Genomic DNA, 57,671 nt, shown 5'->3' on the forward strand with positions numbered 1-57,671 from the left:
GGGTGATCCGCGCCGGGCCCTTCGCCATTCCCTGTGAGCCGGTGCTCAGCGGGTGGTGCCGCGCAGCTTGCGCCACGGGGTGAGGGTGAAGATGGCACCGCCGAGCAGCACGGTGGTACCGGCGATCAGGGCGAGCGCCTTCAGCCCGCCGTGGTCACTGGCACCGGTGTCGGCGAGCCCGCCGCTGGTGGCCGAACCGCCGCTGCTGCCCGAACCGCCGCCACCGGAGGTGGAGCCGCCGGAGCCGCTGCCGCCGCCGGTCGAGTCACCGCCGGTGGTGCCGCCGGGCTGGCCGGTGGTGTCCAGCTCCAGCGAGGCGCCGGGGTCCTTGGACGGGGTGCAGGTGGTGGTCGTACCGAGCGCCTTGACCGTCAGCACACCAGGGGTGAGCGTCGACTTGCCGCTCGCGCCCGGCTTGTAGGTGCCGGTGAGGTCCGGGATCTCGATCGGAGCGCCGGACTTGATGGGTTCCTTGTTGGTGGGCCCCGCCACGGCGACGGTGCCCTTGTCCGCACCGCCGACCTTGACGGCCATCGACGGCTTGACCGAATCGGCGGGGATGTCGGCCGGGCTGTCCATCACGGACTTGCCGAACTTCACGGTCAGCTCGAAGTTCCCGCCGCTCTTCTTGGCGTTGATCTGCACCGGGGAGGTCGCGTTCTTGTCGCCGATGGGGGTCTTGCAGGCGTAGGCGACCTGAACCTCCTTACCGGTGTACGAATCGCCACCGCCGCCCCCGCCACCGGTGGTGCCGCTCGTCGTACCACTGGTCGTTCCGCTCGTGGTGCCACTGGTGGTGCCGCTGGTCGTCCCGCTCGTCGTACCACTGGTGGTGCCGCTCGTGGTACCGCTGGTCGTCCCGCTCGTGGTGCCACTCGTCGTACCGCTCGTCGTACCGCTCGTGGTGCCGCCCGGACCGCTGCCGCCGTCCGTCACCTTGATGGTCGCGGCGGCCTTGACGTCCTCCTTCGCCGAGCACTTGGTGTCCGTGGGCAGCGGCTTGCTGACGTTGATGTTGTAGCCGCCGGGCGTCAGCGTCACCTCTCCCGCCTTGGTGAGCTTCAGCTTCCCCTTCATGTCGGAGAGCTTCATCTCACCGCCCTTGGGGATCGCCGGGTTCTCCCGCGGCCCCTCCATGGCCAGTTCGCCGGTCTGGGCGCCGCCCACCGTGAGGGTGCCGGTCGGCAGCACGGTGTCGGCCTCCAGGTCGAGGATGGGCGGGTTCTTGGAGGCGGCCTGCACCGTCTTCCACACCACCTCGACCTCGTCCCCGACCTTCGCCGTCTCCGGTGCCGTCACGGCCACGGTCGTGGTGCCCTCCACCGGGGGCAGCCCCGAGATGGGGGGCGGTAAGCACTCGGTCTGGTACGAGACCTCCGCGCCCTCCGCGCTGCCCGCGCCGAGCAGCACGCCCGCACCGCCGAGCAGCAGCGCGACGGCGGCCGCACTCACTCTTGGTCGCATCTCACGTGGTTCCTTTCGGGGTCGGTCGGATCTCCTCGGTCGGTGCGGAAATCTGGTGGCGCGGCCGGGCCTCCGGCGCGGCGTCCGGGGTGAACCAGGGCAGCGCCGGCGGTGCGCCGTCCGCCGCGGCCGGTCCGGGCGGCGGCGAGGGCGGGAACGGGGGCGGTGGTGGCGCGGTCCGGGCCGTACGGGGCCGTACCTTGTCCACGACGGCCATGCCGATCCGGAAGACCGTCGCCGAGACCACCACGCACAGCAGGATCCAGAAGAGCGTGACGCCCCAGGGCCGCCCCACCGCCCACGGCTGTTCGACGAGCAGCTTGTGGCCGTAGCGCAGTGAGACCATATAGTCGCCATGCGCCCCGGCGGACAGTTCGACGTCCAGCTTGACCTGCGTCTTCTTCCCCGGCTGGAGGGTCCCCCGCCAGCGCTGCTCCTCCCAGGAGGGGGCGAAGACGCCGTGCGAGCTGCCCACCTCGAAGACCGGGTCGCGGGCCGGGGTCGAGCCGAGGTTCCCGACGGTCACCACGAGCTTTCGCCTGGGCGGTGCGCCGAACCAGGTCAGCAGCCCGCTGGAGCCGTCGAGCCGGGCCGAGAGCACGCTCAGCCGCTCGCCCCCGGTCCGCTCCTTCGGCAGCGGCGCGACCGGGTGCCCGGCGACCTTGAACGCCACGTCCGCGGCGGCGGCCTCGCCGGTGACGGTCGCTATATGGATGACACAGGGACAGGGTTTGGGCGGCTCGGACACCGGCAGCTTCTTGGTGAAGGTGCCGTCCTTGCCGACGGTGGCCGCCCTGCCGTCGCCGTTGGCGCAGGAGTTGGTGCCGCCGATCATGTTCTGCCCGCAGATGAGCAGGGTGAGCAGGGCACCCGGCCGCCAGCGGGCGCCGGTCACGGTGACCGTGCCGCCCGTGCCCGCCTCGGCCTTGGAAACCTTCGCGGTCGGGCCCTCGGCCGCCGCGGCGCCGCCCGTAAGGGGCGCGCCGAGGGTGAGGAGGACCAGGGCGAGCACGGTGACCACGGCGGAGGGCCGGGCCGGGGTGCGCGGGTGTCGGCGTGCGTTCACGTGGTCGCTCCTGCCCCTGTGCGCTGCGGTTGCGGCTGCGGATCCGGCTGCGACTGCGGATCCGGCTGCGGCTGCGGTTCCGGCTGCGACTGCGGTTCCGGCTGCGACTGCGGTTCCGGTTCCGGCTGCGATCGCGGTGTGCGGCGTCGGCGGCGTCGTCCGCGCAGCAGCAGCCAGACGCCTCCCCCGGCGCCCGCCAAGGCGGTCGCCACCGGTACGAGCAGCCACCAGGGGACGGCCGTGTATCCGGCGGTCGCCGTGGCGTGCGCGCCCCCGCCCGCGGTGACGGTGAGCGTGACGTCCACCGAGTCGAGGGCGGGCGGGTCCGGCCAGCTCTCGGTGAGCCGGACCCGTTTGCCCGGCGGCAGCTCGACCGGCAGGGTGCGGGGGGCTCGGCGCAGCACCTGGCCGAAGAGCCCGTCGGCGCGTACGGCCAGCCGTGGGGTGAGCACGGTGTTGCCGCGGTTGACGAGGGCGTAGCGGATGGCCGCCCCGCCGCCGTGCTCCCGCACCGTCACGTCCTCGACGGAGAGGGCGGACAGCGTCGCGCCGCTGATCCGCAGCCGCAGCCGGACCGCGACCTCCCGGCCGCCGGAGGAGACCATGACCGCGCCGGGGTGCTCACCGGGCACCGCGTCGGAAGGGACGGTGACGGTGAAGGGGATGTCGGCGCGGGTGCGGGCCGGCACCGTGACCCGACGTTCGGCCGGCGCGATCCGGGCGCCGTCGCCGCCGCGCAGCCGGACGGTGCGGGGGTGCTCGCTCCGGTTGGTGACCGAGAGCTTGTCCTCGAGGACGGCGCCGGGCCCGCCTTCGAGGTAGATGTACGGCCGGTCACCCGCGGCCGGTGCGCCGCCGCCCCCGGCGGCGGGGGCCGCCGACCAGTCGGGCCCGGCGGCGGCCGCCGTGGAGGCCCACGGCAGGGGGCTCACCAGGGAGGCGGCCAGCAGGACCGGCGCCCAGACGCGGACGGCTCGGCGGACGGCGGGACGTACGGCTGCCCGCCCGGCCGGGCGTACGGCTCCCCGGACAGCCGGGCGTACGGCTCCCCGGACAGCCCGGCGTACGGCTGCCCGCCCGGCCGGGCGGATGACGGCATGGACCGCTGCACGGATACGCGACGGCATCGGCGGCTCCTCGGCTGCCGCGCGCGTCAGGGCGTGGGACGCTGACGGCGGGTCAGCCAGAGCGCCCCGGCCACTCCGGCGAGCAGCACCGTGCCGCCGAGGGTGCCGAGCGCGACGGCGGAGTCCGTCGGTCCGGTCTGCGGCAGCTGGTCGTTGCCGGAGCCGCCCTGCGCACCGCCGGATCCGTCCGATCCGCCCGTGCTCGTACCACCCGTACCACCCGTACTGCCCGTACCGCCGGTGGAGCCGGAGTCCCCGCCGCCGCCCGCGGCCTTGACGTCCAGCGTCAGCGAGGGCTTGGGGTTGTTGCCGGGGGTGCAGGTCGTGGTCGTGCCCAGCGCCTTGATGGTGAGCGTGGAGGCGGTGAAGGTGACCTTTCCGCTCTTCTTGGGGGTGTAGGTGCCCGACAGGTCACTGATCTTGATCGGGGTGTTGGCGGGGATGGCCTTGTCGTTGGCCGCGCCCGACACCGAGAGCGTGCCGCTCTCCGCTCCGCCCAGTTTGATGAGCGCGCTGGGGTGCATGGCGCCCTTGCCGAGCTCGACGGGGCTGGAGGAGACGCCCTTCTGGAAGGACATCGTGAGCTTGTAGGAGCCGCCGCTCGCGACGCTCTTGATGTCGATGGGCGATACGGCGCTCTTGTCGCCGATCGGCGTCTTGCACTTGTAGTCGACGTCCACGGTGTCGGCGTGCGCGGCCGGGGCGGTGAGCAGTACCACGGAGCCGGCCAGGGCCGCCGCGAGCGTGAGGGCGCCGCCACGGCCGGCCGCACGGCGTTGGTTGTGGGACACCACGAGATCCCCTCTCGTCAAGCGCCGCAGCCGGATGTAACTGACGGCACATCAGATTGGGCGCTGACGGTACGCCGGGGACCTTGTCATGGGAAGACAAAAAGCACGCCGGATCGGCGTGGGGCGGGGAAGGGTGTGAGTGGGAGCGGGATCGTGGCGCCGGAGCCGTGCTCTTCAGCCCGGCGCGGCGAGTTCGGCCCAGACCGTCTTGCCGGTCCCCTCCACGTTCCGCACGACCCCCCAGTCCAGGCACAGCCGCTGGACGATGAACATGCCATGGCCGCCGGGGCGTCCGGCGCGGTGCGGGGTGCGCGGCGCGGGCGTACCGGTGCCGAGGTCCACGACCTCGAGACGGAGCACTTTGGCGTTGCAGCTGACGCGCAGCTCCTCGGGGCCGTCGGCGTGCAGACAGGCGTTGGTGACCAGTTCGGAGACGACGAGCAGCACATCCTCGGCGGCGGCCCGGTGGTCGGCGGTCACCGCCGGAAGCCACCCCCAGTCGTGCAGCGCCTGGCGGGTGAAGTCGCGGGCGCGCGGCACGGCACCGCTGGCATCGATCAGATGGAGCCTGCGGATCTGACGGATGGGGCCGGCGGTCGGGGGGGCCGGTGGGGAAGCCGAAGCGGCGGGGCCGTCCGGGTCCGGGCCGCGGTCGCCCGGCGGGTACGGCCGGGTGGTGCTCATCAGCGCTTCACCTCACCGATTCACCGATTCAGGGTCAAGGGTTACCTGATCTCTTCAACAGTTTCAGCCTGTCTCCTGCCCGGCCATAGCGTGAGAACACCCACTACTTCCGCCCCATCGATGTGACGCGGGCAACGTCTCGATGACCCATCGATGACACGCCGGAAACAGGAGTGAGCCATGTCACTCGACAAGGGCGGCGTCAAGCGACTCATGCACGGTAAAGACGGCGTCCGCGCCCGTGATCTCGAACACCCGGGCAACGATCGGCAACATTCCGGCCAGGTGGACGCCACCGCCCGCGGCCTCGGCCTTGAGCCGCGCGCCGAGAAGGACATTGAGCCCGGTGGAGTCGCAGAACTCCAGCTTCGAGCAGTCCACCACCAGCCGGACACGTCCGCCCTCCACGCATTTCTCGAGCGGCTCGCGCAGCACCTCTGCGGTGTGGTGGTCCAACTCACCCACCGGCGTGACGACCGCACTCGCCCCGTGGTGCCGAACCTCGACCTGAAGTCGGCCCTTGCTGGCGCTGCCGACCATCCCGCGGTCCATCTGCGCACCTCTTCTGGCGTCTCGTTGCTTTCGATTGCGCGCATCGAACCCTACGCCTTCTACCCGCTGCTCTGGTAGCCGAACATTTCGCATAGTTCGGCAAATATGGACAACGTGGACTTGCCACTTGGTGGCCGATGCAGGTAGGCGTAGAGGGTCACATCCGCTTACGGCCCGGCTTTGGAGGCGCCGCTCACCGGAGCAGCACGTTATGGCACCGGCAGCCATATGCCGAAGAACGATGGAGGAGACTATGTCACCCCGCCTCGACGACACGCGTACCGAACCCTCGGGGAGTACTCGGACCACCGTTTCGTCGGCCCCCCTGCCCGAGCAGTTCACCCCCGACGTTGACGCCCCGGCGACCGTTGGCCATCTCTTCGATGAACTGCCGGAATTGTCTGATCTGCCGGAAATACCGCCTTATGACACGGTAGCACCGGTGGACGCGAGGGCTCTGTCGAAGACCCTCTTCGAACGCCTCGAGGTGCTGGAGGAAGGCACCCACGAGTACGCCTATGTGCGTAACACCCTGGTCGAGCTCAACTTGGCGCTGGTCAAGTTCGCCGCCTCCCGGTTCCGCTCCCGCAGCGAGCCGATGGAGGACATCGTCCAGGTCGGCACCATCGGCCTGATCAAGGCGATCGACCGCTTCGAGACCGGCCGGGGCGTGGAGTTCCCGACCTTCGCGATGCCGACGATCGTCGGTGAGATCAAGCGCTTCTTCCGCGACACCAGTTGGTCGGTGCGCGTGCCGCGGCGCCTCCAGGAGCTCCGTCTCGACCTGGCCAAGGCCGGCGACGAGCTGGCCCAGCGGCTCGACCGCGCCCCCACCGTCAGGGAGTTGGCCGAGCGGCTGGACATCAGCCCGGCCGAGGTCATCGAGGGCATGGCCGCGAGCAACGCGTACACCGCGAGCTCGCTGGACGCCCAGCCGGAGGAGGACGACTCCGAGGGCGCGCTGGCGGACCGGATCGGATACGAGGACCACGGGCTCGAAGGCATCGAGTACGTCGAGTCCTTGAAGCCGCTGATCGCCGATCTGCCTGCCCGCGACCGGAAGATCCTCTCCCTGCGCTTCGTGGCCAATATGACGCAGTCGGAGATCGGTGAGGAGCTGGGTATCTCCCAGATGCATGTCTCGCGGCTGCTGTCGCGCACCCTCCGTCGGCTCCGCAAGGGACTGATGATCGAGGAGTGACGCCTCCGCAGACGGATAAGGGCCCGCCCCCGGATCACCGGGACGGGCCCTTATCCGTGTGCCCCGCGCTTATGTGTCTCTGCCGTTATGCGTCTCTGTCGTTATGTGTCCCTGCCATTATGTGTCTCTGCCGTGCCGTCAGGTCAGGGTGCCCCCGTGCCACACCGCCGAGACCAGGGGCACGCCGGGGCGGTAGGCGAGGTGCACATGGGACGGGGCGTCCAGCAGCGCCAGATCGGCGCGGGCGCCCGGGCTCACCCGGCCCACGTCGGTACGGCGCAGGGCCCGCGCCCCACCGGCCGTCGCGGCCCACACCGCCTCGTCCGGCGTCATCCCCATCTCCCGTACGGCCAGGGCGACGCAGAACGGCATGGAGCTGGTGAAGGACGAGCCCGGGTTGCAGTCCGGGGACAGGGCGACCGTGACGCCCGCGTCGAGCAGCCGGCGCGCGTCCGGATAGGTCGAGCGGGTGGAGAACTCCGCCCCGGGGAGCAGGGTGGCCACCGTCTCCCCCTGGGCCAGCGCGTCGACGTCCTGCTCGGTCAGATGGGTGCAGTGGTCGGCGGAGGCGGCGCCCAGCTCGACCGCCAGTCGCACCCCGGGGCCGTAGGAGAGCTGGTTGGCGTGGACCCGCGGGATCAGCCCGCGCTCCTTGCCCGCGGTCAGGACGGCGCGGGCCTGGTCGCCGTCGAAGGCGCCCTGCTCGCAGAAGACATCGATCCAGCGGGCGTGCGGGGCGCAGGCGTCCAGCATCGGCCCGGTGACCAGATCCACGTACCCGGCCGGGTCGTCGGCGAACTCGGGGGCGACGATATGCGCCCCGAGGAAGGTCACCTCGTCGGTGTGGGCAGCGGCGATGGTCAGGGCACGGGCCTCGTCCTGCGAGGTCAGCCCGTAACCGGACTTGATCTCGACGGTCGTGGTGCCCTGGCGGCGCGCCTCGGCCACATAGCGGCCGACGTTGGCGTGCAGCACGTTGTTCGAGGCGGCGCGGGTGGCGGCCACGGTGGTGCGGATCCCGCCCGCGCTGTACGGGCGGCCGGACATCCGGGCGTTGAACTCCTCGGTCCGGTCGCCCGCGAAGACCAGATGGGAGTGGGAGTCCACAAAGCCCGGAATGGCGGCCCGGCCACCGGCGTCGACCCGGTTGTCGGTGGCGGGTGCTTTGCTGGACTCACCGACCCAGGCGATGCGGTCGCCGTCGATGACGACGGCCGCGTCCCGGATCAGACCGAGGGGGCCTTCACCGAGGGAGGGGTCATTGGTGACCAGAGTGGCGATGTCGGTAATGGCCGTCGTGGGCGTCGCGGTCGTCATCGTGGGGGTGCTCTCCTTCGTCGGCCGTGCCGGTAGCGGCCGGATCACGGTCCGTGCAGGGCTTCGATGGCCTCGGCCAGCGCTTGCGGCACACGCGGGACGAGCTGATGGGCGCCGTCCCGTACGACATGGCGGCCGCCGACCACGGTGTGCCGGACATCCGCGCTGGTCGCCGCGAATACGGCGGTCTCCGCGCCCAGCCGGGGCGGCGGCCCCGCGGTGCGCACCGAGTCCAGCGCGATCGTGGTGAGGTCGGCGAGCGCCCCCACCTCGATCCGGCCCGCCTCCGCGCCCCAGCCGAGCGCCGCATGACCGTCCGCGGTGGCGGCCCGCAGCAGCTGGGCCGCGGTCCAGTGGCCCCGGGCGCGGGTGCGCAGCCGCTCGTCGAGCTCCATGGCGCGGGCCTCCTCCAGGATGTCGATCACGGCATGGCTGTCGCTGCCCAGCGAGAGCGGTGAGCCCGCGCTCTGCAGCTCTACGGCCGGGCCGATCCCGTCGGCGAGGTCACGCTCGGTGGTCGGGCACATACAGACCCCGGTGGCGGCGTGGCCCAGCAGCCGGATGTCGCCCGGGGTGAGATGGGTGGCGTGCACGGCGGTGGTCCGCGGGCCCAGCACCCCGTGGTCGGCGAGCAGCCGGGTGGGGGTGAAGCCGTGTGCCTCCACACAGGCGTCGTTCTCCGCCGTCTGCTCGGAGAGGTGGACGTGCAGCGGCGCCGTCTGCTCGTCGGCCCAGCCGGACACGGTCGCCAGCTGGTCGACGGGGACGGCCCGCACCGAGTGGATCGCCGCGCCGATGCGGGTGTTCCCGTCGGCCTTCAGCCCGGAGACCCGCTCGGCCCAGGCTTCGGCCGTGCCGTCGGAGAAGCGCAGCTGGTGCTCGTTGGGCTCGGCCCCGAAACCGGAGGAGAGATAGCAGGTGTCGAGCAGGGTGATCCGGATACCGGCCTCGGCCGCGGCCGCGATCAGTGCCTCCCCCATCGCGTTGGGGTTGCCGTAGCGGGCGCCGCCGGGTGCGTGGTGGAGGTAGTGGAACTCCCCGACGCAGGTGATCCCGGCCATGGCCATCTCGGCGTAGACGGCACGGGCCAGCTCGAAGTAGCTGTCCGGGGTCAGCCGGTCGGCGACCCCGTACATCACCTCGCGCCAGGTCCAGAAGGAGTCCGGCGCGCCCTTGCGCTGCTGCTGGTCGGCCTGGCCGTTCGCCTCGTCTCCGGTCTCGCCTCCCGGCTCGCCGTTCGCCCGGTCACCCGCCCTGCCGTCCGCCTGGACGACACCGCGCAGGGCCCGGTGGAAGGCGTGGCTGTGGGCGTTGGCCAGGCCGGGGAGCGTCAGACCGCGGAGTGTGACGGACCCGGCCGGTGGCCGCGGACTCCCGGGCACCACCGCCGTGATCCGCCCATTGGCCGCGGCCACGATCACCACGTCCGACCGCACGCCTCCGTCCACCCAGGCGTGCTCCGCCCAGTACGTCTGCGCCGTCAGTGACACGCCAGGCCCTCCAGTACCTCCGCGAGCGCGGCCACACCGGCGAGGCAATCGTCCTCGCCCGCCGTCTCCGCGGGTGAATGCGAGACGCCGGTGGGGTTCCTTACAAACAGCATGGCCGTCGGAACCGACGCGGACAAAATGCCGGCGTCGTGCCCGGCCCCGGTGGGGAGGGTCGGGACGCCGCCGAGCAGGCCCGAGAGCTGGTCACGGAGGTCGTGGGCGAACTCGACGACCGGGGTGAAGGACTCCCGGGTGACCCGGACGTCCACCCCGTCCCGCTGTCCGCGCTCGACCGCGGCGCGCTCGATCTCGCCGACCACGGTGGCCAGGGTCTCCTCGTCGGCGGCGCGCGAGTCCAGCCAGCCGCGGACCAGGCTCGCGATCGCGTTGACCCCGTTGGGCTCGACGCTGACCTTGCCGAAGGTCGCCAGCGCCCCGGCGAGCTTCGCCTTCTTACGGGCCGCGAGGACGGTGTTGGCGTAGGTGAGCATCGGATCGCGGCGGTCCTCGATCCGGGTCGTCCCGGCGTGGTTGGCCTCGCCGTGGAAGTCGAACCGCCAGCGGCCGTGCGGCCAGATCGCGGAGGCGACGCCCACGGGGTCATTTGTGTCGGCGAGGGCGCGCCCCTGCTCGATGTGGAGCTCTACGAACGCGCCGATGCGGGCCAGTCGCTCCGGGTCCGGTCCGATCGCCTCCGGGTCGTATCCGGCGCGTTCCATCGCCTGGGGGAGGCTCAGCCCGTCCGCGTCGCGGAGGGCGTGCGCCTGCGCGACGCTGAGCTGCCCGCTCGTCAGCCGGGAGCCGACGCAGGCCAGCCCGAAGCGGGCGCCCTCCTCGTCGCCGAAGTTGACGATGGCGAGCGGTTTGGTGGGGCGGGCGCCCCGTGCTCGTAGCTCGTCGAGGGCGGCGAAGGAGGAGACGACGCCCAGCGGGCCGTCGAAGGCGCCGCCGTCGGGGACGGAGTCGAGGTGGGAGCCGGTGACGATGGCGTCTCCGGCTTCCGGGTCGCCGAGCCAGGCCCATTGGTTGCCGTTGCGGTCCACGTCGTAGGTGAGGCCGCGGTTTTGGGCTTGTTCCTTGAACCACGTTCTGCAGTCGGCGTCCGCGTCTGTCCATGCGTAGCGGCGGTAGCCGTTTGTCGTTGTGTTGCGGCCGATGGGGGCCAGGTCGCGCCACATGTCGTGGAACGACGCGCTGGTGGTGGGGGGTGCGCCCACTGTGCTCCGAGCCTCCGTTTCGTGCGCGGGTGCGGGCCGGTGGGTGGGTTGTGCCCACCCGTTCCGCCCCGCGGAACGATTGCCCACAACGGTCACTTATCCGTCTCCCTCATGGGGATCCGGACGTTTCGTTCTTCGGCTACCTCGTCCGCTCGGTCGTAGCCTGCGTCCACGTGGCGGATGACGCCCATGCCGGGGTCGTTCGTCAGGACGCGGCGGATCTTCTCGCCCGCCAGCGCCGTGCCGTCGGCGACCGTGACCTGGCCCGCGTGGATCGAGCGGCCCATGCCGACGCCACCGCCGTGGTGGATGGAGACCCAGGAGGCGCCCGAGGCGACGTTGACCATGGCGTTGAGCAGCGGCCAGTCGGCGATCGCGTCCGAGCCGTCCAGCATGGCCTCGGTCTCGCGGTACGGGGAGGCCACCGAGCCGCAGTCCAGGTGGTCGCGGCCGATCGCCAGCGGTGCGGCGAGCGTGCCGTCGGCGACCATCTCGTTGAAGCGCTCGCCCGCCTTGTCGCGCTCGCCGTAGCCGAGCCAGCAGATACGGGCGGGCAGCCCCTGGAAGTGGACCCGCTCCTTCGCCATCTTGATCCAGCGGGCCAGCGACTCATTCTCCGGGAAGAGCTCCAGGATCGCCTTGTCCGTGGCCGCGATGTCCTTCGGGTCGCCGGACAGGGCCGCCCAGCGGAACGGGCCCTTGCCCTCGCAGAAGAGCGGCCGGATGTAGGCGGGGACGAAGCCGGGGAAGGCGAAGGCGCGCTCGAAGCCCGCCAGCTTGGCCTCGCCGCGGATGGAGTTGCCGTAGTCGAAGACCTCGGCGCCCGCGTCCATGAAGCCGACCATGGCCTCGACGTGCCGGGCCATGGACTCGCGCGCCCGCTGGGTGAAGTCGGCGGGCTTCTCGGCGGCGTACGAGGCCATCTCGTCGAAGTCCACGCCGACCGGCAGATACGACAGCGGGTCGTGGGCGCTGGTCTGGTCGGTGACGATGTCGATCGGGGCGTTCATCGCGAGGAGCTGCGGGACCAGCTCGGCCGCGTTCCCCAGCACGCCGATCGACAGGGGGCGCCGGGCGTCCCGGGCCTCGGTCGCGAGCTGGAGCGCGTGGTCCAGGCTGTCGGCGCGGACGTCCAGGTAGCGGTGTTCGATACGGCGCTCGATGGCGCGCGGGTCGCAGTCGACGCAGATCGCGACGCCGTCGTTCATCGTGACCGCCAGCGGCTGGGCGCCGCCCATGCCGCCGAGGCCCGCGGTGAGGGTGATCGTCCCGGCCAGGGTGCCGCCGAACTTCTTCGCGGCGACCGCGGCGAAGGTCTCGTACGTGCCCTGGAGGATGCCCTGGGTGCCGATGTAGATCCAGGAGCCCGCGGTCATCTGGCCGTACATGGTCAGGCCCAGCGCCTCCAGGCGGCGGAACTCCTCCCAGTTGGCCCAGTCGCCGACCAGGTTGGAGTTGGCGATCAGCACCCGCGGCGCCCACTCGTGGGTCTGCATGACGCCCACGGGGCGGCCCGACTGGACCAGCATCGTCTCGTCCTGCTTCAGCGTGCGCAGGGTGCGGACCATGGCATCGAACGAGCGCCAGTCGCGGGCCGCCTTACCGGTGCCGCCGTATACGACGAGCTTGTCCGGGTGCTCGGCGACCTCCGGATCGAGATTGTTCTGCAGCATCCGCAGGGCGGCTTCCTGCTGCCACCCAAGGGCGCTGAGCTCTGCACCACGCGGCGCTCGTACGGGTCGCGGTCCTGTCATGGGCCAAGCCTCCCTGTGCCATCAACTGGTTCGACTGCGTCGACCGCATCGGCTGGATCGAGTTATTCACATCTTGATGCCGATGAATATGACTAGTCAATACCGTGGGGCTCCGCATACGTCCAGGCATACGCCCCGGCATGGGCCCCGGCATACGCCCAGGTGGTTCAGCGGCGCGGGCGCACCGTGCCGGTCGCGGCCAACCCGCCCCGGACCGCGGGGTAGCGGGATAGCGTCAACAGGTCGCGTCCCCACGCCCGCCGAGGAGCCCTTCGTGTCCCTCCCCGCCACCCACCGTGAGGTCCGTCTGGCGGCCCTGCCCGATGGGGAGCTCACCCCCGGCCACTTCGAGGTCGTCACCGCTCCCGTCCCCACCCCCGGCCCCGGTCAGGTGCTGGTGCGCAACCGGCTGATGAGCGTCGCCGCCGTGATGCGCCCGCTCACGCTCGCCGACCCGGACGCCTTCGGCCTCCCCCAGCTGCTGCACAAGGCCGGCGAGGTGATGCGGGGCGCGGCCCTCGGCGAGGTGGTCCGGGCGCCGGGCACGGATCTCGCCCCCGGGACCCTCGTCCGCCACCGCGCGGGCTGGCGCGAGTACGCGGTCCTGAACGCCCCCGAGGTGTCGCCCGTCGACCCCGATGTGCTGCCGGACCCCGCCGCCCATCTCTCACAGGGGTTCACCGCCTGGCTGGGGGTGGTGCGCGGGGCCGGGGTGCGGCGCGGCGACACGGTGTTCGTCACCGGCGCGGCGGGCGGCGTGGGCTCCCTGGCCGGGCAGTTCGCCCGGCTGCACGGCGCCGAGCGGGTCATCGGCTCCACCGGCTCCCGGCACAAGGCCGACCGGCTGACGCGGGAGCTGGGCTATGACGCGGTCGTCCTTCGCGGTGCCGGATCGATCGAGGAGCGGCTGCGCACGGCCGCCCCCGACGGCATCGACGTCCTCTTCGACACCGTCGGCGGCGAGCAGCTGCGGGCCGCCCTGGCGCTGGCCCGCCGCAACGCCCGGTTCGCCCTGGTCGGGGCGCTGGCCGCGCAGCTGTCCGACGACGCGCTGGCCCCGACCGCGATCAGCACCCTGGCCCTGATCACCCGGAGCGTCACGCTGCGCGGCATCAGCGCGGTGGACCACCAGGACGCCATGCCCGCGTACCTGAGCGAGTTCGGCCGGGCGCTGCGCGAGGGCGCGCTCACCTACCCGTACACCCGGCTGACGGGGATCGAGCAGGCGCCCGGCGCGCTGTGCGAGCTGGTGGCGGGCCGCCACCTCGGGGCGGTGCTGGTGGAGCTGTAGGGCGGGTCGGCCGGGCTCCCGTTGCCGGGCTGCTGGGGCCGCGCTCCCCGCGACCGCACGCCCCCGCCCCCGGAGCGCCCCCGCAGAGCTGGTCCGCGGCCGCTCCGGATGGTTGGCTGAAAGCATGACGTCGAAAGCGGTTGCGATGGCCACCCGGCGCGAACAGGCCGTACGGGCGGCCGTGGAGCAGCGGCTGCTGGGCCCGGACCAGCCCGTCGTGGGGCTGCTGGACGTGGCCGGGATCCGCGCCGCGGCCGCCGGGCTGCGCGCGGCCTTCGAGGAGGTCGTCGCGCCCGGCACCCCCATCCTGCACGCCTTCGCGGTCAAGGCCGCCGCGCTCGTCCCCGTCCTGCGGCTGCTCGCCGACGAGGGCCTGGGCTGCGAGGTCGCCAGCCCCGGCGAGCTGGCGCTGGCCCGCGCGGCGGGGGTGACGCCCGACCGGATCGTCCTGGACTCCCCCGCCAAGACCGCCGCTGAGCTGCGCGAGGCCCTCGACCTGGGCATCGCCGTCAACGCCGACAACCCCCAGGAGCTGGAACGGCTCGACGCGCTGGTGGGGCACCGCGCGGCCCCGCCCCCGCCCCTGGGCCTGCGGGTCAACCCCCAGGTGGGCGGCGGCAGTATCGACGCGATGAGCACGGCCACCGCGACCTCCAAGTTCGGCGTCGCCCTCCAGGACCCGGGGGCGCGCGCCTGGGTCCTGCGCGCCTTCGCCGAGCGCCCCTGGCTGACCCGGCTGCACGCGCACGTCGGCTCCCAGGGCTGTCCGCTGGAGCTGATGGCGGCGGGGATACGGGCGGCCTACGAACTGGCCGAGGAGATCAACGAGGCGGTCGGCCGGCAGCAGATCGACGCCCTCGACATCGGCGGCGGCCTCCCGGTGAACTTCGCCTCCGACGAGGTCACCCCCGGCTACCGGGAGTACGCCCAGCTGCTGCGCGCCACCGTGCCGGGGCTCCTCGACGGGCGGTACAAGCTGGTGACCGAGTTCGGGCGGTCCCTGCTCGCCAAGTCCGGCCTGGTGCTGGCCCGGGTCGAATACGCCAAGTCCGCGGGCGGCCGCCCGATCGCGGTCACCCACGCGGGCGCCCAGCTCGCCACCCGTACGGTCTTCGCCCCGGAGGCCTGGCCGCTGCGCGTCCTGGCCTACGACGCGGAGGGCCGCCCCAAGGCGGAGACCGGCGACGGCCCGGTCCCCCAGGACATCGCCGGTCCCTGCTGCTTCGCGGGCGACCTGGTCGCGCGCGACCGGCCGCTGCCGGAGCTGGCGTCGGGCGACCTGGTCGCCCTGCTGGACACCGGCGCGTACTACTTCTCCAACCACTTCGCGTACAACAGCCTGCCCCGCCCGGGGATCTACGGCTTCGACGCGACGAGCGCCGATGTGCGCTTCGCGACGGTACGGGAGCCCCAGACGGTGGACGAGATCGTGGCCGAGAGCGGCGCGCAGCACGCGCTGGGTCTGAGCCGTCTGCGGTAGGGCGCGGGGCGCCCGGGCTGTCGGGCTCGGGCTGTGGGGCTCGGGCTGTGGGGCTCCGAAGTCCGCCGTACGGAAGTCCGCCGTACACGTGACGCTTTCGTCTGGGCCGGCGTTGATTGAGCATCGGGGCAGGTGGGGGCGGGCGCGGGCCGCGTCGCCGACCACCGGCCGGTGGGGGCGAAGCCCGGTGGCGGCCTCTGTGACCTGGAGCCGAGGCCGTTGCCGGACTGCGGGTCCGGACGGGCCGGTGGGCGCGTCATGCGTCGTGCCGGGTGGGGTACCCCCTTCAAGAAAACACTTGATCTGGCGCAACTAATTTGTCAAACGTTTTCGAGAGGGGTACCCCAACCCCCCGCAGTCCGGATCGGCGCGAAGCCCGCGCCGGAGGGGCGCCGCGACTCGGCCCGCCCCCACCGGCCGACCGCCGGCGACGGGCCCCGGCCAGGGCACCCCCGGCCCCATGCTCAAATGCGCCGAAGGCGCGAGACGGCGCCGCACCCACCCACACCGCGCGACCCCGCCGGGGTCAGCCCACACCGCACAACCCCGCTGGGGCACCCCACACCGCGCAACCCCGCCGGAGTCAGCCCGAAAAGCCGGGGGCACCCCTCAGCGCGCAGCAGCCGCAGCCGCAGCCACCCGAGAGCGCCGGGCGCCACCCGGCCCCGCGTCACCGGCCACGATCCCCGTCGTCTGGTAGCCGTCCACCGCCTTGCCCGCGGGCCGCCCCCGAGCGACCCGCTCCGTGCGCACCCACAGCAGCGCGTCGTGCGCGCGCTCCCAGCGGCCCAGCCACAGCGCCTTGGCCCACAGCCCGGCGCCGAGCCCCGCCAGCAGCATTCCGCCCGCCGCCGGAACGGCGAAGGACGAGCCCATCGCGGCGAGGAAGGCCGGCAGCAGCCACCACCGCAGGGCGCGCCGCCGGGTCCGTACGGTCACCGCGCGGTCCTGGAGGAAGACCGCCTTGCCCGCGCGCGAGGCATCGCGCGCCAGTTCCAGATATCGCTTGCGGCGCGCCATGAACACCGCGATCCCCGCGAGCAGGAAGAGCGCCGCCCCGGCGAGCACTCCGATCCGGCGCCCGGTCAGCCCCGGCACCAACGCCCCGATCCCCGCGGCCAGCACACCGGGCCACCACAGCCACCCCGCGGGAGCCCTCACGATCACCGCCACCCGAGCCAGCGCATACGCCCCGCGCCCCACGACCGACCTCCTCACCCCAGGTGAATCCCGGAAGAAATCCCTGTCGAATCGAGGAATCTAGCCAGGATGCCTGAGAATTCGGTGAGAGGAACGGGGGTTGGCACACAGAGGGGGTCGGCAGACAGAGAGGGTCGGCACACAGAGGTTGGCACACAGCGCGGCCCCGGAAGCCCGGCTCACTCCACGAACAGCCCCCGCTCCGAGGCCTTCGCGTCGAACTCCTCCAGCCGCGCCTGCGCGTCCGGCAGCGCGTCGCACATCGCCTCCAGCAGCACCCGCCCCAGCAGCATCGGCGCACACGCGGTGTCGAAGGCCAGGCCCGTACCGACCGCCGCCGGCAGCAGCAGATCGCTGTGGCGGGCGACCGGGGCGAAGGCGCTGTCGGCGACGGTGACCACGGTCAGGCCCGCCTCCCGGGCGTACTCCAGACCCTCCACGACCTCGCGCGGATGCCGCGGCAGCGCGAAGCACAGCAGCGCCGTGGCGCCCGCGCGCTTCGCCGCGTCCACGCGGTCGTCGAGCATCGTGCCGCCCTCGTCGAGCAGCCGGACGTCCGGATGGACCTTGCGCGCGAAGTAGCTGAAGCCGCGGGCCTGCGCGGAGGCGGCGCGCAGCCCGAGGACCGGCAGCGGACGGGAGTCGGCGAGCAGCCGGCCGGCGCGGACGACGGGGGCGGGGTCGGCCAGCAGCGCGGCGAGATGGCGCAGATTGTCGATCTCGGACTGCACGGCCTGCTGGTACTCGTTGTACGACCCCGCGTCCGCCTCCGGCTCGGCGGGGGCGACATCGCGCAGGTGCTTGCGCAGCGCCGGATAGCCGTCGAAGCCGAGGGCGACCGCGAAGCGGGTCACGGACGGCTGGCTGACGCCCGCGAGCTCGGCCAGCTCGACGCTGGAGAGGAACGGCGCGTCCGCGGCGCGCCGCACCATGCAGTGGGCGATCCGCCGCTGGGTCGGGGTCAGCCGGTGGCCTTCGAAGAGCGCCTGCAGCCGGGCGGCGGTCGAGGTACTGGAAGCGGCCGGGACGCCCGGCACCCCCGCCGACACCGCCGGCACCGCCGTGACGTCCTCGTCCACCCGCGTCACCCGCGCACCGCCCACCCCGTCGCCCACCCCATGGTCCGTACTCATCACGTCCTCCTGACCCTCGTACCCTCGTCCCTCAGGCCCCCGCCAGCCGGTCGAGCAGACGCGCGGCCACCGCCACATCCTCCGTCAACGGCCGGTCCTCCATCCGCGGATCGAGCACTTCCGACGCCAGGGCGAAGGCCGCACCGGCCGGGAGCTCCGGGTCCGGCTCAAGACCGCGCTGGCGCAACGCCCGTACGGCTGCCACGAGTTCACAGCCCAGCACCAGCCGGTAGTGGTCGGCCACCCGGAGCGTCTGGCGGGCGCCGAGCGAGGCGAAACTGGCCTGTTCCTCCACGCCGCGCGAGAGCACGGCGTGGCCCAGCGAGGCGGGGTGGGAGACCGCGCGCATCTCGCCGAGGGCCGCCCCCGCCGCGTATTCGAGGATCATCACGCCCGAGCTCGCGGGCGCGGCGTCGCCGAGGAAGGGGCGCAGCCGGGTGAAGTCGGGTTCGCTGAGCGCGGCGAGCCGGGCGGTGGAGAGCCGGGCGGTCTGCAGCGCGGCGAGCCGGAAGTGGTCCAGGGCGAGTGCGGTGTGCGCGGCGTAGAAGTTGCCGTGGTGGTAGGCGGCCTCGTCGGTGGAGCTGATCAGCGGGTTCTCGGCGGCGGCGTTGAACTCGACGGCCAGCACCCGCTCCAGCGCGTCCGCCGCGTCCAGCGCCGGTCCGTGGATCTGCGGCAGACAGCGGAAGCCGTACGGGTCCTGTATGCGGCCCAGCGGCGGGGTGGGCCGGGGCGGGGCGCCGAGCAGGGCGCGCATCCGGGCGGCGGCCGCGACGGAGCCGGGGTGCGGCCGGGACGCGTGGACGGGTTCGGCGTACGCCTCGTACGAGCCGCCGACCGCGATCAGCGAGAGCGCGGCTACGGCGAGTGAGGCGGACAGCAGCCGCCGCAGCTCGGCGAGGGCGAGCGCGGACTGGCCCAGGGTGAGGGCGTTGCTGCTGATGAGCGCCAGGGCGTCGTTGCTGTCGAGCGTGATGGGGTCGGGGGCGCGACGGCCCGGGGCGGCCTCGGTGAGGTCCCAGGGGTGCTCGCCGACGAGCGCGAGACCGGTCTGGGCGAGCGCGGCGAGGTCCCCGGTGCCGACCGCGCCGTATTCGTTGATCACTGGGTGGGCGCCGCTGTCGAGGCCCTCGACGAGCGCGGTGACGACGGCGGGGCGCAGCCCGGCGCCACCCGCCAGCAGCTGATTGGCGCGGACGGCCATCATGGCGCGCACCTCGCGGCCGGGCAGCTGTGCGCCGATCGCGCCGGCGTGGCTGCGCAGCAGCCGCAGCCCATGGTCGGAGTCGGCCGGGCCGACGTCCTCGGTGCGGTTCGCGCCGACACCGGTGCTGCGCCCGTAGACGCGGCCGGTGGCCGCGAGCCGGTCCGCGGTCTCCCAGGCGCGCTCGGCCAGGGCGAGCGCGGTGGGATCGGGCGCGGCGGGCCGGCTGAGACGGTCGGCCAGGCGCGCGACATCCACGACGCGTAGGCTCCGGCCGTCCAGCGTGATCCGCGGGCCGGCACCGTCGGTGCCGTCGGCCGCCGCGTGATCAGCATCCAGCATGTGAGACAACATCCAGGGCAACCCCTCTCGAACACGCCCTTTCTGGGCCATCCGCCCAGCTTTCCGTCCACATCGCGAGCAGAAGTAACCGGTGATTAACGCAGACCTCTTGACTTCTATTCACTCGACTATGACTGTGCATGACTATATGCAGACAGGGCAAGGGGAAGCGGATGATCAGCTTCAAGGACGTCAGTAAGCACTACCCGAACGGCACCACCGCGGTGGATCGCCTCAGTCTCGAACTCCCGGAAGGGGGCATCACCGTTCTTGTCGGCACCTCGGGCTGCGGCAAGACCACCACCCTCCGCATGGTCAACCGCATGGTCGAGCCGAGCAGCGGCACGGTGAGCGTGGGCGGGCGTGATGTCCTGCGAGCGGACGCCGCCGAGCTGCGGCGCGGGATCGGCTATGTGATCCAGCAGGCCGGGCTCTTCCCGCACCGCACGATCCTCGACAACATCGCCACCGTCCCGCTGCTGCTGGGCTGGGGCCGCCGCAAGGCGCGGGCCCGCGCGGCCGAGCTGCTGGAGCTCGTCGGACTGCCCGCCGACTCCGGCAAGCGCTACCCGCACCAGCTCTCGGGCGGTCAGCAGCAGCGCGTCGGGGTCGCCCGCGCGCTGGCCGCCGATCCGCCGGTGCTGCTCATGGACGAGCCGTTCGGAGCGGTCGACCCGGTCGTACGGACCCAGCTCCAGAACGAGCTGCTGCGGCTCCAGAGCGAGCTGCGCAAGACGGTCGTCTTCGTCACCCACGACATCGACGAGGCCGTACGCCTCGGCGACCGCATCGCGATCTTCCGCACCGGCGGCCATCTCGTGCAGTGCGCACCCCCCGCCGAGCTGCTGGCGAGCCCCGCCGACGACTTCGTGGCGGGCTTCCTGGGCGCCGAGCGCGGGCTGAAGCTGCTCTCGCTGTCCACCCTCGCCGACGTGGAGCGGCAGCCCGCGCCCGCCGACGGGCAGCGCTGGCGGCTGGTCACCTCCGAGCGCGGTGAGCCGCTGGGCTGGCGCGACACCGAGGGGCCGGAGGGCGACCGGGCCCCGCTGCTGCCGGTGCGCCCGCTGCGGGACGGCGACTCGCTGCTCACCGCCCTGGACGAGTCGCTGGCCTCCCCCGCCGGTCTGGTGGCCCGCGTGGACGCCGACGGGGTGCTCACCGGGGTCACCGGGCGCGACGCGATCCATGAGTACGCGGGGCAGCGCCACGCGGAGGCGGGCCGCGCGGCCGCCCGCAAGAACGCAGCCGCCGAGGACTCCGAGGCAGCAGCGGACTCCGAGGCGGAAGCGGACCCGAAGAGCTCCGACACGAGCGTGACCGCATGACCATCGACTGGGGCTGGTTCCCCGACCATCAGTCCGACCTGGTCACGCTCACCCTGGACCACCTCTCCACCGCCGTCCCCGCCGTCCTCTTCGGACTGCTGATCGCACTCCCGCTGGCCGTGGTCGCCCACCGGGTGCGCCCGCTGCGCGGACTCCTGCTCGGGCTCTCGAACATCCTGTTCACGATCCCCTCCATCGCGATCTTCGTCCTGCTGCTGCCGGTCACCGGCCTCACCCGCACCACCGCCATCACAGGGCTGACCATCTACACCCTGGTCGTGCTGTTGCGGAACACCGTCGAGGGCCTCGACAGCGTCCCCACCAAGGTCCGCGAGGCGTCCACCGCGATGGGCTCCCGCCCGCTGCGCACCCTGCTCACCGTCGAGCTGCCGCTCGCCTTCCCGGTGATCATGGCGGGCGTACGGGTCGCCACGGTGATGGCGATATCGCTGGTCAGCGTGGCCAGCTACATCGGGTACGGCGGCCTCGGCCAGCTGTTCACCGACGGCTTCCAGCGCAACTACCCCACCCCCGTCGTGGCCGGAGTCATCCTGTCCCTGGTACTGGCGCTGGTCGCGGACGCCGTGCTGGTCACCATCCAGTGGCTGTGCACCCCGTGGCTGAGGAGGCGTGCCTGACATGCTCGAACTACTCCAGAACCTCCTCCGCTGGCTGACCAGCGGCTCCCAGTGGTCCGGGCCCGACGGCATCGCCACCCGCCTGCTGGAGCACGTCCAGTACTCGCTGCTGGCCACCCTGGTCGCCGCCGCCATCGCCCTCCCGGTCGGGCTGCTCATCGGGCACACCGGACGCGGCGCGTTCCTCGCCATCAACCTCTCCGGCTTCGGACGGGCCCTGCCGACCGTCGGCCTGGTCACCCTGGTCTTCCTGGCCAGCGGGCTGAGCATGTGGCCGGTGTACATCTCGCTGGTCGCCCTCGCGGTCCCGGTGATCGTCACCAATACGTACGCGGGCATGGCCGCCGTCGACCCCGAGGTCAGGGACGCGGCGCGGGGCCAGGGCATGCGCTGGTACCAGGTGCTGTTCCAGGTCGAGCTGCCGCTCGCGCTGCCGCTGATCATGACCGGGCTGCGGCTGGCCTGCGTCCAGGTCGTGGCCACCGCCACCATCGCCGCGTACGTCAGCTTCGGCGGGCTCGGCCGCTACGTCTTCGACGGGCTCGCCCAGCGCGACCTGGTGCAGGTGCTGGGCGGAGCGGTGCTGGTCGCCGTGCTGGCCATCGCCCTGGACCTGGCGCTGGCCGGAGTGCAGCGCCTGCTGTTCCGCAACCGTCCCCCGCGCGCCCACGCGCACTGAGCGCCCCCACCCGACTTCACCCCAAGGCCACTCAGCACCCCCACCGACTCAGCGACTTCACTCCGAACTCCGATCCGAGGAGACGACCCCATGAACCGCAGGAAACTGCTCGGCGGCCTGCTCGCCGGCGCCTCCGTGCCCACGCTCGCCGCCTGTAGCGGCGGCGTCACCTCGCTCAAGGGCGACGGCGGCAGCGGGGGCTCGGGCGGCGGCAGCAGCCTGGGCGGGCTGGTCATCGGCACCGCCAACTTCACCGAGAACCAGCTGCTGGGCTACCTCTACGCCGAGGCGCTGAAAGGCGCGGGCATCAAGACGAGCGTGCGGCCCAACCTCGGCTCCCGAGAGATCGTCATACCCGCCCTCCAGCAGGGCGATATCGATCTGCTCCCCGAGTACCAGGGCAATCTGCTGCTCCACTTCGACGACAAGGCCCCCCAGACCGAGGCTGGCGACCTCCAGAACGCCCTCACCGTCGCCCTCCCCAGCGGCCTGGAGGCCCTGTCGTACGCGGCAGCCGAGGACAAGGACGTCTTCTGCGTCACCCGCGAAGCCGCCCGGAAGCACGGGCTGCGCAGCTTCGCCGACCTCGCCAAGCAGAACGGCAAGCTGGTCTTCGGCGGCCCGGCCGAGGACAAGAACCGCGTGGTCGGCCTGGTCGGCCTCAAGGACCGCTACGGCGTGACCTTCAAGGAGTTCAAGGCCCTCGACGCCTCCGGGCCCCTGGTGAAGGGCGCGTTGAAGAAGGGCGATGTGGACGTCGCCAACCTCTTCTCCACCGACCCCGACATCGAGGCCAACGACTGGGTGATCCTCGCGGACCCCAAGGCGCTCATCCCCGCCCAGCACATCGTGCCCGTGGTCCGCACCGCCAAGGCCGACGCCAAGGTCCGCAAGGCCCTGGCCCGCCTCGGTGGCGCCCTCACCACCCAGGAACTGGCCCGGCTCAACAAGCTGGTGAGCAACGACAAGAAGGACCCGGACCGGGTCGCCGCCGACTGGGCGGCCAAGAACGGCCTCACGAAGAAGTAGCGGCAGGAGCACCGTATGCCCGACACCCCGGACTCGCCCGACTCCTCGCACTCGCCCGACTCCTCGCACTCGCCCGACTCCTCGCACTCGCCCGACTCCTCGCACTCGCTGGACTCGCTGGACTCGCTGGTCGAAAAGCGCTCGATCGACGTCGTCCCGGACACGGAACGCCATGGCACCGCCTTCAGCCAGTTCACTCTGTGGCTCGGCGCCAACCTCCAGATCACCGCCGTCGTGACCGGCGCCCTGGCCGTGGTCTTCGGCGCCGCCGCCCTCTGGGCGATCATCGCCCTGCTGATCGGCAACCTGCTCGGGGGAGCCGTCATGGCGCTCCACTCCGCCCAGGGACCGCGGCTCGGCCTACCCCAGATGATCTCCTCCCGGGCCCAGTTCGGGGTCCGGGGCGCGATCGTCCCGCTGCTGCTGGTCATCGTCATGTACGTGGGCTTCTTCGCCAGCGGCAGCGTGCTCGCGGGGCAGGCGGTCGGCGAGCTCACCCATCTCGGCGACACCACCGGGATCGTCCTCTTCGCCCTCGTCACCGCCGTGGCGGCCGCCGTCGGCTACCGCCTGATCCACACCCTCGGCCGGATCGCGGGCGTCATCTGCGCCCTGGCCTTCGTCTATCTGGGCATCCGGCTGCTGGATCGCACCGACCTGGCCACCCTCCTCCACGACCGGACCTTCGACTTCCCGCTCTTCCTCCTCGCGGTGTCGCTGTCCGCCTCCTGGCAGCTCGCCTTCGGCCCGTACGTCGCCGACTACTCCCGCTATCTGCCGCGCGCCACCTCCGCGAAGGCCACCTTCTCCTGGACCCTCGCCGGCACCGTCCTGGGCTCCCAGTGGTCCATGACCTTCGGCGCCCTCGCGGCCGCCGCGGCCGGCCACGCGTTCGTCGGCCACGAGGTCTCGTACATCGTCGGCCTCGGCGGCGGCGCGGCCCTGATCACCTCGCTGCTCTACTTCGTCATCGCCCTCGGCAAGCTGACGATCAACGTCCTCAACACCTACGGCGGCTTCATGTCGATGGTGACCAGCGTCAGCGGCTTCCGCGGCCGCGCCACCCTCTCCCCGCGCGGCCGGGCCGCCTACATCGCCGGGATCATGGTCGCGGGCACGGCGGTCGCGCTGCTCGGCAAGGACAGCTTCCTGTCCTCCTTCAAGGACTTCCTGCTGTTCCTGCTGACCTTCTTCACCCCGTGGAGCGCGATCAACCTCGTCGACTACTACACCATCGCCAAGGAGCGCTACGACATCCCCGCCCTCAGCGACCCGAACGGCCGCTATGGCGCCTGGCGCTGGAAGGCGCTGACCACCTACGCCCTCGGCGTCCTCGCCCAACTCCCCTTCCTGTCCACCGCCTTCTACACCGGCCCCTTCGTCGCCCCCCTGGGCGGCGCGGACATCTCCTGGCTCATCGGCCTGGCCGTCCCCGCCGCCGTCTACTGGCTCCTGGCCCACCGCGACACCGCCCACGTCCCGGACCACATGATCCTCACCCGGGAGCCCGCACCGGGCCGCCCGCACGTCACCGAATCCGGGTGAGCGGGCCTCCCAAAGGTGTTCCCTATCGCGCGAGGGCGGCGGAGACGCGTTCGCGCAGTGCGACTGCCCGGGGGTCGTCGTACGAGGCGAGCGCCCTCAGGGCCTCGGCCCAGTGCCGCCGCGCCTCCTCGGCCTCTCGCAGCACACCGGCGAGACCGTCGAGGGAGAGCGCCGTGTGCCACAGGTCGCCCAACTCCCGGTGGGTCGCCGCGGCGCGGCGGTGGAATTCGGCCGCCTCGCCGGGCCGCCCGAGCCGCCGGTACGTCTCCCCCGCACCGTCCCACGCCCGCGCCTCCCGCGCCCGGTCGCCGAGGCGTCGCTGGAGGGAGGCGGCGCGCTGGAACGAGACCAGGGCGGCGTCGAACGCACCGTTGGCCTGCTGCGCCCGGCCCAGCTCCAGCAGCCAGTACCCCTCCCACATGTGGTTGCGGTGGGTGAGGGCGATGTCCAGCGCGCCCTGTGCGGACCGCAGCGCCTCCTCCGGCTGCCCACTCTCCCGCTGAACGGCGCTCAGGATGCGCAGCGCGTTGCCCTCACCGCCCTGGTTGCGCAGCTCACGGTGCATCTCCAGGGCCCGCAGCACAAAGCCGGACGCCTCTTCCGGCCGGGCCAGCTCGTACGTCACCTCGGCGAGATTCGCCAGCACGACGGCCTCCCACTGAGCGGCGCCCAACTCCCGGAAGAGCGCCGCCGCCTGCTCGAACCGGTCCTTCGCCGCCTCCAGCCCGCGTCCCCGCAAGTGGATCAGCCCGATGTCATTCAGCGAGAGCGCCTCCCCGAGCCGGTCGCCGGTCTCCCGGCGTGCGGCGAGGGCACCCTGGTGGTACTCGGCCCCCTCGGCGAGGCGATGCGACTGCGTACAGGCCATTCCCAGGCTCTCCAGAAGCTCGGCCTCCGCGGTGCGGTCGCCCAGCCTGCGGGCGGCACGCAGTCCGACGCGGCCCATGGCGAGCCACTCCTCGAACGGGTTCAGGAGCATGTGCACGCTCCGCAGCACCGCGGGAAGCTGCCAGGCGATCACATCGAGCCCGGCCTCCTCGGCCGCGCGGGTCGCGGCCAGCAGATTGCCGCGCTCCGTCTCGTACCACCGCATGGCCTCGTCGTAGTCCGCGAAGGACGCGGGGGTGAGGCCGTCGCCCGGCGGATCGAGCGGGATGTGGGCCTCCTGAGGGTTGATCCAGGTCTGGGCCGCGTCCGCGGAGTGCAAATACCAGACCAGCACCCGCCGCAGCGCCGCCCCGCGTTCCTCCGGGGATTCCTCGTGGCGCGCCTGGTCGGCCGCGTAGGCGCGCAGCAGGTCGTGGAACTCGTAGCGGTCGGGCCCGGTCTGCTCCAGCAGATGGGCGCCGACCAGCACATCCAGCAGATGCCGGATACGGCCGGTGCCCCCGCCCGCGTCGAGAGCGGCGGCGGCCGCGGTGCCGAACTCGGCGCCCGGATGCAGCCCGAGCAGCCGGAAGAGACGCGCCGCCTCCGCGGGCAGCGCGCGATAGGACCAAGCGAACACGGTACGCACCGCCTCGGCCTCCTCGTCGTCTCCCACGCTCAGGGCGTCCCACAGGGCTGACTCATCGCGAAGGTCTCTTATCAGGTCGTCCAGCCCCATCTGCGGACGGCTGGCGGCCCGCTCCGCGGCGATGCGCAGGGCCAGCGGAAGGCGGGCGCACAGCCGCGCCAGCTCGATCAGCCGGCCCGGGTCGTCCTGCGGGCGGTAGGGGGCGGTGACGACGCTCAGCAGCGCGACGGCCTCCGCCTCGTCCAGCGTGCCCAGGGTCAGCGTGTGCGCCCCGTCGCGGACGGCCAGCCCGGACAGCCGGCTCCGGCTGGTCACGATGACCAGGCAGCCCGCGGCGCCCGGAAGCAGCGGTCTCACCTGGCTCGCGGTGGCCGCGTTGTCGAGGATGACCAGCACCCCGCGCCCGGCCAGCAGCGACCGGTAGAGCGCCGCGCCCGCCTCCAGGTCCGCCGGAATCGCCGCCGACGGTACGCCCAGAGCCGAGAGGAACCGATGCAGCGCCTCCTGCGGGGTGACCGGCGCACCCGGGTCATAACCGCGCAGGTTCACATACAACTGGCCACCGGGGAAACGGTCCTGTACGCGGTGCGCCCAGCGCAGCGCCAGGGAGGTCTTGCCGACGCCCGCGGTCCCGGCGAGAACGCAGACCGGGACGGAAACGGATTCATCGCCGCCGTCGGTCAGGATGGCGTCGAGCCGTCCCAGCTCCTGGCCCCGGTTGACGAATCCCCGGACGTCTCCGGGCAGTTGCCGGGGCTTGAGACTCTCGGGGCGGCCGCCGCTGTGGAAGTGGATGCCTCCGCTGACGTCCCGGGCCTGCACCACGTCACCCGCGGACCCGGACAGTTCGGAATGCGTGCCGTGATCCTCGTTGATCTGCTACTCCGGTTGTGGTGGCGGTAAATGCGCTACTTCGCGGGCGAAATACGACCCCAGATCCTCACCGGCGTCGTAGAGATCTCTGGTGAGCGCGCGGCAGCAGGTGGTGATCCCGGCATCCGTGAATCGCACCGCGCCGTCGAGAACGCCCTGTTCCGTGTAGCGGATCCGGTAGGTGGTGGAGTCGCCCAGCGTCAGAAGCTCCGGCAACGGTTCGGTTCTCTCCAGGTCTGCGAGGTGTTCCGGGCCGACCACCCGGATCCTCTCCCCGTATTCGGCGCGCAGCCGCAGCAGATGCAGCTCCCATTGCAGATACGGGGTGATGGGCTCCTCGACCACCCGGACCCGGTAGAGGGTGATCCGGTGGTTTTCGACCTCCTGCGAGAATTCCCGCAGATAGTCGCGCTCCTCCTCGATGAGACGCAGGGATTCGTCCCAGTCGCCCAGGGCGAACGCCTCCCAGCTGGCGAATCCCGGCTCCCTGAAGTGCTGCCCGCGCTCCAGCTTCCAGGAGTCCTGGCCGTCGATCGTCCACTGCCGCTCGCGGAAGTCGCGGCGGTAGTCGTCGAGGGGCAGCGCTTCGCCCTGGCCGGTGTCGAGGCGGGGGCCGTCAAGTCCGAGCATCGGGGATGTCCGGTTTCGCGGCGCTCAGGGTGGAGCTCGGGATGACGACGAGGCGCTCGTCAGGGGCGATGCTGGCGTCGTCGGGGAGTTTCGCCCGGTAGGTGTCGGTGAGGTCGCGGCCGATGACCGCGATGTCACCGTTGTCGAGCTGCCAGATGTCGGGGCACCCGTCACGTCCACCGGTGGTTCCGAGCTCGCGCGCCGACTTTCCTAATCGACGCGCGAACGACGCGGACGGGTCGGCTTCCCATGCACGGGCCATCGCTCTCTCCACTCATCCGTCGTGGTTACCGAGTGTAGGAATGGCCTTCACGGATGGCAACGGTCGCCGGAGCCGAGGACTGGATCAAGCCGGGGTCAGGCCGGGGGCAGCAGCTTCTTCTGGGGCTTGCCCATGGCGTTGCGGGGCAGGGCGTCCAGGAAGCGCACCTTGCGGGGGCGCTTGTGGACGGAGAGCTGGGAGGCGACGAAGTCGATCAGCTCCCGCTCGCCGATGCCGTCGGCCACGACGTACGCGACGATCTCCTGGCCCAGGTCCTCGTGCGGGGCGCCGACGACGGCGGCCTCGCGGACGGCCGGGTGGTCCAGCAGGGCGTTCTCGACCTCGCCCGCGCCGATGCGGTAGCCGCCGGACTTGATCATGTCGGTGGAGGCGCGGCCCACGATGCGGTGGAAGCCGTCGGGTTCGATGGCGGCGATGTCGCCCGTGCGGAACCAGCCGTCCTCGGTGTACGAACCGGCCGTGGCCTCGGGCCGGTTGAGGTAGCCGTCGAAGAGGGTCGGGCCGGTCAGCTGGAGTTCGCCGATCTCGGCGCCCTCCTCGGCGGCGATCCGGGTGCGGATGCCCGAGAGCGGGGTGCCGACGTAGCCGGGGCGGCGTTCCCCGTCGGCGCGGGTGCTGAGGGTGATGAGGGTCTCGGTCATGCCGTAGCGCTCGATGGGACGCTGGCCGGTGAGCCGCTCCAGTTCGCGGAAGACGGGGGCGGGGAGCGGGGCGCTGCCGGAGACCAGCAGCCGGGCGGCGGCCAGGGCGCGGGCGGAGTCCGGGTCCTGGACGACGCGGTTCCAGACGGTGGGGACGCCGAAGTAGAGGCTGCCACCCGCCGCCGCGTACGCCGCCGGGGTCGGCTTGCCGGTGTGGACGAGGCGGCTGCCCACCCGCAGCGGGCCCAGCACGCCGAGCACCAGCCCGTGCACATGGAACAGCGGCAGCCCGTGGACCAGGGTGTCCTCCGGGGTCCAGGCCCAGGCCGCGGCGAGCCCGTCCAGGTCGGCGGCGACCGCCCGCCGGGAGATCAGCGCGCCCTTGGGCGCCCCCGTGGTGCCCGAGGTGTAGAGGATGAACGCCGTGGACTCCGGGTCCGGCTCCGCCTTCGTCCACGCAGCGCGCTCGGTCAGGTCCACCGGGACGGTCTCGACCGGGGCGTCCACGGTCTCCCCGGTGAGCAGCAGGGTGGCGCCCGAGTCCCGCAGTATGTGGTCGCGTTCGGCCGGTCCCGAGTCCGGCGGTACGGGCACCACCGGCACCCCGGCCAGCAGCGCGCCGACCACCGCGACCACCGTCTCCGGGGTCGCGGTCGCCCGGACCGCGACGACCGGCGCACCGGCGATACGAGCCGCCACCGCGCCCGCGGCACCGAGCAGTTCCTCGCGCGAGAGGGCGCGGCCGCCGACGCTCAGCGCGTCGGGGCGGTCGTCGCCGGGCGCGGCGAGGGACGTGAGGAGAGGTGCGGTCACGGAACTGACTCCTTCCACAGCGGGCCGGGGGTGCTTCTCGGGCCCGCTCGTCTTCCGGGGTGCTGGGTTCGGGGGCTGGCTTCGGGTGTTGGTTTCGGGGGTGCTGGGTTCGGGGGTGCTGGGTTCGGGAGGGCTGGTTTCAGGTGGCTGGTTTCGGGGGCTAGCCCTACCGACAAAGCGTCCCCGCGACCGTACCGTCCTTAAGCATGGACGCCCGTGACCCGGATCTGAAAAAGGAACTCGACGCGGCCCTGCAGACCCGTAAGGAGCTGGGCGCGGAGTACGAGTCGGAGCTGGTCGACTCCTTCATGGAGAAGGTCGAGCAGCGCTTCAACGATACGGCGGACCGCCATGTCCGCCGCCAGCTCGCCGAACAGCAGATGGCGTCGGCCCGCGGCAGCCGCCCGTACGCCACCGGCGCGCCCGCGGACCAGGCCCACGGCCTGGGCCTCGGCGAGCGCTTCGCCTTCGTCGGGGTCTCCCTGGTGCTGGCCATCCCGCTGTCGGCCATCGGCGTCGTGAACGAGGGCCTGCCCGGCCTGCTGATCACCTGGGCCGGAATCTTCGGCGTCAACGCGGTCCACGCCATGGGCGCCTTCTCCTGGCTCCGCCGAGGCCGTAGGCAGGAGGAGAGCGGGGACTAGGGAAATCTGCGCGGGGACCGCCGCACCCCGGTGGCAAGCCACCGAGGGCGGGACGACGGCGGTCCCCGCGGGGACGCGGGCCGGGTCAGGGCCGGAATTCCGCGTCCAGGCGAACATGGAGGTCCGGGAGCCGCTCCGGAGGTCCTGTCGCCTCATCTCGGGTGTCGGTGTCGTCCTTCCGACACCCACTAATCTGCCGGAGCCGTGTTAACCCTGTGCTGCGGGCGCGTGACACGTTCGTACCACTTGCCCGAAGGGCGGTTGGGACCCTTACGGGCCCTCACTTCGGGCCGTTGGCCAGGTATGCCAGCAGGTCCTGCCTGCTCACCACGCCCTTGGGCTTGCCCTCCACCAGCACGATCGCCGCGTCCGCCGTGCCCAGCACCGCCATCAGGTCCTCGACCGGCTCGCCGGAGCCGACATGCGGCAGCGGCGGGCTCATGTGCTTCTCCAACGGGTCGGTCAGCTCCGCGCGCTTCGCGAACAGGGCGTCCAGCAGCTCGCGTTCCACCACCGAGCCGATGACCTCGGCGGCCATCACATCGGGGTGACCGGCGCCCGGCTTGACGATCGGCATCTGCGAGACGCCGTACTCCCGCAGCACGTCGATGGCCTCGCCCACCGTCTCGTCCGGGTGCATATGGACCAGCGAGGGCAGCCCGCCCTCCTTGCCCTGGAGCACATCGCCGACCCGCACCGAGGGGCCGTCCTCCTCGAGGAAGCCGTAGTCGGCCATCCACTCATCGTTGAAGATCTTGGAGAGATAGCCGCGGCCGCTGTCGGGCAGCAGGACGACCACCACATCGTCCGGGCCGAGCCGCTCGGCGATCTTCAGCGCGCCCACGACGGCCATCCCGCAGGAGCCGCCGACCAGCAGCCCCTCCTCCTTGGCCAGCCGCCGCGTCATCTGGAAGGCGTCCTTGTCGGAGACGGCGACGATCTCGTCCGCGACGGTCTGGTCGTAGGCGGTCGGCCAGAAGTCCTCGCCGACGCCCTCGATCAGATACGGGCGGCCGGAGCCGCCGGAGTAGACCGAGCCCTCGGGGTCGGCGCCGATCACCTGGACCCGGCCCTCGCTGGCCTCCTTCAGATAGCGGCCGGTGCCGGAGATCGTGCCGCCGGTGCCGACGCCCGCCACAAAGTGGGTGATCTTGCCTTCGGTCTGCTCCCACAGCTCGGGGCCGGTGGTCTCGTAGTGGGAGAGCGGGTTGTTCGGGTTGCTGTACTGGTCGGGCTTCCAGGCGCCCGGCGTCTCGCGGACCAGCCGGTCGGAGACGTTGTAGTACGAGTCGGGGTGCTCGGGGTCCACCGCGGTGGGGCAGACCACGACCTCGGCGCCGTAGGCCCGCAGTACGTTGATCTTGTCCGTGGACACCTTGTCCGGGCAGACGAAGACGCACTTGTAGCCCTTGCGCTGGGCGACCATGGCAAGGCCCACACCGGTGTTGCCGGAGGTCGGCTCCACGATGGTGCCGCCCGGCTTCAGCTCACCGGAGCGCTCAGCGGCCTCTATCATCCGGACCGCGATCCGGTCCTTCACCGAGCCGCCGGGGTTGAAGTATTCGACCTTGGCCAGGACGGTCGCCCGGATGCCTTCGGTCACGGTGTTGAGCTTCACGAGCGGGGTGTTGCCGACCAGCTCAATCATCGATTCGTAGTACTGCACACCTGCTCCTGGTCCGGTTCCGCGGGATCTCCGCGTCGGGGCGGCCGCCGTCGCGGGGCCGTGCTGTCAGCTTATTGCGCGCTGCCGCCCTCCGACCGGCGCGTTGGGACGAAGCCTGCACGGGGCAACAACTTGTTAGCAAGGCGTACAAAGGAGAAAGAAGCGCGCGCGGACGTGCGGACGTGCGGACGGAGGTGGGCTGAACCCATGTCGATGTCGAGGGCGAGGGTGGCGCGGCGGATCGCCGCCGCGGCGGCGTACGGGGGCGGCGGGATCGGGCTGCTGGGCGGGGTGACCGCCGTCCTGGTCCTCACCGAGGTGTCCCATGCGAAGCGGGTCGTGGGCGGGTCCGACGATCCGCCTCCGCGCGCGGACGGCCGATATGGCTTCGCCTTCGCCCGCAGGACCGGCCAGCCACCACTGCGGCTGGCCTTTCTCGGCGACTCCACGGCCGCCGGACAGGGCGTCCACCGCCCTAGTCAGACACCGGGCGCGCTGCTCGCCTCGGGGCTGGCGGCGGTCGCGGAGCGCCCGGTGGACCTGCGGAACGTGGCGCTGCCGGGGGCGCAGTCCAGCGATCTGGAGCGCCAGGTCACGCTGGTGCTGGAGGATCCGGACCTGTTCCCCGACGTATGCGTGATCATGATCGGCGCCAATGACGTCACCCGGCGGATGCCGCCCGCCAAGTCGGTGCGGCTGCTGTCGGACGCGGTGCGCAGGCTGCGCGAGACGGGCTGCGAGGTGATCGTGGGCACCTGTCCCGACCTCGGCACGATCGAGCCCGTCTATCAGCCGCTGCGCTGGATCGCGCGGCGGCTGAGCCGGCAGCTGGCCGCCGCGCAGACGATCGGGGTGGTGGAGCAGGGCGGGCGTACGGTCTCGCTGGGCGATCTGCTGGGCCCGGAGTTCGCGGCGAACCCGCGGGAGCTGTTCGGCCCGGACAACTACCACCCCTCGGCGGAGGGGTACGCCACGGCCGCGATGGCCATTCTGCCGACCCTGTGCGACTCGCTGGGCCTGTGGCCCGAGGAGGCGCCGGAGATGCTCGACGAGGGCATCCTGCTGGTCGCCACGGCGGCGGCAGAGGCGGCCGCGGAGGGCGGCACGGAGGTCACGGCGGCCCGCGGCCCCTGGGCCCGTCTGCTGCGCCGCCAGGGCCCCGCCACGAAGGAGCCCGCGGCCGTGTCCGGCTCCCCCGACACCCCGTCCCCGACATCGCCGCCCCCTCCGGGCCGCTGACCCGCGCGGGCCCGCGCCCGGCCGAAACCGGACAGCGGGGGACGGGGCCCTCCAGGGAATCGCTTGATGTATTAGTTGCGCCAGATCAAGCGTTTTGGAGAGGGGGTACCGAACCCCTGCCGCCCGCGGCCCGGCGGGACCCCGGCCGCCGAGCACGGAAGCCGCCACCGGCGGCCACCACCACCGGCCCGGCGCCCGGCGGCGCATCCCGCGCCCCGGCGCCCCTGCCCCGCTGCTCAATTGCGCCGAAGGCGCGAGACGGCGCCGCACCCGGGGCGAGCCGCGCGGCCCGGACCCCATGCGCGGAAGGGCGCAACCCAGGCGAACCCCCGGCCGCTGAGCGTACGCTTGGAAAAAGAGTCCCGCGTCACAGCCCGCACCCCGTGACCCTGCCGATACGTACGGGTAACTTCCCTCAGAGTCCCGCCCGCACCCCACCCGCACCCCGCTCGCACCCCACCCGCACCCCGCCCTCATGGAGCCGTGATGCCCGAAGCAGTGATCGTCTCTGCCGCCCGTTCCCCCATCGGCCGCGCCTTCAAGGGTTCGCTCAAGGATCTGAGGCCGGACGACCTCACGGCCGAGATCATCCAGGCCGCGCTCGCCAAGGTCCCCGAGCTCGACCCCCGCGAGATCGACGACCTGATGCTCGGCTGCGGACTCCCGGGCGGCGAGCAGGGGCACAACCTGGGGCGGATCGTGGCCGTGCAGATGGGGATGGACCACCTCCCCGGCTGTACGATCACCCGCTACTGCTCCTCCTCCCTCCAGACCTCGCGGATGGCGCTGCACGCCATCAAGGCGGGCGAGGGCGACGTCTTCATCTCGGCGGGTGTCGAGATGGTCTCGCGGTCGAAGAAGGGCACCTCGGACGGGCTGCCGGACACCCACAACCCGGTGTTCGCGGAGGCCGAGGCCCGTACGGTCGCGCGCGCCGAGCAGGAGGGCTCCGACTGGCACGACCCGCGCGAGGACGAGCTGCTGCCCGACCCGTACATCGCGATGGGCCAGACGGCCGAGAACCTGGCCCGGCTCAAGGGGGTCACCCGCGAGGAGATGGACGAGTTCGGCGTGCGGTCCCAGAACCTCGCCGAGGAGGCCATCAAGAAGGGCTTCTGGGAGCGCGAGATCACCCCGGTGACCACCCCCGACGGCACGGTCGTCAGCCAGGACGACGGCCCCCGCGCGGGCACCACCCTGGAGGCGGTGCAGGGCCTGAAGCCGGTCTTCCGCCCCGACGGCCGGATCACCGCGGGCAACTGCTGCCCGCTCAACGACGGCGCCGCGGCGCTGGTGATCATGTCCGACACCAAGGCCCGGGAACTGGGCGTGACCCCGCTGGCGCGGATCGTGTCGACCGGCGTCACCGGCCTCTCCCCCGAGATCATGGGCTACGGCCCGGTCGAGGCGTCCAAGCAGGCGCTGGCCCGCGCCGGGATGTCGATCGGCGACATCGACCTGGTGGAGATCAACGAGGCGTTCGCCGCGCAGGTCATCCCGTCCTACCGCGATCTGGGCATCGACCTGGACCGGCTCAATGTCAACGGCGGCGCGATCGCCGTGGGCCACCCCTTCGGCATGACCGGCGCCCGGATCACCGGCACGCTGATCAATTCGCTGCAGTTCCACGACAAGCAGTTCGGCCTGGAGACCATGTGCGTCGGCGGTGGCCAGGGCATGGCCATGGTCATCGAGCGCCTGAGCTAGTAGGCGCCTGGCGGCTCTTTCCCCTCCCCGCCCCTTCCCGACACTGGGGCTTCGCCCCAGACCCCGAGGTCTGGGGCGAAGCCCCCCCACGCGGCGGAGCCGCAGATCGTCAGGTGTCGGGAAGGGGCGGGGAGGGGAGCAGCCCGCCGCAGGCGGCACACACGGCGGAGCCGATCCGCGGAGCCGGGCCGGACGGCCGCCTCGTAGCGCGTCTGCGAGACTGGTTCGATCCGGGCCGTGACCGAATCTCCCCCAGGATGTGACAAAAGTCCTGGGGGAGAGCCGTCTGCCCAGCTCAGCACCGGTGTCCAAAGGCCCGCCCGGTACCGAATTCTGCCCATTTGGTGATGGTATGCACTGACGTCGAGAGGCGATAAGCCTCAAGCTGAGGTAGGAATTCGGGGGATCTACAGCCAACCGGGAGTACGTCAGTGAGCCCCACGAGTCTTGTCCTCCTCCTGGCCGCGGTGACCGCCACGGCCGTAGGGACGGCCGCCCTGCACACCGCGCGTGGTGTGCGCCGGCAGATCAGTGAGCTGCGCGCCGAGCTCGCGGCCACCGTGGCCGCCGGCGCCCGGACGGGCGGCGGCGGAGACGGCGGAGGCGGAGGCGGAGGCGAGGAGGGCGGCGCGGCGGTGCCCGCGCCCCGCGCCACCCCGGCCGCCGAGATACGCGCGGCCGTCGCCGACGCGCTGGCCGAGGAGCGGGAGCGCGAGCTGGCCGAGGCGCGGGCGTTCTGGGCCGCCCAGGAGGCCAGGGACTCCGCCGGAGCGGCCGACGCCCACTCGCTGCTGAGCGGGCCGGGCGGGTTCGAGGACGCCTCCCAGGACGCGCAGCTCTTCGTGCCCCGCCAGGCGGACCTGGCCGGGCTCGAACCGCTGCTCGGGCTGGACGCGCTGGGCCCCGAGGCCATGGACTCCGGCGGGGACCAGGAGCCCGAGGTCGAGTCCGAGGTGGAGCTGGAGCTGGGCGCCGGGGCGGAGCCCGCGGCCGAGCCCCGGGAGTCCGCCGAGCTGGCGGCGGCCCGCCGTCGCCATCCGTCCCACCCCGACTTCGCCCCGTCGTCACCGGTCGCCGACCACGACCGTACGGTGAGCCGGCTCACCGAGCTGGCCGATGCCCGCACCCCGCTGTCCGATGTGCGGCCCGGCCCCCTCGGCACCCTCGATGTCTACGTCTTCGCCGACGGCACCACGATCTGCATGACCCCGGGCCACCGGGAGACCGCTGAGCGGCTGGCGGACGCGCTGCGCGAGGGCACCGCCCCGGTGCTGCTCGGCGGCTCGGGCGTCTCCGGTGCCTATGCGCTCACTTTCGGTTGCGGCGAGGAGAACGTGTACGTCCTCGCCGACCGCGTCATCGCCTCGCTGTAGCCGTAGCTGTAGCTGTAGCTGTAGCCGCAGGGGACACATCGCCCCGCCGTAAGCAGGCTCTCAGGCCTTGAGCGGGCCTTCAGGCCGTAAGCCGGGCCCTCAGGCCCTGCGCGGGCCGCGGACCCTCACACGCCGCAGCGCCCCGCCGCCTCCGCCACGAGCACCACCGCCTCGGCGGCCCCCCGCGCCGTATCGCCGCCCCCGGCGCCGCCCGGCGCACGCTCCAGCGCGTGCACCAAGTCATGTCCGGCCACCGCCACCTGGTCGGCGACCACGAACAGCCCCGCGTCCGGCATGATCCGCGGCGGGGTTCCCGGCTCCTCGAGCCGCTGTGCGCGCACCGACAATTCCCTAGCCAGGGCCAGTCCTTCGGCCGCGGCGCCCGCGCGCAGCCGGGACTGCGGAAGGGCGCGCAACCGGTCGGCGAGCCGGTCGACGGCGGCCAGGAGAGGCAGGAGGGGGGAGACATCATCCACGCTCCGAGCGTATGCGCCACTGAGGGACTGTTGCCAACGGGCGAACACTCAGGCACGGTGAGCTGAAGGAAACCCGGGCCAGCGACCCGGGTCCGGCATGGAAGCGTCCGGAGGCGCCGATGTCCCAAATCTTCTCCGACGAGACTCACCGGAACCTACTCTCCCGCATCCCCCAGTGCACGGGCCGTGAAGTCGCCGACTGGCTGCGCACGGTCGACGAGGGCCCCGCTTTCTTCCGATTCGAGGAGAAGGTCAGCTGGCTGCGCGGCGAGCACCAGCTCGCCTACGGCCATGCGAAGGCCATCATCCATGAACACGACTTGAGGCGTGCGGCACGCAAGCTGCTGTAGCCGCTGCCCGGAGGCAGAAGCGTGTATGACAGACCCACCGAACGGGGCGGCTTAAGCCGCATAGGAAGAAGGGCCCGCGGAGGTCTCCCCCTCCGCGGGCCCTTCTACGCGCTGTCTACGTGATGTCTACGTGCTGAGCGACGCTCAGGAGCGCTAGTCCCTGAAGATCGAGATCAGCCGGAGCAGCTCCAGGTAGATCCACACCAGCGAGAGCGTCAGCCCGAAGGCGGCCAGCCAGGACTCCTCGCGCGGAGCGCCGTACCGGACACCGTCCTCGACCTGCTTGAAGTCCATCGCCAGGAACGCCGCGCCGAGCACGACGCCGACGAGGCCGAAGACGATGCCGAGGCCACCGCTGCGGAAGCCGAGGCCGTCCCCGCCGCCGATGGCGGCGAACAGCAGATTGACCGCCATCAGCAGGATGAAGCCGATGGCGGCGGCGAGCACAAAGCGCTGGAATCGCGCGTTCACCCGGATGAGGCGGGTCTTGTACGCGACGAGCACACCGACGAACACGGCCATCGTGCCGAGCACGGCCTGCATCGGGATGCCGGACCAGCGATCGTTGTACACCTGGCTGATAACGCCCAGGAAGAGGCCCTCGAAGAGGGCGTAACCCATGATCAGCGCGGGCGAGGCCGTGCGCTTGAACGACTGGACGAGGCCGAGCACCATCGCCACGAGCGCGGCGCCGAAGCCCACACCCACCGGAAGCTGCGCGATCCACGCGACCGCGGCGGCGACGATGACGGTACCGAGGGTCATACCGGTGCGCATGACGACGTCGTCCATCGTCATCCGGCCGGTCTGCAGCGGGCCCGCCGGCGGCGCGCCGTACATCTGCTGCAGCTGTTCGGGGGTCAGATTCTGCTGGTCGCCCGCCGCGTAGGGGTTCGTGGGCGGCTGCGTCTGCGCGTGCGGATTACCGCCCGCGTACGGGTTGGCCTGACCGGCGGCGGGACTCCCGGCCTGCGGCGCCGCGCCGAAACCGGCGTAGCCGCCGCTGCGGCTGAACCCCCGTCGCGAGAAGACCGGGTTGCTGCTCCTCATCTCACTCCTCCGTGGCCGCCGAGCGCGACCTTGACTCAAGGGTAATGGGTAAGCAAAGAAAGCACCCTAGTGCCCAAGGAGGATCTTTTCACGCAGGAAGAGGCCGCGCGAGGCCCCTGCGGGCCCCGCGCACGCACTTGGGGCGACCATCCACACACGCTGAGTGCGCCCACCGGATCTGAAGGTGCCCGGAACCGGACTTGAACCGGTACGCCCGCGAGGGGCAGCGAGGTTTAAGCTCGCCGTGTCTGCATTCCACCATCCGGGCGGCGGTTCCCCCTGGGCCGCACGGTGCGCATACGGCCCTCCCCTGGAAGAGAGCAGCACGAGCCTATCCGGGGACATGCCCCCGCACAGTGAATCCTCGACCCGAGGTTGTCTTATTTTATTGGCAACTGAGGGTGCATCAGCAGCGGGGCGGGGTACCCGAAGATGCCGACGTCCATTGGACCTGCCGATATGCCCTGAACCCCCATTAACTGGGGATTGACGCAATCTCGACGCCCCGAACGGGGCGTCCTCTCCTTCTCAAGGAGGACTCCGCCGCCACCACCTACATCGCGAGACCCCCACGAGAACGGGCGCACGGGCTGATCCCGTACCCCTTCACAACCGGAACCATGGAGTGACGTCCCGCTCACTCCCGCACAGCACGACAGGAGTCATTCACCGTGACCACCATGCCCCTCGGCGTCAAAACCACCGCCCACTCCACTGGCGCGGCCGCTCGCGCCACGGACCTGAGCAAGGTCTACGGCGAGGGCGAGACCCAGGTAATCGCCCTGGACTCGGTCTCCGTCGAGTTCCGCCAGGCGGAGTTCACCGCGATCATGGGCCCCTCCGGCTCCGGCAAGTCCACGCTGATGCACTGCATGGCGGGTCTCGACACCATCTCCAACGGCTCGGCCCGGATCGGTGACGTCGAACTGACCACGCTCAAGGACAAGAAGCTCACCCAGCTGCGCCGCGACAAGATCGGCTTCATCTTCCAGGCGTTCAACCTGCTGCCGACGCTGAACGCGCTGGAGAACATCACCCTCCCGATGGACATCGCGGGCCGCAAGGCCGACCAGGCCTGGCTGGACCAGGTGGTGGCCACGGTCGGTCTGGCCGGGCGGCTCAAGCACCGCCCCAACCAGCTGTCGGGTGGTCAGCAGCAGCGCGTCGCCGTGGCCCGCGCCCTGGCCGGCCAGCCGGAGATCATCTTCGCCGACGAGCCGACCGGCAACCTGGACTCCCGCTCCGGCGCCGAGGTCCTGGGCTTCCTCCGCAACTCGGTGCGGGAGCTGGGCCAGACGATCGTGATGGTGACCCATGACCCGGTCGCCGCGGCCTACTCCGACCGGGTGGTCTTCCTCGCCGACGGCCGGATCGTGGACGAGCTGCGCAACCCCACCGCCGACTCGGTACTCGACCGCATGAAGCGCTTCGACGCCAAGGGCCGCACGAGCTGACGCGGGGCGCGCGCCCATCTCCGCACGCCGCCTCGCACTCGCCCACTCCACCCTTCAGGACTGACACCCCATGCTCCGTACAGCCCTGCGCAATGTGCTTGCGCACAAGGCCCGGTTGCTGATGACCGTGCTCGCCGTGATGCTCGGCGTGGCCTTCGTCGCCGGCACCCTGGTCTTCACCAACACCATCTCCGACGCCTACCAGAAGAGCTCCCAGAAGGGCTTCCAGGGCGTCGACGTCGCCATCACCCCCGACAAGAAGGACGACGACTCCGCCAACCCCGGTGACGCGCCCCGGCTGAGCCAGCAGCTGCTGGACCAGGCGTCCAAGGTGCCCGGCGCCGACTCCGCCTACGGCGTGGTGCAGGGCTACTCCGCCCTCGCCGACAAGAAGGGCGACCTGATCGGCGGCGGCTTCTCCAACCGCGGCGGCAACTACTACCCGGGCGCCGACGGCAAGGACGCCCGGTACACGATGACCGAGGGCCGCGCCCCCAAGGCCACGGGCGAGGTCGCGCTCGACTCCAGGACCGCCGAGCGCGGCCACTACAAGGCCGGGGACTCCATCCGGGTGTCCGTCAACGGCCCGGTGCGCACCGAGAAGGTCGTCGGCGTCTTCACCACCGACGACGGCAATGTCGCGGCGGGCGGCACCCTCGCGCTGTACGACACGGCCACCGCGCAGCGGCTGATGGGCAAGCCGGGGCAGTTCGACGAGATCGATGTGAAGGCCGCCGCGGGCACCTCGCAGGCCACCCTGAAGTCGTCGATCGACAAGGTCCTGCCCGAGCAGGCCAAGGCCGACACCGCCAAGAAGCTCGCCAAGGACCAGGCCAAGGCGATCGAAGACGGCATGAGCAGCCTGCAGACCGCGATGCTGGTGTTCGCCGGGATCGCGCTCTTCGTCGGCATCTTCATCATCGTCAACACCTTCTCCATGCTGGTCGCCCAGCGCACCAGGGAGCTCGCCCTGATGCGCGCGGTGGGCGCGACCCGCCGTCAGGTCACCCGCTCGGTGCTGATCGAGGCCACCGTCGTGGGCGCCATCGCGGCCGTGGTGGGCCTCATCGCCGGTGTCGGCATCGGCGCCGCGCTGCGCTCGGTGCTCAACTCCACCGGGGCCAAGGTCCCGGACGGTCCGCTGGTCGTCGCGCCGACCACCGTGCTGGTCTCGGTGCTCGTGGGCGTCGTGGTGACCGTGCTCTCCGCCTGGCTGCCCGGCCGCCGCGCCGCCAAGATCCCGCCGGTCGCCGCGATGAACAGCGTGCACTCCGCGCCGTCCACCCGCGGTCTGGTGGTCCGCAACACCATCGGCGCGATCCTCGCCGCCGGTGGTACCGCGCTGGTGGTGGCCGGTGCGGGCATGGGCAGCGACGGCCAGGGCCCGATGTCGTTCGGCGCGGTCGTCCTGGTGATCGGCGTCTTCGTGCTCACCCCGCTGCTGTCCCGGCCGCTGATCGCGGCCGCCTCCCCGGTGCTGCGGATCTTCGGGATGCCCGGCAAGCTGGCCCGGCAGAACGCGGTGCGCAACCCGCGCCGCACCGCCGCCACCGCCTCCGCCCTGATGGTGGGTCTCACCCTGATCACCGGTATGACGGTGATCGCGGGATCCATGCAGAAGGGGATCGACAAGATGGCGGCCGACGGGCTGAAGTCCGACTACGTCGTCAGCATGGGCGGGACCGGCGGGATGCCTCTGTCGCCCGAGGTGTCCAAGACCCTGGCGAAGCTGCCCGATGTCACCTCGATCAGCGCGCTGCGGTCCTCCCCGGCGCGGGTCGCCGGCGACTCCGACTCCCTGACCGGCGTCGACCCGAAGGCCATCAAGGACCTGGTGAACGTGGACTTCACCGAGGGCTCGTTCGCCGCGCTCGGGGGCACCAAGGCCCTCATCGACGACAAGATCGCCGACGAGCACCACTGGAAGGTCGGCTCCACCATCCCGGTGACCTACGAGGACGGCCGCAGCGGCAAGCTGACCGTGGGCGGTGTCTTCGAGGGCAACCAGATGATCCGCGGTGTCATGGTCGACAACGCCACGGTCACCCCGCACATGGCCACCGTCGCCGACTTCCAGGTGATGCTGAAGACCAAGGGCGGCGCGACGGAGAACAACAAGGACCTGCTGAAGAAGACGCTCGGCGAGAACCCGGCGATCAAGATCCAGAACAAGCAGGACACCTCCGACGAGATCGCCTCGGCCTTCACCCTGATGCTGAACATGCTCTACGGGCTGCTCGCCATGGCCGTGATCGTCGCGGTGCTCGGTGTCATCAACACCCTGGCGATGTCGGTCTTCGAGCGGTCCAAGGAGATCGGCATGCTGCGGGCGATCGGCCTGGACCGGGGCGGCGTCAAGCGGATGGTGCGGCTGGAGTCGCTGGTCATCTCGCTCTTCGGCGGGGTGCTCGGCCTCGGCCTCGGCGTCTTCTTCGGCTGGGCGGTCGGTGAGCTGATCGCCACCGAGCTGCCGAGCTACGAGCTGGTGCTGCCGTGGGCCCGGATGGGTCTCTTCCTGCTGATGGCCGCGTTCGTGGGCGCGATCGCGGCGCTGTGGCCGGCCCGGCGGGCCTCCAAGCTCAACATGCTGGCCGCCATCAAGGCCGAATAGCCGAGTAGCCGAGTAGCCGAGCAGCGGCGACCCGGACCCGGGACGTCCCCGTCCGCCCCTCTCCGGGGCGGGCGGGGACGTCCGCGTTTCGGCCTGTTTCAGCAGCGTTCAGCCGCGCCGGTGCCGCGTTCAGCCGCGCCAGTCGCGGGCGCGCAGCGGAAGCCCCGAGGCCCCGCCCTCGGGGGTGCGGACGGCCAGGACCTGGTTGACCCCGATCCGGTTGCGCTCGAAGGAGAGGGCGGAGGCCGCCATGTAGAGCTGCCAGACCCGGGCCCGGCCCGGGGAGGTCAGCCGTACGGCCTGGGGCCAGGACCGCTCCAGGTTGGCGACCCAGCGGCGCAGCGTGAGCGCGTAGTGCTCACGGATCGCCTCCACATCGCGCACCTCGAAGCCCGCCTCCTCCAGCTGGGCCACGGTCCGGCCGACCGGGGCGAGCTCACCGTCGGGGAAGACATAGCGGTCGATGAACTCGTCCACGTGGTACGCCTCTTCGTCCGGCTGGGGGCGCCGGGCGATCTGGTGGTTGAGCAGCCGCCCGCCGGGCCGCAGCAGCCCGTGCAGGATGGCGGTGTACTCGGCGTAGCGCACGGCGCCCACATGCTCGGCCATGCCGATCGAGGAGATGGCGTCGTAGGGCCCGTCCGGAACCTCGCGGTAGTCCTGGACCCGGATCTCCACCTGGTCGGTGAGCCCGGCGTCCGCGATGCGCTTGCGGGCGTAGGCCGCCTGCTCCTCGGAGAGCGTGACGCCGACGGCGCGCACCCCGTACTCGCGCGCCGCGTGCAGCACCATCGAGCCCCAGCCGCACCCCACGTCCAGCAGCCGCTGACCGGGCTCGAGCGCCAGCTTGCGGCAGACCAGGTCCAGCTTGGCGCGCTGGGCCTCCTCCAGCGTGGAGTCCGCTCGGTCCCAGTAGGCGCAGGAGTAGACCATCGAGGGGCCCAGCACCAGCTCGTAGAAGTCGTTGCCGACGTCGTAGTGGTGGCTGATGGCCTTACGGTCGCGGCGCAGGGAGTGCAGCGAACCGAGAGTGGTCCGGGCCTCCTCGCGGGGCGGGGGCGGCGGCAGCCCCGGCCCGGCGAGCGCGATCATCTCCCGGGCGGCGGTGCGCAGCCCGGGGTCGCGCAGCGCCTGGACGCCGGTGCGGAGCCGGGACCGCGGCGCGGTGGCGGGGCCGCGCTCCCACAGCAGCCCGGACAGCCGGTCCAGGGCGTCGTACAGATCGCCCTCGACATCGAGGTCCCCGGCGACCCAGGCGCGGGCCAGGCCCAGCTCGCCCGGCCGCCACAGGATCCTGCGCAGCGCCCGGCGGCGCCGGATGATCAGGATGGGCGCGCCGGGCGGACCGGCCTCGCTGTGGTCCCAGGCGCGGACGCGGATCGGGAGCGGGGTTCCCAGCACCTCCTCGGCCAGGGTGGCGATCCGCCCAGCGGCGTCGGCCATTTCGCACCTCCGTGATGGCGAGTCAGGAAGATTCACTCACCACGTAAACACCACGGAACCCGCCGTACAGTCCCGCCGACACGTCTGGAATCGGCAAAACAGCTTCAAAAGCGGGCCATCGGAGGGCGTCCGAGGGCAGACGTAAGGGCGTCCGCCCCACGGATGGCGGACGCCCTCGGCGTTCAGTTGTACGGGGCGGGCCCGTATGTTCGGGCCGGTCGGGCCCGTGTGGTCAGGACGCCTTGGCCTTCTCGGCGGGGACCGCCGGCTTGGCCGCGGTGGCGGCGCTGACCGGGGAGGCGGCCTCGTAGAACTCCTCGCGGGGGTTCTCGATGGCGCCGAGCGAGACGACCTCGCGCTTGAGGAACATCCCCAGCGTCCAGTCGGCGAGCACCCGGATCTTGCGGTTGAAGGTCGGCATGGCCATGCCGTGGTAGCCACGGTGCATGTACCAGGCCAGGCGGCCCTTCAGCTTGATCTTCATCTTGCCGAAGACGATCATCGCGACGCCCTTGTGGAGGCCCAGACCCGCGACGGCGCCCTTGTTGGCGTGCTTGTACTCCTTCTGCGGGAAGCCCCGCATACCGGAGATCACGTTGTCGCCGAGGACCTTGGCCTGGCGCAGCGCGTGCTGGGCGTTCGGCGGGCACCAGGCGCCCTCGCCGGTGGCGAGGTCCGGGACCTGGGCGTTGTCACCGGCGGCCCAGATGTAGTCGCTGCCCTGGGCCTGGAGGGTCGGGGCGGTGTCCACATGGCCGCGCGGGCCGAGCGGGAGGCCGAACCGGGCCAGCGCCGGGTTGGGCTTGACGCCCGCGGTCCACACGATGGTGTTGGAGTCGACCTCGAGGCCGTTCTTGAGGACGACATGGCCGTCGACGCAGGAGTTCATCGAGGTCTCGAGGTAGACCTCGATACCGCGCTTCTGCAGGTGCTCCAGACCCCACTTGCCCAGCTTCGGGCCGACCTCGGGGAGGATCTTGTCGGCGGCGTCGACGAGGACGAAGCGCATGTCCTCGCGCTTCACGTTCGGGTAGTACTTGGCCGCGTCACGGGCCATGTCCTCGACCTCGCCGATGGTCTCCGCGCCGGCGAAGCCGCCGCCGACGAAGACGAAGGTGAGCGCCTTGCGGCGGATCTCCTCGTCCGTGGTGGAGTCGGCCTTGTCGAGCTGCTCGAGGACGTGGTTGCGCAGGCCGATGGCCTCCTCTATGCCCTTCATACCGATACCGTTCTCGGCGAGACCGGGGATCGGGAAGGTGCGGGAGACCGCGCCGAGGGCGACGACCAGGTAGTCGAAGGGCAGCTCGTACGTCTCACCGACGAGCGGCTGGATGACGGCGACCTTGCGGTCCTGGTCGATGGTCGACACTCGGCCGGTGAGGACCTCCGCCTTGGGGAGCACGCGCCGCAGCGGAACCACGACGTGGCGCGGGGAGATGCTGCCGGCCGCAGCTTCGGGGAGGAAGGGTTGGTACGTCATGTACGAGCGAGGGTCGACGACCGTGACGGTCGCCTCGCCGTACCGCATCTTCTTCAGAATGCGGCGCGCCGCGTACAAGCCAACGTACCCACCGCCTACAACGAGGATCCTGGGACGCTCCGTGGTGCTCATGATTCGAGTATCCAGCACCCCCGAGGGGGGACCTCGTGAGCCCCTTCACAAGCATGGTGGGAGTATCTGCTACACTCCGCCGCCCCGGTGCTGGACGCCATACCCGCGTGACGGAACCATTGGCTGAATCGAGACGTTCCCACCCCTCTGAACAGGGCTTGTGACTGAACGCGGGAGTAGACCAGGCGGTCCGCGCGGAGGCACCGAACACCGCCCTGACACCTCACGATCCGGTCAGTTACGGGGCCCGGCCGCCGAAACCGCCCCAGAGCGCCGCATCGGGCGGCCACCAGGCGCCTTTTTCATGTGAAGAGTTTCACGAACTTTCTCGGAGGCGGCTCGCGGAGGGCCTCCGAAGGGGGTTCCGCGGCCGCTCATGCGTTGTCCCGCCCGCTCAGGCGATGCTCCAGGCGATCCCGTCGAGGATGTCGTGCTCACTCACCACGACCTCCTCGGCGCCGGTCCTTTCCATGATCGAAAGCAGGATGAGCGCCCCCGCGCCGATCACATCGACCCGTCCCGGGTGCATCACCGGGATCTCCGCCCGCTCGGCGTGGCCGGCGCCGAGCAGCTTGCCCGTGATCGCGCGCACCTGGCCGAGGGTGATCCGGGAGTGGTGGATCGCGGAGGAGTCGTACTCCTTCAGACCCAGCGCGATCCCGGCCACGGTGGTGACCGAACCGGCGAGACCGACCAGCGCGTGGCCGTCCGCGGGACGGCAGGCGCGGCTGAGCGGCACGGTCTCCTCGGCCAGGTCCAGCGCCCGCTCCACATCGGCCCTTATGGCGGCGATCTGATCCTCCGTCGGGGGGTCGGTGATCCGGCCGTCCACCACCAGATGGCGCTCGGTCAGCCGCACACAGCCGATGTCCACGCTGCGGGCCGCCCGCACCCCATCGCCGCCCCCGCCACCCTCGCCGCCCTCGACGCCCCCGCCACCCTCGCCGCCCTCGACGAACTCCGTCGAACCGCCGCCGATGTCCACCACCAGATACGGCCCGGCCACATGATCATGGCCGGTGAGCTCCTTGGTGGCCCCGGTGAAGGAGAACTCCGCCTCCTGGTCCCCGGTGATCACCTCGGGCTCCACCCCCAGGATCTCCACGACCCCGCGCACGAACTCCGCGCGGTTCTCGGCGTCGCGGGAGGCGGAGGTGGCCACGAAGCGGACGCGCTCGGCGCCCAGCTCACGGACGACCTCCGCGTACTCGCGGCAGGCGGCGAAGGTGCGCTCCAGCGCCTCGGGGGCGAGCCGGCCCGTGCGGTCCACGCCCTGGCCCAGCCGGACGATCTTCATCCGGCGGTCGAGCTCGACCAGCTCCCCGGTGGCCGGATCGGCGTCCGCCACCAGGAGCCGGATCGAGTTGGTGCCGCAGTCCACGGCGGCGACGCGGGTCATGCGCTCTCCTCCCGGCTCGGGTCATCGGTCCCGCGGGGGCTCACACACGGGCCCTTGCGCCACCACTCCGGCAGCATCGCGATCGCCTCGTCCCCCAGCGGATTGACCCCGGGGCCGGCCGCGAGGGAGTGGGCGACCAGCACATGCAGGCACTTCACCCGGTCCGGCATCCCGCCCGCGCTGGGGAAGCCCTGGAGCACCTCGACGGCGTCACGGCGCGCGATGTAGTCCTCGTGGGCGGCGCGGTAGGCGGCGGCCAGCTCGGGGTCGGTGCCCAGCCGGGCCGTCATCTCCTTCATCACGCCCTCGGCCTCCAGCGTGCCGATCGCGGACGCGGCGCGCGGACAGGTCAGGTAGTAGAGGGTGGGGAAGGGCGTACCGTCCTCGAGCCGCGGCGCGGTCTCCACGACGTCCGGATTGCCGCAGGGGCAGCGGTGCGCGATGGCGCGCAGGCCCCGGGGCACCCGGTTCAGCTGCTCCCGTACGGCGTGGATGTCCGCGTCGGTGGGCGCGGTGGGCTCCGTCTGGGGCGGGGGCGTATCCATGAGTGGGAAAGTTCTTCTTCGTTTCGATTCGTCATCGGGTGCGTCCGGCGGCCGGAGTGCGGCGCCTCAGCGGCGCGCGCTGCCCGCCCCCGCCGCGTCCGCCGTGTCCACGGCGTCCCAGAGGTTGGTGTACCAGGGGCGGCCGGCCGCGCCCTGGTCGGTGGAGTGCTCGGTGGAGCCGGCGCCGTCCACCACGCTGTAGCCGGTCTCGCCCGGCTTCAGGAAGTGCAGCCGCTCCCGGGCTTGCTGCTCGGTGTAGGCGGGGTCGCGCAGCCGGGCCTTCCGCTCCCGCAGCTTCTTCACGTCCTCGCGGGCCCGCTGGGCCTCGTGCCGCTGCTCGGCGATGTCGGAGCGCTGGGAGATGTACTGCCGCATCGGATAGGCGAGCGCCACGACGAGGGAGCAGACGACCAGCGCGAGCAGGGCGGCCCGGCCGGTCAGCCGGCCACGGCGGCGCTTGGTGCGCACGCGGTAGACCCGGGCGGCGGCGTGCTCGCCGAGCGCCTTGAGCCTGGTCGCGGTGGAGAACCGTTCCCGATCCGCCGGCACGTCGCCTCCCCGGTGATGACTTCGCTTGGACAACGCCGTCGAGCGACGCCGTCCCCGGCCACGGTACGGGACCGGGGCCGGGGACGGGCGTCAGACGTGTCCGCTCAGCCCTTGAAGCGCGGGAAGGCGGAACGGCCCGCGTACACCGCGGCGTCGTCGAGGATCTCCTCGATGCGCAGCAGCTGGTTGTACTTGGCCACCCGCTCGGAGCGGGCCGGGGCGCCGGTCTTGATCTGGCCGCAGTTGGTGGCGACGGCCAGGTCGGCGATGGTGACGTCCTCGGTCTCACCGGAGCGGTGCGACATCATGCACTTGTAGCCGCTGCGCTGGGCCAGCTCGACCGCGTCGAGGGTCTCGGTCAGCGAGCCGATCTGGTTGACCTTGACCAGCAGGGCGTTCGCGGTGTCGCTGTCGATACCGCGGGACAGCCGCTCGGGGTTGGTGACGAAGAGGTCGTCGCCGACCAGCTGGACCTTGTCGCCGAGCTGCTCGGTGATGGTCTTCCAGCCGTCCCAGTCCTCCTCGTTCAGCGGGTCCTCGATGGAGACCAGCGGGTACGCGGCGACCAGCTCGGCGTAGTACGAGGTCATCTCGGCGGCGGAGCGGGACTGGCCCTCGAACTGGTACGCGCCGTCCTTGTAGAACTCGGAGGCGGCGACGTCCAGCGCGAGCGCGATGTCCTGGCCCGGCTGGTAGCCGGCCTTCTTGACCGCCTCGAGGATCAGGTCGAGGGCCTCGCGGTTGGAGCCGAGGTTCGGCGCGAAACCGCCCTCGTCGCCGAGGCCGGTGGACAGGCCGCGCTCCTTCAGCACGCCCTTCAGGGTGTGGTAGACCTCGGCGCCCCAGCGCAGGGCCTCGGAGAAGGATTCCGCGCCCACGGGCGCGATCATGAACTCCTGGATGTCCACATTGGAGTCGGCGTGCGACCCGCCGTTGAGGATGTTCATCATCGGCACCGGCAGCAGATGGGCGTTCGGGCCGCCGAGGTAACGGAAGAGGGGGAGGTCGGACGCCTCGGAGGCGGCGTGCGCGACGGCGAGGGAGACCCCGAGGATCGCGTTGGCACCGAGCGAGGACTTGTCCGGGGTGGCGTCCAGGTCGAACATCGCCTGGTCGATCAGCCGCTGCTCGGTGGCGTCATAGCCGACCAGCTCGGGGCCGATCTGCTCGATCACGGCGAGGACGGCCTTCTCCACGCCCTTGCCGTTGTAGCGGTTCTTGTCGCCGTCACGGAGCTCGAGGGCCTCGAAGGCGCCGGTGGAGGCGCCGGACGGCACGGCGGCACGGCCGGTGCTGCCGTCGTCGAGGCCAACCTCGACCTCGACCGTGGGGTTGCCTCGCGAGTCGAGGATCTCGCGAGCTACGACGACGTCGATGGACGGCACGAGGTTCTCCTTCGTATGGGTCTGCGGTAGCAGCACGAGCCTAACGGGCCGGGAGGGCTGCGCCCCGCGTTCGCCCGCCCCACGAGACGGGGGCGCGACACAAAAAGCCAGATTCTGGATCAAAAATCCAGATTTCTTATGCATGGGGAAAGCCCCGGCAGGGCGCGCCATAGGGGCGGCGCACCCGGCCGGGGCTCGTTCTCAGGGGGCCGGCCTCAGGCCTGGGCCAGGGCCGTGGCCGTGGCCGTGGCCGTGGCCGGGGCTCAGCGGAGGTGCAGCTGCTGGCCCGGGAAGATCAGGTCGGCCTGCTCCACGATGTCCTTGTTCAGCTTGAAGAGCTTCTCCCAGCCGCCCTTGACGTCATGGGCCTTGGCGATCTTGCCGAGAGTGTCGCCGGACTTGACCTTGTACTCGCCGTCACCCTTCTTGACCGGGCCACGGGTCTGCTGCCGCGTGGCGTGCTCGGGCGCGGTGCGCGGCTGCGCCTTCGGCTCGGCCTTCGGCTGGGCCGGCTGGGCGGCCGGGGCCGACTTGGTGGTCGCCGAGGACTGGTCCTGCGAGCCGGAGGGCGCGGACGGGGCGGACGGGGCGGACGGGCTGCCGCCGGAGGTCAGGCCCTTGCCGCAGACCGGCCAGGCGCCCTTGCCCTGGCTGCCCAGGACCTTCTCGGCGATCTGGATCTGCTGGGCCTTGCTGGCCTTGTCCGCGGTGGAGGCGTAGGCCGTGCCGCCGTAGGCGGCCCAGGTGGAGCTCGAGAACTGCAGGCCGCCGAAGTAGCCGTTGCCGGTGTTGATCGACCAGTTGCCACCGGCCTCGCACTGCGCGACCTGGTCCCACTGCGAGGTGGTGGCCGCGGAGGCGGAGGTCGCCCCGAGGAGCGGTGCCGCCACGGCGGCACCGGCGAGACCGGTGAGCGCGGCGATACGGGTGGCCTTGGAGGGGCGGCGGTGCTTCCCGTTGGACTTGAGCATCTTTGGTTCGTTTCCTCACCGACGCCTACGAGGTGAGCTGTCGGGTTCGGACGTGAGTTGCCCGGCCGGTCGCGATGGTCGCTCCCGGCTTCACCCCAAGCCGACAAGCCCGTGTCCACAGGCCACTCGGCACCTACCTTGGGTCCCCCGCTCCTGCCTTCGGCGCTGACGCGTCGGTTCCCCCCGACCGCCGGCAGGATTCGGCGTGACGATCGACGGTGCCCGCGGTGGCGAGCGGAAAGACGGTAAACACACCTTCCAAGAACGTTCAAACACCCCAAGCGCAGTGATTGGGGCTGTAATTGATCTCACCCGGCCCACATCGGCGCAGGTGGGGCCGGGTGAGGAGAGATCGGACACGAGGTGCGCCCCGGAAAATGTGACGAGATGTATGTCTCACCGGGTCCAGATCGGGCAATTCCCCCCGAATCACTGCTCCCTGATGGTGAGGTCAAGTCGCTGACCAGGGATGATCAGATCGGGGTCGATCCCGATGAGGTCCTCGTTGGTTTCGTAGAGCCCTTCCCAACCGCGGGACACATTCTGGTGCTCGGCGATCCCTGACAGGCTGTCACCGGGGCGAACGGTGTAATCGTCGGCCGTGGAGTCCGTGGAGCCCTCGTCGCGGTCCGAGGCGCCGCGCGAGGCATGGCGCCCGGAGGGCCGCGCACTCCCCGCGTCGCCGTCGCCGGCCCGCTCCCCCGCGCCCGGGGAACCGCGGTGGCGGCCGGAGGGCGCCGGGTCGGCGGAGGGGTCCGCCGAGGGGCTCTTGGAGCCGTCCGACGCCGAGGGACCGTCCGGGTCCGAGGGGCTGCCCGAGTCCGGGTCGTCCGATGCCGGGCCGTCCGAAGCGGAGCCGTCAAGGCCGTCGGGGGACTTGGAGGTGTGGGGCGCGTCCGGCCCCTCGGCCGGCCCTGACGCATCCGACTCATCCGACGCATCCGGCTTGTCGGCCTTGTCGGATGTCCCCGAGCGGTCCTCGTCCGAGGAGGAGCCGTCCCGCCCCCGGTCCCCGGGGTCGCCCCCGTCGCGGCCCGCCCCCGGGTCCGAGTCGGCCGTGCTGCCGGGGTCCACATCGGGGGCGCCGCCGCCGTCGGTGAGCCCGGCGCCCAGCGCACAGCTCGGCCAGGCGTCGGGGCCGCGGTCGCCGAGGATCGCCTCGGCGACGGATATCTGCTGGGAGCGGCTGGCGAGGTCGGGGCGCGGGGCGTACTCCGTGCCGCCGTACTTCTTCCACATGTCGAGGGTCAGCTGGAGCCCACCGTAGAAGCCGTTGCCCTCGTTGGCGCTCCACATACCGCCGCTCTCGCACTCGGCGACGTGATCCCATGTGGCGGTCTGGGCGGCCTGTGCGCCGGTCGCCCCGAAGAGGGGGATGGCGAGGCCCGCTCCCGTGACCCCCGCCGCGACGATGATGGCCGGGGCCTGACGGGGGCGACGGTGTCGACCATTACCGGAACGCATGCGATTGACCTCTCCTATGGCGCTATGGCGCTATGGCGACAGGGTTTGCCGGTGAACATAGCGAGGGCACTCGATCATCACAAGGCGATGTATCCCAGGTCACGCCAAGGTCACACGGCTGATCATTCGTCACGTATGTCCGGCCGTACGGGCCTTGGGGGGCTCAGCCGCCCCTTTCGGGGGCTTCAGCCGTCCGCGGAATTCCAGGTCACCGGGAGGGTGCGCAGCCCGCGCATGATGAGCCCGCCGCGCCACCGCAGATCGTCCGGATCCTCCGTGAGCCGCAGCCCGGGGAGCCGCCGCAGCAGGGTGGCGATCGCGGTCTGGGCCTCCAGCCGGGCCAGCGGGGCGCCCAGACAGTAGTGGATGCCGTGGCCGTAGCCGAGGTGCTGGTTGTCCCGGCGGGTGAGATCGAGGACGTCCGGCTCCGCGAACCGCTCGGGGTCCCGGTCGGCCGCGGCGAGCACCACCAGCACCGGCTCCCCCTCGGCGATGCGCTGCCCGGCGAGGGTGAGCGGCTCGGTGGCGAACCGCCAGGTGGCGATCTCCACGGGTCCGTCATAGCGGAGCAGCTCCTCGACCCCGGCGGCGAGCAGCCGCTCGTCCCCTTCTTCCAGGGCCCGCTGCATGAGGGCGCGCTGCTCCGGATGGCGCAGCAGCGCGTAGACGCCGTTGCCGATGAGATTGACGGTCGTCTCGAAGCCGGCGAAGAGAAGGATGAAGGCCATGGCCGCGGCCTCGTTCTCGGTGAGGTGCTCACCGTGGTCGCTGGCCCGGATCAGGCCGGAGATCAGATCCTCCCCGTCCTCTTCTTCCCCGCGCTCGGCGAGCTCCAGCCGCTTGCGGTGGATCAGCTCGCCGAGATACGCCCGGATCCTCTTCACGGCGCGGGCCACTCCGCCGCGCGGGCCGCCGCCGTGCCGGATCATCGCGCCGGCCCAGTCCCGGAAGTCGTCCTGGTCCTCGCGCGGCACCCCGAGCAGATCGCAGATGGCGTAGATGGGGAGGGGGAAGGCGAACTCATGGATGAGATCCGCCTCTCCCCTCTCTTCGAGGGCGTCGATGAGCTGATCGGTGAGGGCCCGCACCCGGGGGGCGAACGCGGCCACCCGGCGCGGGGTGAACGCCTTCGACACCAGCCGCCGGAGCCGGGTGTGGTCGGGAGGGTCGATATTGAGCAGATGTGTCATCAGCTCGGCGCGCCGTTCGCCCGGGATGCCGACCTTGCCCTTGGCGTGGGCCGCCGCACTGTGCCGCTGAGGGTTCTTCGAGAGCCGGGGATCGGCCAGCGCCCTCCTGGCATCGGCGTACCGGGTCACCAGCCAGGCGTCCACACCGCTGGGCAGCGTGGTCCGGTGCACCGGGGCGTGTTCGCGTAGCCAGGCGTACGCCGGATAGGGATCGCTGGCGAACTCCCAGGTGAAGAGGGTGGGAGCGGGGCTGTCACGGGGCTGTTCCGACACCCCCCGACGATACCGGCGCGCGGCCGCCCGGCCCCCGGTCCGCCGGAAGTAACGACAGACAAGAGAAATAAGGGAATAAGCAGAACAAAAAGAATAAGAGAGTTATGACCGGGATGAATGTCTAGCGGAATTCCCCATTCATCTCCACACACCCTTCACCACCCACACACAGCCGGGGTCGAATGCCCGGATATCTGATGGCTGGGACCGCCGTTCGGCGGATGCCCGCGCCGCCCCGATACGAACCCCCGGGACATGCCCTGACGTCGGTCAACGCGGTGAACTGGCGGTGTGGCTGAAACGTCGTCAGGTGAACGAATGGGACTGGGGCACATGCACGGGGCCCAGTGATACCGGTGATACGATCACCGCGCTTGCCAGGCGAGCCAAGGGCGCGTAAGACACACGGCGATCCGGCACATCACGCCGAGAGGATCCCCACTCTGAGGAGCATTATGCCGCCAGTCGGGCATACGGAGCCGTTCCGGCGCACCGACTCCTGTGCGCTGCCGTCGGCAAGACGAGTGCGATGTCCCCGGAACCCGCGGGCGCCGTACGGGCGCTGACTTACCGCCGCCCCGAACATTCCAGACGCATAACGCACCACACCTCCCTAAAGTCCCTGGCGGTCTAGTCGTTTAAAGAGAGTCTCAATGACGCAATATCTACAGGATCCAGCACTCTGGGCCCTGATCGCTGGCACGCCTCTCGCCGCAGCCGCCATTATCCGCGGGCGAAAGACGCGAGCGAATCTGCGCCAGGAGCAGGCGGAGCTAGAGAAACGCGCGGCCGACCTCGAGAACAATTACGCCGAGGCGGTGCAGGAGGCCCACAACCGCGCCGAAGAGGCCACCAAGAGCGCGCTGAAGTCCGCCATGCGGACCCTTCAGGGTCTCGCCAACGAGCAGCAGCTGGCCCTCTCCAAGACACAGGAGAAGTACGGCGAGCACCAGCTTCTCCAGGACCTCCTGGAGATCGACCATATGAACTCGCAGTTCGGTCGGCGTGCCCAGTCCATCGCGGTGCTCTGTGACGGCTGGCTGGGCCGGCAGCGAGCCGTCGCCTCGGTGTACGACGTGGTGCGCAGCGCCAAGGGCCGCATCCGTCACTACACCCGGGTGGAGATTCGCTCGCAGAGCAACTTCGCCCTGGTGAGCCGGGCCGTGGAACCGGTCGCGCTGGCGCTGGCCGAGCTTTTGGACAACGCGACCAGTTACTCCGCTCCCGACTCGCCGATCGACATCACCATTCGCACCGTCCCCAAGGGCGTCTGCGTCATCATCGACGACGCCGGTGTCGGTATGAACGAGGAGGAGAAGAACCGGGCGGACAAGCTGCTCTCGGCCACGCACGCCACCGGTGTAACGGGACTGGGCAATCCGCCGCAGTTCGGTTTCGCGGTGATCGGTGTGCTCGCCGCGCGCTACGGCTTCACGGTGTCCGTCGATTCGGCCTCTCCCTACGGTGGTGTACGCGCGGTCGTGCTTCTCCCCGAGGACCTTCTGACCAATATGCCCGAGCCGGAAGAGCAGCCGACGACCCACGCTCCCCCCGCGGCCGAGCAGCCGGAGCCGAGCGGTTCCACCGTGGCCAGTTCCACCGTGAGCGGTGCCACCGCCGGGGGTCTGCCCAAGCGTCGCCGTAAGGGCGCGATTTCCATCGTCCCGAGAGCGGACGCCAATGCCGCCGCCCGGACGAGCGAGGAAACCGCATCGATCATGGGCGCGTTCCAGCGCGGCACTCAGTCCGGCCGCTCAGCAGCAACCCCGAACAGGGAAGGGCATGATCCTCAGTGAACAACGACCTGTCATGGATGCTTGAGAGCGCCCTGGAAGTACCAGGGGCTCGTCATGCGATCCTGGTTTCCGCCGACGGTCTGCTGATGGCCCGTTCTCAAGAGGTCAAAAAGGACGAGGCCGACACCGTCGCGGCGGCGATGAGCGGCATCCAGTCGCTGAGCCGCACCATGGCCGGCTTCTGTGGTGGCACCCATATGACATGGCGCCAGACCCTGGTCGAGTTCGACGGTGGCTGGGTCTTCCTCATCTCCGCGGGTGAGGGCGCGTATCTGGCGGTCTCCTCGGCGCCGGATGTCGACATGGCCGACATCACCTTCCGGATGCAGCAGCTTGTCGGGCAGCTCGGCAAGGCGCTGACCACACCACCTCGCGAAAACACCGGAATTCAGGCATGAGGGCACCCGGCGAGCAGGAGCCCGAATCCGCTCAGTTAGTGCGACCGTACGTCATCACCAACGGTCGAGGGCTTCCGGAGAACGACCAGTTCAACTTGATCACGCTGGTCACCGCCTCCGAGGAGAGACCCCCCAGCCATCTTGACCCGGAGAAGCGCGGGCTCCTGGAGCTGTGCTCGGGTGGATATCTCTCGGTCGCGGAGATAGCCGGACACATGGGACTTCCGATCGGCATCGTGAAGGTCCTGCTGTCCGATCTCTCCTCGGACGGATACCTCATCACCCGCGCACCCGCGCCTCCCGCGCAGCTTGTCGACGTTTCGCTCCTTCAGGAGGTGCTGGATGGGCTCCAGGCCCGTTTCGGATGAGGACGTCTATCTGAACGAAGCGGTGCAGATCGCGGCCAAGATCCTGGTCGTGGGGCATTTCGCGGTCGGAAAGACGACGTTCATCGGCACCATGTCCGAGATTCCTCCGCTGCGCACCGAGGAGCGGATGACTCAGGCCGGAGCCCATATCGACGACCTCATGGGCACCCGGGGCAAGACCACGACCACCGTGGCCATGGACTTCGGCCGGCTCACGCTCAGCGACAGACTTGTCCTGTATCTCTTCGGCACGCCCGGACAGGAGCGCTTCGTCCAGGTGTGGGAGGACATGACCCGAGGCGCTCTCGGGGCACTGATCCTCGTCGATCCGGAACGGCTCAAGGAATCCTTCCCGGTGATCGACCTGGTGGAGCACTACGGACTGCCCTATGCGATTTCCGTCAACCACTTCGACGGCACGCCGGCCCGCCCCGACAACGAATTGCGCGAGGCGCTCGACCTGCTGCCCGAGACCCCGATCGTCACCTGTGACGCACGTGACGAGAAGTCATCGGCCAACGCGCTGATAACGCTTGTCCGTTACCTACAGGAACGTACCCGCTAGGAGCACCTGATGAACATGCAATCGGATTTTCCGGCGGTGCCACCACCCGGCTGCCCCGCCCATGGCAGTGGCAAGCGGGTGCCGCTGTACGGGACGGAGTTCGCCGCCGATCCGGGTGCCTACTACACCTACATGCGCTCGTACGGCCCGACCGCGCCGGTGGAACTCTCCCCGGGCGTCGACGCCACACTGGTCACGGACTACTCGGCGGCGCTCCAGCTGCTGCAGAACCCGGACACCTTCCGGAAGGACTCGCGCCGCTGGCGTGAATACAACGAGGGCAAGGTCTCCCGGGACAATCCGGTCGTCCCGTTGCTGGAGTACCGGCCGAACTGCATGTTCACCGACGGCGCCGAGCATATGCGGCTGCGTCAGGCGGTGACCGACAGCCTGGCCCAGGTGGACACGCATCGACTGAGCCGCCATGTCGAACGCGTCGCGGACTATCTGATGGACCAGTTCCTCTCCCGCGGCTCGGCCGATCTGCTCAACGATTATGCCAAACTGCTGCCGCTGTTTGTTTTCAATGAGCTTTTCGGTTGCCCGGCGGAGATCGGTGACCGGGTCATCTTCGGTATCTCCGGTATTTTCGACGGAATCAATGCGGAGAAGGCGAACGAGGTGCTCGGCCAGAGCGTCGGCGAACTCGTCGCATTGAAGCGCAAGCAGCCCGGTGACGATGTCACCTCCTGGCTTATGCAGCACCATGCCCAGCTGAATGATGAGGAAATGGCTCATCAGCTGGTGCTGCTGCTGGGTTCCGGTGCCGAGCCGCAGCGGAATCTCATCGCCAACGCGCTGCTGCTACTGCTCTCGGATGAGCGGTACGCGGGGGCCGGGCTGCTGGTCGAGGACGCCCTCGACGATGTGCTGTGGAACAGTCCGCCGATGGCCAATTACGCTCCGCATTACCCGGTTACCGATGTGGACTTCGCCGGGACCCGGCTGCGGGCGGGCGATCTGGTGATGGTCTCCATCGCGGCCGCGAACAGCGACCCCGCGCTGTCCGCCTCCCGGCAGCAGCTCAGCAAGCGCGCTCACCTGGCATGGAGCGCCGGTCCGCACGCCTGCCCGGCCAAGGACACCGCTCAGCTGATCGGCGTGGTGGCCATCGAGAAGCTGCTCAACAAGCTGCCGGACATCGAGCTCGCGGTGCCCGAGTCGAGCCTGACCTGGCGCCCCGGCCCCTTCAACCGAGGGCTGACCGCACTGCCTGCCCGATTCACTCCGATACGTACGGATAAACAGCCCGTTACGCAGCAACAGATCCCCACGGGCGACCATCGCGCCCACGCCCAGAATAAGCAGGAGAAGGGCGGCTTGTGGAGTTCGTTCCTCTCATGGTGGCGACAGTGATCTAGGTCACATCGGGAACCCATTTCATACCGCATGAATGTTCAATTGAACGGGTAGGCAGTGTTGCGCAATTTATGTTGGCCAAAATCTAAGAGGAGCTGTCGTGAGGTCTCCCGCCGCCGGCGACATCACTGTCGGTCGACGATCAGCGGTTTCACTCATATCCCGACCGCACCCCCACCCCTGCGGCCAATCGAACACCTACCCTAATTTCGCGGAAGCACACGCGATGGGAGCCCAGATACCCGCCCCCCGGGGCGGGTATCTTCTCGTGGTACCGGAACACCGGGTATCCCCGCCGCCTAAACCAAAACAGCCGTTCCTCTCGATTCAGCGGGAGGTTCGATGAACGGTCTCCGTTCGGGTGAGGCACTGCTCGGTGACCTCGCCACGGGCCAGCTGACCCGGCTGTGCCACGTGGCGGGGCTGAGCGAGGCCGATACGGCCGCGTACACGGGGGTGCTAATCGAGAGTCTGGGGGCCGCTGCCGGACGGCCGCTGG

50 protein-coding genes, 1 tRNA gene and 1 riboswitch (1 of these 52 running past the window's edge) are annotated in these 57,671 nt (G+C 71.0%); of the genes, 21 read left to right on the forward strand and 30 right to left on the reverse strand.

From position 1 onward, the window contains the following. Positions 1–45: 45 nt before the first annotated feature. The 6 genes from JK364_RS47470 to JK364_RS47495 all read right to left on the reverse strand — a co-directional run bounded on the left by JK364_RS47470 (position 46) and on the right by JK364_RS47495 (position 5,684). A complete protein-coding gene (locus JK364_RS47470) occupies positions 46–1,464 on the reverse strand; it encodes a hypothetical protein (RefSeq protein WP_201857668.1) in 1,419 nt (472 codons plus the stop codon). A 1-nt stretch (position 1,465) separates the two neighbouring features. Further along, complete coding sequence (locus JK364_RS47475) at positions 1,466–2,530, reverse strand: hypothetical protein (RefSeq protein WP_201857669.1); 1,065 nt, start codon at positions 2,528–2,530, stop codon at positions 1,466–1,468. Next, entirely contained in the window at positions 2,527–3,657 is a 1,131-nt protein-coding gene (locus tag JK364_RS47480) for a COG1470 family protein (RefSeq protein ID WP_230993635.1), read from the reverse strand. Before JK364_RS47480 ends, JK364_RS47475 begins: the two co-directional genes overlap by 4 nt. Before the next feature lie 26 nt (positions 3,658–3,683). Then, the gene (locus JK364_RS47485) at positions 3,684–4,448 is read right to left on the reverse strand and encodes an LPXTG cell wall anchor domain-containing protein (protein ID WP_201857670.1); all 765 of its coding nucleotides are present in this window, start codon (positions 4,446–4,448) and stop codon (positions 3,684–3,686) included. Between the two features lie 174 nt (positions 4,449–4,622). Beyond that, entirely contained in the window at positions 4,623–5,132 is a 510-nt protein-coding gene (locus JK364_RS47490; RefSeq protein ID WP_201857671.1) for an ATP-binding protein, read from the reverse strand. A 183-nt stretch (positions 5,133–5,315) separates the two neighbouring features. Then, complete coding sequence (locus JK364_RS47495) at positions 5,316–5,684, reverse strand: STAS domain-containing protein (protein WP_198280435.1); 369 nt, start codon at positions 5,682–5,684, stop codon at positions 5,316–5,318. 253 nt (positions 5,685–5,937) lie between these two features. Here JK364_RS47495 and JK364_RS47500 point away from each other — a divergent pair, with 253 nt between their 5' ends. Continuing rightward, positions 5,938–6,885 carry an RNA polymerase sigma factor SigF gene (locus JK364_RS47500; protein WP_201857672.1) on the forward strand — a complete coding sequence of 316 codons (948 nt, stop codon included), beginning with the start codon at positions 5,938–5,940 and terminating at the stop codon, positions 6,883–6,885. A 138-nt stretch (positions 6,886–7,023) separates the two neighbouring features. Here JK364_RS47500 and hutI read toward each other — a convergent pair whose 3' ends face one another. The 4 genes from hutI to hutU all read right to left on the reverse strand — a co-directional run bounded on the left by hutI (position 7,024) and on the right by hutU (position 12,663). After that, positions 7,024–8,202, reverse strand: coding sequence for an imidazolonepropionase (gene hutI, locus JK364_RS47505; protein ID WP_201857673.1), 1,179 nt, complete (start codon positions 8,200–8,202; stop codon positions 7,024–7,026). Positions 8,203–8,246: 44 nt separating this feature from the next. Next, complete coding sequence (locus JK364_RS47510; protein ID WP_201857723.1) at positions 8,247–9,686, reverse strand: formimidoylglutamate deiminase; 1,440 nt, start codon at positions 9,684–9,686, stop codon at positions 8,247–8,249. Beyond that, on the reverse strand, positions 9,683–10,870 hold the full coding sequence (locus JK364_RS47515; protein ID WP_201857722.1) for an allantoate amidohydrolase: 1,188 nt from the start codon (positions 10,868–10,870) through the stop codon (positions 9,683–9,685). The genes JK364_RS47510 and JK364_RS47515 overlap by 4 nt, the downstream gene beginning before the upstream one ends. Before the next feature lie 131 nt (positions 10,871–11,001). Beyond that, the gene (hutU, locus tag JK364_RS47520) at positions 11,002–12,663 is read right to left on the reverse strand and encodes a urocanate hydratase (RefSeq protein WP_201857674.1); all 1,662 of its coding nucleotides are present in this window, start codon (positions 12,661–12,663) and stop codon (positions 11,002–11,004) included. Between the two features lie 274 nt (positions 12,664–12,937). Here hutU and JK364_RS47525 point away from each other — a divergent pair, with 274 nt between their 5' ends. After that, entirely contained in the window at positions 12,938–13,954 is a 1,017-nt protein-coding gene (locus tag JK364_RS47525) for an MDR family NADP-dependent oxidoreductase (RefSeq protein ID WP_201857675.1), read from the forward strand. A gap of 124 nt (positions 13,955–14,078) precedes the next feature. Then, the gene (locus tag JK364_RS47530; protein WP_230993637.1) at positions 14,079–15,434 is read left to right on the forward strand and encodes a type III PLP-dependent enzyme domain-containing protein; all 1,356 of its coding nucleotides are present in this window, start codon (positions 14,079–14,081) and stop codon (positions 15,432–15,434) included. A gap of 609 nt (positions 15,435–16,043) precedes the next feature. On the opposite strand, the gene JK364_RS47535 is transcribed toward JK364_RS47530, so the two are convergent. From JK364_RS47535 to JK364_RS47545, 3 genes are all read right to left on the reverse strand, one after another. Then, positions 16,044–16,637, reverse strand: a complete 594-nt coding sequence (locus JK364_RS47535) for a hypothetical protein (protein ID WP_201857676.1) — start codon at positions 16,635–16,637, stop codon at positions 16,044–16,046. Positions 16,638–16,813: 176 nt separating this feature from the next. Next, entirely contained in the window at positions 16,814–17,767 is a 954-nt protein-coding gene (locus tag JK364_RS47540) for a MurR/RpiR family transcriptional regulator (protein WP_230993638.1), read from the reverse strand. Positions 17,768–17,798: 31 nt separating this feature from the next. Next, positions 17,799–19,325: an aromatic amino acid ammonia-lyase gene (locus tag JK364_RS47545; RefSeq protein ID WP_201857677.1), complete on the reverse strand. Its 1,527-nt coding sequence runs from the start codon at positions 19,323–19,325 to the stop codon at positions 17,799–17,801. A 161-nt stretch (positions 19,326–19,486) separates the two neighbouring features. Between JK364_RS47545 and JK364_RS47550 the strand changes: the two genes are divergently transcribed. From JK364_RS47550 to JK364_RS47570, 5 genes are all read left to right on the forward strand, one after another. Then, positions 19,487–20,638 (forward strand): ABC transporter ATP-binding protein, encoded by a 1,152-nt coding sequence (locus JK364_RS47550; protein ID WP_201857678.1) that lies wholly within the window; start codon positions 19,487–19,489, stop codon positions 20,636–20,638. Next, complete coding sequence (locus tag JK364_RS47555; protein WP_201857679.1) at positions 20,635–21,276, forward strand: ABC transporter permease; 642 nt, start codon at positions 20,635–20,637, stop codon at positions 21,274–21,276. The genes JK364_RS47550 and JK364_RS47555 overlap by 4 nt, the downstream gene beginning before the upstream one ends. Position 21,277: 1 nt before the next feature. Continuing rightward, positions 21,278–21,955: an ABC transporter permease gene (locus tag JK364_RS47560; protein ID WP_201857680.1), complete on the forward strand. Its 678-nt coding sequence runs from the start codon at positions 21,278–21,280 to the stop codon at positions 21,953–21,955. Between the two features lie 90 nt (positions 21,956–22,045). Beyond that, a complete protein-coding gene (locus JK364_RS47565) occupies positions 22,046–22,984 on the forward strand; it encodes an ABC transporter substrate-binding protein (RefSeq protein WP_201857681.1) in 939 nt (312 codons plus the stop codon). Positions 22,985–23,101: 117 nt separating this feature from the next. Next, positions 23,102–24,529, forward strand: a complete 1,428-nt coding sequence (locus JK364_RS47570; protein WP_201857726.1) for a purine-cytosine permease family protein — start codon at positions 23,102–23,104, stop codon at positions 24,527–24,529. A gap of 22 nt (positions 24,530–24,551) precedes the next feature. On the opposite strand, the gene JK364_RS47575 is transcribed toward JK364_RS47570, so the two are convergent. The 4 genes from JK364_RS47575 to JK364_RS47590 all read right to left on the reverse strand — a co-directional run bounded on the left by JK364_RS47575 (position 24,552) and on the right by JK364_RS47590 (position 29,285). Then, the gene (locus tag JK364_RS47575; RefSeq protein ID WP_201857682.1) at positions 24,552–26,870 is read right to left on the reverse strand and encodes an ATP-binding protein; all 2,319 of its coding nucleotides are present in this window, start codon (positions 26,868–26,870) and stop codon (positions 24,552–24,554) included. A gap of 54 nt (positions 26,871–26,924) precedes the next feature. Next, positions 26,925–27,548, reverse strand: a complete 624-nt coding sequence (locus JK364_RS47580) for a DUF6879 family protein (protein ID WP_201857683.1) — start codon at positions 27,546–27,548, stop codon at positions 26,925–26,927. Then, positions 27,535–27,810 (reverse strand): hypothetical protein, encoded by a 276-nt coding sequence (locus tag JK364_RS47585; RefSeq protein ID WP_201857684.1) that lies wholly within the window; start codon positions 27,808–27,810, stop codon positions 27,535–27,537. Before JK364_RS47585 ends, JK364_RS47580 begins: the two co-directional genes overlap by 14 nt. 95 nt (positions 27,811–27,905) lie before the next feature. Next, the gene (locus JK364_RS47590; RefSeq protein ID WP_201857685.1) at positions 27,906–29,285 is read right to left on the reverse strand and encodes an acyl-CoA synthetase; all 1,380 of its coding nucleotides are present in this window, start codon (positions 29,283–29,285) and stop codon (positions 27,906–27,908) included. Positions 29,286–29,491: 206 nt separating this feature from the next. On the opposite strand from JK364_RS47590, the gene JK364_RS47595 reads away from it, so the two are divergent. Beyond that, positions 29,492–29,929 (forward strand): hypothetical protein, encoded by a 438-nt coding sequence (locus tag JK364_RS47595; protein ID WP_201857686.1) that lies wholly within the window; start codon positions 29,492–29,494, stop codon positions 29,927–29,929. 280 nt (positions 29,930–30,209) lie between these two features. On the opposite strand, the gene JK364_RS47600 is transcribed toward JK364_RS47595, so the two are convergent. Further along, on the reverse strand, positions 30,210–31,595 hold the full coding sequence (locus tag JK364_RS47600; protein WP_201857687.1) for a cystathionine beta-synthase: 1,386 nt from the start codon (positions 31,593–31,595) through the stop codon (positions 30,210–30,212). A 207-nt stretch (positions 31,596–31,802) separates the two neighbouring features. Here JK364_RS47600 and JK364_RS47605 point away from each other — a divergent pair, with 207 nt between their 5' ends. The 3 genes from JK364_RS47605 (at position 31,803) to JK364_RS47615 (ending at position 35,914) form a co-directional block, all read left to right on the forward strand. Further along, a complete protein-coding gene (locus JK364_RS47605; RefSeq protein WP_201857688.1) occupies positions 31,803–32,834 on the forward strand; it encodes an SGNH/GDSL hydrolase family protein in 1,032 nt (343 codons plus the stop codon). Between the two features lie 486 nt (positions 32,835–33,320). Continuing rightward, positions 33,321–34,541 (forward strand): acetyl-CoA C-acetyltransferase, encoded by a 1,221-nt coding sequence (locus JK364_RS47610; protein ID WP_201857689.1) that lies wholly within the window; start codon positions 33,321–33,323, stop codon positions 34,539–34,541. A 431-nt stretch (positions 34,542–34,972) separates the two neighbouring features. After that, a complete protein-coding gene (locus tag JK364_RS47615) occupies positions 34,973–35,914 on the forward strand; it encodes a hypothetical protein (protein WP_201857690.1) in 942 nt (313 codons plus the stop codon). 125 nt (positions 35,915–36,039) lie between these two features. Here JK364_RS47615 and JK364_RS47620 read toward each other — a convergent pair whose 3' ends face one another. Further along, positions 36,040–36,390 carry a hypothetical protein gene (locus JK364_RS47620; protein WP_307841628.1) on the reverse strand — a complete coding sequence of 117 codons (351 nt, stop codon included), beginning with the start codon at positions 36,388–36,390 and terminating at the stop codon, positions 36,040–36,042. 119 nt (positions 36,391–36,509) lie between these two features. Between JK364_RS47620 and JK364_RS47625 the strand changes: the two genes are divergently transcribed. Beyond that, positions 36,510–36,740 (forward strand): DUF4287 domain-containing protein, encoded by a 231-nt coding sequence (locus JK364_RS47625; RefSeq protein WP_037954490.1) that lies wholly within the window; start codon positions 36,510–36,512, stop codon positions 36,738–36,740. A 153-nt stretch (positions 36,741–36,893) separates the two neighbouring features. Here JK364_RS47625 and JK364_RS47630 read toward each other — a convergent pair whose 3' ends face one another. Further along, positions 36,894–37,790: a Bax inhibitor-1/YccA family protein gene (locus tag JK364_RS47630; protein WP_201857691.1), complete on the reverse strand. Its 897-nt coding sequence runs from the start codon at positions 37,788–37,790 to the stop codon at positions 36,894–36,896. A gap of 185 nt (positions 37,791–37,975) precedes the next feature. Continuing rightward, positions 37,976–38,058 (reverse strand) — tRNA-Leu (locus tag JK364_RS47635). A 403-nt stretch (positions 38,059–38,461) separates the two neighbouring features. On the opposite strand from JK364_RS47635, the gene JK364_RS47640 reads away from it, so the two are divergent. Together JK364_RS47640 and JK364_RS47645 are read left to right on the forward strand one after the other, a co-directional pair. Next, complete coding sequence (locus JK364_RS47640; protein ID WP_201857692.1) at positions 38,462–39,244, forward strand: ABC transporter ATP-binding protein; 783 nt, start codon at positions 38,462–38,464, stop codon at positions 39,242–39,244. Between the two features lie 70 nt (positions 39,245–39,314). Beyond that, entirely contained in the window at positions 39,315–41,855 is a 2,541-nt protein-coding gene (locus JK364_RS47645; protein WP_201857693.1) for an ABC transporter permease, read from the forward strand. Between the two features lie 129 nt (positions 41,856–41,984). On the opposite strand, the gene JK364_RS47650 is transcribed toward JK364_RS47645, so the two are convergent. The 9 genes from JK364_RS47650 to JK364_RS47690 all read right to left on the reverse strand — a co-directional run bounded on the left by JK364_RS47650 (position 41,985) and on the right by JK364_RS47690 (position 52,686). Continuing rightward, positions 41,985–43,298: an SAM-dependent methyltransferase gene (locus JK364_RS47650; protein ID WP_201857694.1), complete on the reverse strand. Its 1,314-nt coding sequence runs from the start codon at positions 43,296–43,298 to the stop codon at positions 41,985–41,987. Positions 43,299–43,530: 232 nt separating this feature from the next. Continuing rightward, positions 43,531–44,910, reverse strand: a complete 1,380-nt coding sequence (locus tag JK364_RS47655; RefSeq protein ID WP_201857695.1) for an NAD(P)/FAD-dependent oxidoreductase — start codon at positions 44,908–44,910, stop codon at positions 43,531–43,533. Between the two features lie 394 nt (positions 44,911–45,304). Continuing rightward, positions 45,305–46,309: a Ppx/GppA phosphatase family protein gene (locus tag JK364_RS47660; protein WP_201857696.1), complete on the reverse strand. Its 1,005-nt coding sequence runs from the start codon at positions 46,307–46,309 to the stop codon at positions 45,305–45,307. Continuing rightward, entirely contained in the window at positions 46,306–46,854 is a 549-nt protein-coding gene (locus JK364_RS47665; protein ID WP_201857697.1) for a DUF501 domain-containing protein, read from the reverse strand. Before JK364_RS47665 ends, JK364_RS47660 begins: the two co-directional genes overlap by 4 nt. Positions 46,855–46,920: 66 nt before the next feature. Continuing rightward, positions 46,921–47,403 carry an FtsB family cell division protein gene (locus tag JK364_RS47670; protein ID WP_201857698.1) on the reverse strand — a complete coding sequence of 161 codons (483 nt, stop codon included), beginning with the start codon at positions 47,401–47,403 and terminating at the stop codon, positions 46,921–46,923. Between the two features lie 104 nt (positions 47,404–47,507). Next, entirely contained in the window at positions 47,508–48,788 is a 1,281-nt protein-coding gene (gene eno, locus JK364_RS47675; RefSeq protein ID WP_201857699.1) for a phosphopyruvate hydratase, read from the reverse strand. Positions 48,789–49,051: 263 nt separating this feature from the next. After that, on the reverse strand, positions 49,052–49,759 hold the full coding sequence (locus JK364_RS47680; RefSeq protein ID WP_201857700.1) for a LysM peptidoglycan-binding domain-containing protein: 708 nt from the start codon (positions 49,757–49,759) through the stop codon (positions 49,052–49,054). 7 nt (positions 49,760–49,766) lie between these two features. After that, a riboswitch (cyclic di-AMP (ydaO/yuaA leader) is annotated at positions 49,767–49,934 on the reverse strand. A gap of 254 nt (positions 49,935–50,188) precedes the next feature. Then, on the reverse strand, positions 50,189–51,223 hold the full coding sequence (locus JK364_RS57830; protein ID WP_201857701.1) for a LysM peptidoglycan-binding domain-containing protein: 1,035 nt from the start codon (positions 51,221–51,223) through the stop codon (positions 50,189–50,191). 185 nt (positions 51,224–51,408) lie between these two features. Continuing rightward, positions 51,409–52,686, reverse strand: a complete 1,278-nt coding sequence (locus JK364_RS47690; protein WP_201857702.1) for a cytochrome P450 family protein — start codon at positions 52,684–52,686, stop codon at positions 51,409–51,411. A gap of 653 nt (positions 52,687–53,339) precedes the next feature. Between JK364_RS47690 and JK364_RS47695 the strand changes: the two genes are divergently transcribed. The 6 genes from JK364_RS47695 to JK364_RS47720 form a co-directional block, all read left to right on the forward strand. Beyond that, a complete protein-coding gene (locus tag JK364_RS47695) occupies positions 53,340–54,482 on the forward strand; it encodes a sensor histidine kinase (RefSeq protein WP_201857703.1) in 1,143 nt (380 codons plus the stop codon). Next, positions 54,479–54,880 (forward strand): roadblock/LC7 domain-containing protein, encoded by a 402-nt coding sequence (locus JK364_RS47700; RefSeq protein WP_201857704.1) that lies wholly within the window; start codon positions 54,479–54,481, stop codon positions 54,878–54,880. Before JK364_RS47695 ends, JK364_RS47700 begins: the two co-directional genes overlap by 4 nt. Beyond that, on the forward strand, positions 54,877–55,248 hold the full coding sequence (locus JK364_RS47705; RefSeq protein WP_201857705.1) for a DUF742 domain-containing protein: 372 nt from the start codon (positions 54,877–54,879) through the stop codon (positions 55,246–55,248). The genes JK364_RS47700 and JK364_RS47705 overlap by 4 nt, the downstream gene beginning before the upstream one ends. Beyond that, positions 55,223–55,813, forward strand: a complete 591-nt coding sequence (locus JK364_RS47710; protein WP_201857706.1) for a GTP-binding protein — start codon at positions 55,223–55,225, stop codon at positions 55,811–55,813. Before JK364_RS47705 ends, JK364_RS47710 begins: the two co-directional genes overlap by 26 nt. A 9-nt stretch (positions 55,814–55,822) precedes the next feature. Next, positions 55,823–57,169 (forward strand): cytochrome P450, encoded by a 1,347-nt coding sequence (locus JK364_RS47715; RefSeq protein WP_201857707.1) that lies wholly within the window; start codon positions 55,823–55,825, stop codon positions 57,167–57,169. Positions 57,170–57,514: 345 nt separating this feature from the next. Then, on the forward strand, positions 57,515–57,671 hold the start of the coding sequence (locus JK364_RS47720; protein WP_201857708.1) for a tryptophan dimethylallyltransferase family protein. 986 nt of this gene lie beyond the right edge of the window; only the first 157 of its 1,143 coding nucleotides appear in the window; it begins with the start codon at positions 57,515–57,517; its stop codon lies beyond the right edge, outside the window.

Source organism: Streptomyces endocoffeicus (genome assembly GCF_016741935.1).
Lineage (GTDB): Bacteria > Actinomycetota > Actinomycetes > Streptomycetales > Streptomycetaceae > Streptomyces > Streptomyces endocoffeicus.

Coding starts and splice junctions, on each gene's coding strand:
- JK364_RS47470 (WP_201857668.1), bottom strand. CDS start 1,464: ATGCGACCAAGAGTGAGTGCGGCCGCCGTCGCGCTGCTGCTCGGCGGT.
- JK364_RS47480 (WP_230993635.1), bottom strand. CDS start 3,657: ATGCCGTCGCGTATCCGTGCAGCGGTCCATGCCGTCATCCGCCCGGCC.
- JK364_RS47490 (WP_201857671.1), bottom strand. CDS start 5,132: ATGAGCACCACCCGGCCGTACCCGCCGGGCGACCGCGGCCCGGACCCG.
- JK364_RS47495 (WP_198280435.1), bottom strand. CDS start 5,684: ATGGACCGCGGGATGGTCGGCAGCGCCAGCAAGGGCCGACTTCAGGTC.
- JK364_RS47500 (WP_201857672.1), top strand. CDS start 5,938: ATGTCACCCCGCCTCGACGACACGCGTACCGAACCCTCGGGGAGTACT.
- hutI (WP_201857673.1), bottom strand. CDS start 8,202: ATGACGACCGCGACGCCCACGACGGCCATTACCGACATCGCCACTCTG.
- JK364_RS47515 (WP_201857722.1), bottom strand. CDS start 10,870: ATGTGGCGCGACCTGGCCCCCATCGGCCGCAACACAACGACAAACGGC.
- hutU (WP_201857674.1), bottom strand. CDS start 12,663: ATGACAGGACCGCGACCCGTACGAGCGCCGCGTGGTGCAGAGCTCAGC.
- JK364_RS47530 (WP_230993637.1), top strand. CDS start 14,079: ATGACGTCGAAAGCGGTTGCGATGGCCACCCGGCGCGAACAGGCCGTA.
- JK364_RS47540 (WP_230993638.1), bottom strand. CDS start 17,767: ATGAGTACGGACCATGGGGTGGGCGACGGGGTGGGCGGTGCGCGGGTG.
- JK364_RS47545 (WP_201857677.1), bottom strand. CDS start 19,325: ATGTTGTCTCACATGCTGGATGCTGATCACGCGGCGGCCGACGGCACC.
- JK364_RS47550 (WP_201857678.1), top strand. CDS start 19,487: ATGATCAGCTTCAAGGACGTCAGTAAGCACTACCCGAACGGCACCACC.
- JK364_RS47555 (WP_201857679.1), top strand. CDS start 20,635: ATGACCATCGACTGGGGCTGGTTCCCCGACCATCAGTCCGACCTGGTC.
- JK364_RS47560 (WP_201857680.1), top strand. CDS start 21,278: ATGCTCGAACTACTCCAGAACCTCCTCCGCTGGCTGACCAGCGGCTCC.
- JK364_RS47565 (WP_201857681.1), top strand. CDS start 22,046: ATGAACCGCAGGAAACTGCTCGGCGGCCTGCTCGCCGGCGCCTCCGTG.
- JK364_RS47580 (WP_201857683.1), bottom strand. CDS start 27,548: ATGCTCGGACTTGACGGCCCCCGCCTCGACACCGGCCAGGGCGAAGCG.
- JK364_RS47585 (WP_201857684.1), bottom strand. CDS start 27,810: ATGGCCCGTGCATGGGAAGCCGACCCGTCCGCGTCGTTCGCGCGTCGA.
- JK364_RS47595 (WP_201857686.1), top strand. CDS start 29,492: ATGGACGCCCGTGACCCGGATCTGAAAAAGGAACTCGACGCGGCCCTG.
- JK364_RS47605 (WP_201857688.1), top strand. CDS start 31,803: ATGTCGATGTCGAGGGCGAGGGTGGCGCGGCGGATCGCCGCCGCGGCG.
- JK364_RS47610 (WP_201857689.1), top strand. CDS start 33,321: ATGCCCGAAGCAGTGATCGTCTCTGCCGCCCGTTCCCCCATCGGCCGC.
- JK364_RS47625 (WP_037954490.1), top strand. CDS start 36,510: ATGTCCCAAATCTTCTCCGACGAGACTCACCGGAACCTACTCTCCCGC.
- JK364_RS47630 (WP_201857691.1), bottom strand. CDS start 37,790: ATGAGGAGCAGCAACCCGGTCTTCTCGCGACGGGGGTTCAGCCGCAGC.
- JK364_RS47645 (WP_201857693.1), top strand. CDS start 39,315: ATGCTCCGTACAGCCCTGCGCAATGTGCTTGCGCACAAGGCCCGGTTG.
- JK364_RS47650 (WP_201857694.1), bottom strand. CDS start 43,298: ATGGCCGACGCCGCTGGGCGGATCGCCACCCTGGCCGAGGAGGTGCTG.
- JK364_RS47655 (WP_201857695.1), bottom strand. CDS start 44,910: ATGAGCACCACGGAGCGTCCCAGGATCCTCGTTGTAGGCGGTGGGTAC.
- JK364_RS47660 (WP_201857696.1), bottom strand. CDS start 46,309: ATGACCCGCGTCGCCGCCGTGGACTGCGGCACCAACTCGATCCGGCTC.
- JK364_RS47665 (WP_201857697.1), bottom strand. CDS start 46,854: ATGGATACGCCCCCGCCCCAGACGGAGCCCACCGCGCCCACCGACGCG.
- JK364_RS47680 (WP_201857700.1), bottom strand. CDS start 49,759: ATGCTCAAGTCCAACGGGAAGCACCGCCGCCCCTCCAAGGCCACCCGT.
- JK364_RS57830 (WP_201857701.1), bottom strand. CDS start 51,223: ATGCGTTCCGGTAATGGTCGACACCGTCGCCCCCGTCAGGCCCCGGCC.
- JK364_RS47695 (WP_201857703.1), top strand. CDS start 53,340: ATGACGCAATATCTACAGGATCCAGCACTCTGGGCCCTGATCGCTGGC.
- JK364_RS47705 (WP_201857705.1), top strand. CDS start 54,877: ATGAGGGCACCCGGCGAGCAGGAGCCCGAATCCGCTCAGTTAGTGCGA.
- JK364_RS47710 (WP_201857706.1), top strand. CDS start 55,223: ATGGGCTCCAGGCCCGTTTCGGATGAGGACGTCTATCTGAACGAAGCG.
- JK364_RS47715 (WP_201857707.1), top strand. CDS start 55,823: ATGAACATGCAATCGGATTTTCCGGCGGTGCCACCACCCGGCTGCCCC.